Genomic DNA, 56,655 nt, shown 5'->3' with positions numbered 1-56,655 from the left:
TGCTTTCCGGCGCCTGGAACGGGCGCGAAACGAATCATGACCGAATCAGCGACACGGCCCGATTCAGGCTTTGTTCCCTACAAGATATTGTAGCTTAACGCGGATTAATCGCTAGGAGTTTCTTGCCGGGTGGATAAGTCGGGCGCGGCGTCTTTCCCTGATGGCCGCGAGCCGCTAGGGACGACGCAACGGCCCCGTAGCTCAGCTGCATAGAGCAAGGCTTTCCTAAAGCCGAGGTCGGGGGTTGGAGTCCCTCCGGGGTCGCCATGGTCCATCTGAAGCCGTTGCACGGTCTTCGGGGATTCAGGCGACATGGTCAGATGCCAGGGCGAGCGCTGGGCGCACGGGTCAGGGCGCAGTCGACACCACGTCATCCATGCGCGCGCCGTTGGCGATGACGGCGACGATGCTGCGGCTGTTCTCGATCGTCAGCAGGGGATTGTCGGCCAGCAGCAGGATGTCGGCGCGATAGCCCGGCGCCAGACGGCCGACCTGATCCGGGCGGTCCAGGAAGGCGGCGCCGCCGAGGGTGGCGGCCTGCAGGGCCTGAGCGGGGCTGAGGCCCGCGCGCACCATCCAGGACAGTTCCTCGTGCGCTGCGTAGCCCGGGAAGACGAAGGGGTTGCCGACATCCGTGCCTAGGGCGATGGGGACGCCCGCCGCCGCCGCGCGTCGCAGATTGTCCGAGGCCGTGGTCAGGTAGCCGAGCGCCGTCGCCTCGTCCTCGGCCGCGGCGGCGAGAAAGGGCGGGGCCGTCAGGCTTTCAACCGCTGAGGGCTCCACGCCGGCCAGGGCGTAGGGGTCCGTCTCGCGTTGCCCCCGCGCCCAGGTGAGGATGCCGTCATAGAGGGCGAAGGTCGTCACCAGGGTCATCTTCTGTTCGGCCATGCGCCGCACCAGATCGTCCGGCAGCCGATCGGTCGGCCCATGCATGACGCCGTCGACCCCGGCGTCGAGGGCGATGCGCACATGCTCCGAGGTGCTGATATGGGCGAAGACCCGCAGCGACCGGGCGTGGGCGGCGGCGACGAGCCGGCGGATCTGGGCGTCGCTCAGACGGGGCTTGGGGTACCAGGGCGGCGGGCCGTCTTCGATGACGATCTTGACGGCGTCCACGCCCGCCGCCTTCTTGGCGTCCATCAGCTGATCGATGTCGGCGTCGGAGGTCAGCATGGTGACGCCCAGGGCTTCCAGCACGGCGGGGGGCGTATCCGCCGGCATGTTGAAGATGGTCGAGATCGGGTGGCTGCCGGGGGCGGTGATGAGGGAGCCGGCGCCCTGGAGGTCGGGGCATCGACCCGCAGCAGCCCGGCAACGTTCCCGCAACCCTGAGAATTCGGCGTCGTTGGCGCCGGTCGCACCGGGAATGAAGAGGCTGGTGACGCCGTAGCGCAGGAACTGCTGCAAGGCGCGGGCGCGGGTCGTCTCATCGCCCGGCAGGGCGCCGCCTTCGCCCAGGTGGGCGTGAACATCGATCAGCCCGGCCATGGCGAAGCGCCCCGAGGCGTCGATGCGCGCTGCGCCCTCGGGCGGTTGGGCGGCGCCTGCGGGGGTGATGGCTGCGATCCTTCCCCCAAGGATCAGGATGTCCTGTGGCGGCGACGCTGAGCCGGTGGCCGGGTCAATGAGGGCGGCGCCGGCGATGAACAGCGCGGGGCGCATACTGTTATCTGACTGCGTCGCCCAGGCGGTCGACGCCGACCACGTTAGGGCGAGGGCGAGGGCGGCGGCGAGCCTGAGCCGGGAGGCGGACATCCGCATGGGCGCTCCGCTCCCGCAAGCCTGGCGGCTTGCGATGGCCCTAGCGGTGGATGTGTTCGCCATGGAAGCCTCCTCGCCCGGATGCCCAACGCACGAAATCACATTTCGTTGTTACTTTGAAGCGAGCGAGGCTTTGGTGCGCCCGAAGCGGGGGCTTCGAGCGCAGGCGGCGTCTAGAAGCGGAAGGTCTGGCCTGCGGCGAAACTCTCCCAGGCTTCGCGGGTCCTGAAGTCCAGGCCGCCGTCCCAAGCGGAGCCCATGTAGTAGGTGAAGGGCCGGCCGGGCGTGACGCGCACCAGGATCAGGTAGTTGTCGGCGTCCTCGGCGAAGCCTTCGACCAGGGCGGGGTCCACGGCGATGGCGATGCCGATCGAGCCATGCTCGGGATTGGCGGGCTCCCAGAACATCAGACGGCCGTTCTCCGCGTCGCGCGTGACGGCGCCGGCGCCGGCGGCGGTCCGGCGTTTGGAGATGCCGATGCCGACGATCAGGGGCTCGGCGGTGTCCGAGTTCAGGGTCGAGGTCATGCGGGTGAAGTTCGAGCCCAGCGGCAGGGAGAAGTCGCGCGTCTCCCAGACCTGGCGGGCCACGTCGACGGGCCAGGGGCGGTAGTCGACGCTGAAGCGGGCTTCATCGCCGCCGGTCTCCTCGATGCGGTAGGTCGAGAAGTTGCGGCTGGTCCACAGCTTGTTGTCGTACCAGACGCCCAGACCGCCCGAGCCGCGCCCGCGCCCGACGTCGTAGTAGTCCAGCCCCTCGCCGCGATCGACGTGGTAGTTGGGGAAGCGCAGCTGGCGGTCCATGTAGGGGTAACGGACGCGCTTGGCCCAGACATCAATGCCAGAGCCCGAGGGCGCCTCGCGTGCCTCCAGCGCCGGGCCGTAGATGCGGTGGGCGACGCGGTCGTTTTCCCACAGCAGGTCGTCCAGACGGTCGGGCGCGAAGCGGACCACGGCGCGTGGCTGCTGCTGGTCGGCGGGCGGCGGGGTCAGGCGCTCGACCTCGGCGGGGCGGCCCAGGGCGGTCGGGTCGTAGGAGAGGGCGCGGGTGGCGTGCATCTCCTCGGCGCGGCGCCTGATCTCGGCCTCGCCGACGACGGTGACGGGGGCGGGGGGCGTCGGCGTGGTGGCGGCGATGACGGCGGGCGTATCGCGGGCCGGTTCGGCCAGGGGCAGGCTCTTTTGCGCGCCGTTCAGGTCGGCGACTTCCAGTCCCGCCAGCAGATAGGTGCCGGTGGTGTAGAGGCCGACCTCGTTGGGATCGGTCGGCACGGGCATGTCGCCGGTCTTCTGCGTGGCGCCGATCAGGCCGCTGGGCAGGACGTGGCGGTTCAGCGCCGCCCAGCCCTTGAGCACGGCGGGCTCATAGGTCGCGCGGTCCAGCAGGCCGTGGTTGATGCCCCAGGCCATGGCGTAGACGTAGAAGACCGAGCCCGAGGTCTCGGCCTGCGGATAGAGCTCAGGCGCCAGCAGGCTGGCGCGCCACAGCCCGTCGTCCTGCTGCAGCTCGCGGATGCGCCCGGCCATGGCCTGGAAGATGTCGATGTAGTCCTGACGACCCTCGAAGTCGGCGGGCATGGCCTCCAGGGTGCGGGCCAGGCCGCCCATGACCCAGCCGTTGGCGCGGCTCCAGTAGATGGGCTGGCCGTTGGCCTCCGTGCGGTCCTTGAAGCGCTGGTCGCGCAGGAAGAGGCGCTGCTCGGGCACCCACAGGCGGTCGATGGTGCGGCGGAACTCCTTGTCCATGGCGCGGACGTACTTGGGATCGCCGGTCACGGCCGACATGCGCGCCAGCACGGGCGGGGCCATGTAGAGGGCGTCGGCCCACCACCAGATCGAGGCCTCGGTCTCGGCCGTGCGGTTCAGGTGCGGAACCATGTAGTCCAGCCGCTGACGCAGGGGCATCAGCACCCCGTCCTGACCCCGGCGGGAGTAGAGCTCGATGTAGAGGTCGCCGATGGTCTGGTCGTCGGCGTTCAGCATGGTCGGGCCGGAGCGGGCGCCGCGCAGGCTGTAGTTGTAGTGCTCGGCCACCGCCGTCAGGAAGCGCAGGGTCTCGGGATCGTCCGACACCCGCGCCAGTTTGGCGGCGCCGATATAGAAGGTCGCCGCGACCCAGTTGGACGACATCTGCGTCAGGTTGCTGCCGGTCGACAGGGCCAGCGGGCGCTGGGCCATGTCCTTGATCTGGGACGAGGCGACGTATTCGACCGCCGCCATGGTCTGTTCGCGCGAGGGGCGGGCGTCGGCGCGGAAGTTGAGGTCGGGACGCGGCTTGGCGGTCAGCCATTCGGCCTCGACGCCGGGGTTGGACTGGGGCGCCCAGGGCTGTCCGGCGGCCGATTGGGCCAGGGCGGGAGAGGTCAGGACGGTGCTGGCCAGCAGGAAGGCGGCAATCGTCGGCACGGCGCGGCGTAGCGTCACAGGCGTTCTCTCCGGTACGAACCCCGATGCGTTTGGGGTTTCACTATTTGCTTATGCGTACCATAAAATGGTGGATGAGCAGCGCAAGTCGGAATGACACCGCGCGACAAGACGCCGTCGCCCAAGGCGGCCAGCATATTGAGGAACGCCCATGCACCGCCGCTCCCTGCTGCAACTCGGCCTGACCGGGGCCATCGCCACCGCGGCCCCGCCCGCCTTCGCCCAGTCGACGGGGCGCACCTTTGACGCCGCCGACTTCGGCGCGGTCGGTGACGGCGAGACGATCAACACCCGTCCGATCCAGGCCGCCATCGACGCGGCGTCGGGCGCAGGCGGCGGCACGGTGGTGCTGAGGCCCGGCGTCTATCTGTCCGGTTCGCTGTTCGTGAAGTCGAACGTGACCCTGCTGATCGGACGCGGCGCCACCATCAAGGGCCTGCGCGACATCGCCGCCTATCCCATGGTCCGCACCCGAGTCGCCGGGATCGAGATGGAATGGCCCGCGGGCCTGCTGAACATCTATCGCGAGAAGAACGCGAAGATCACCGGCGAGGGTCTGGTGGACGGCGACGGCAAGGTCTTCTGGGACAGCTATTGGGCCATGCGCCGCGACTATGATCCCAAGGGGCTGCGCTGGGCCGCCGACTATGACTGCCGTCGTCCGCGCCTGATCCATGTCTATGACGCGGAGGCGGTCGAGGTGTCGGGCCTGAACCTGGCGCGATCGGGCTTCTGGACCGTCCATGTCTGCTATTCGCGCGACGTGAAGGTGTCGGACCTGATCATCCGCAACAACCTGGGCGGTCGCGGCCCCTCGACGGACGGCATCGACATCGACTCGTCGGAACGGGTTCTGGTCGAGCGCTGCGACATCGCGGTCAACGACGACGCCCTGTGCATCAAGGCCGGACGCGACTGGGACGGTCTGCGCGTGGCGCGGCCCTGTCGTCAGGTGAAGGTTCGCGACTGCATCGTGCGCGACGCCCACGCCGGCATGACCTTCGGCAGCGAGACTTCGGGCGGGTTCGAGGACATCGAGGTGTCGGGCCTGCGCATCGAGTACCCGGTGCCGCTGGGCATCTTCTTCAAGTCGGGCCATACGCGCGGCGGGGTGATCAACAACATCGCCCTGAAGAACATCCACCTGCAGGACGTGGCCACCCTGTTTAGGGTCAATCTGAACTGGTACCCGAACTACTCCTACGCCCAGATCCCGGCGGGGATCACTGACATTCCCGACTACTGGCGCGCCCTGGCCACACCGGTGCCGCGTGAGCAGGGCATCCCCCGTATCCGCGACGTGCGCCTGTCGGACATCAAGGCGGTCGGCGGCAAGATCGGCTTCGAGGCCGCCGCCTATGAGGAGGCGCCCTTGCGCGACTTCACCTTCGACCGACTGGACTGGGACGTGCGCGAGGCGGGCAGCATCGCCAATGCTGACAACTGGCGCTTCAGCGACTGCAGGATCGACACCCTGGACGGGACGGGCCCCAAGGTGACGGCCTCGCGCGGGGTGGTGGGCCTCTAGGACGCCAACTGTTTCAGGAACGAAAAGAGCCCCGGCGCCACAGGCGTCGGGGCTTTTTGCTGCTTGGCTGGCAGGCAAAAAAGAGGCCCGGAGCGAGAACGCTCCGGGCCAAGTGATGCGCTGAAAGGCTCAGGGAGGAAGATCAGTATTTCCAGCGCAATCCGATAGCGATCTCGCGGCCGGTGTGGCGGTAGTCGGACACGCGGTCCGCCACGTCGACGTAGCGATCATTGTATTCGTCGGTCAGGTTGATGCCTTCCAGCGAGATCGTCATGCTGTCCGAGATGTCATAGGACATGGAGGCGTCGACGTAGGTCGTGGCGTTCATGCCTTCTTCCGAGTTGCCGTTGCCGCCGGGGAAGGACATCAGGTAGCCGCTGCGATAGGCCGCCGAGACGCGGGCCTGGAACGGACCGTCCTCGTAATACAGCGTCGTGTTGAAGGTGTTCTTCGACTGACCCGTCAGGCGGTTCTTGCCGGCGGCGCCGTAATCGACCTCGGAGTCGACATAGGTGAAGTTGCCGATGAAGCCGAAGTTCGACCACAGGCCGGGCAGGAAGGTGAAGGGCTGCTGGTACTGGATTTCCAGACCGTGCAGCGAACCGCCTTGGCCGTTCAGCTTGCGCGTGACCTGGAAGACGTCGGTCGGACGCGCGGCGCCCTGCAGCAGGTCGTCCGGCAGGCCCAGGTCGCTCCAGACGATCGACTCGGTCACCGAGGTGATGAAGCTGTCGATGTCCTTGTAGAAGACGGCGGCGGCCAGCAGGCCCTCGTTCTGGAAGTACCACTCGACCGACAGGTCGTAGTTGGTGGCCCGGAACGGATCCAGCAGCGGGTTGCCGTAGGAGACGGTGCGCGTGGTCGGCGAAACGCCGCCGCCCGGCGTCAGATCGCCCAGGGTCGGACGCGACATGACCTTGGCGGCGCCCAGGCGGATGACCAGGTCGTCGCGCGGCTCGATGGCCAGGTTGAACGACGGCAGGACGTCGTCGTAGTCGTTGGTGGCCGTGACGTAGCTGTAGGTCGGCCCGGTGGGGGTGGTCACCGTCTGCCAGCCCTTGGACTCGACCTCAGTTTGGGCGTAGCGGACGCCGACATTGCCGCGCACCACCATGTTGGCGATATCGGTGTTGAAGTCGGCCTGGACGAAGACGCCCTTGTCGGTTTCGTCGACTTCGCGTTCGCTGCGGTTCGGCACCAGCGGATCGTCATAGACGCTGAGGAAGTCGTTGATCTTCCAGATGTCGGGCACGATGAAGTTCATGCTCGAACCGTCGGGCACGCCGATCTTGCCGTCGATGCTGACGATCTTGCCCAGGGCGTCGACGCCGGTGATGCGGTCGGCGCCAGCCGTGGCCGTGGCGGCGCGCGAGACGCCCCAGGTGCTGAAGCCATAGGTGCGGTATTCGCCGCCGGCCTTGAACGTCAGCGACGGGTTCCAGTCGTATTCCAGGGCGCCGGCCACGACATTGTTGTCGAAGTCGCCGCCGCTGGTGCTGCGCGTGCCCTGCACCAGGGTGAAGTTCTGACCCGATGTGATGTCGTAGCCGTAGTTGATCATCGGCAGGCGGTCATTGCCGCGGAAGTCGATGGTGTAGCCGTTCACGCCCGCCTGCTCGAAGGCGTAGGTGACGTTGATCGGGGTGCGGGCCTCCGACTTGTTCAGGCCCAGCTTCATGTTGCCGCGCAGGCGGTCGGTGAAGTCATGACGGACGTTCAGCGAGGCCTGGGCGAAGGTGCTCTCGTTGCGGGTGAAGCCGTTTTCCGAGCGCACCAGCATGTTGTCGAAGACGCCGTAGGACAGGGCGTTCTTGTTCGCGTCGATGGCGTAGTCGCGCACGATGACGTTGTTCACGGCGGCGCGGCTGAAGGCCCAGGCCTCGACGTTGGGGCTTTCCAGCTCCGAGTTCAGGCGCGACCAGAGCAGGTCCAGCACGACCTCGGTGCGGTCGCTGGGGCGCCATTGCAGGGCGCCGGTCAGGCCCAGGCGGTCTTCCTGGGTGTTGCCGAAGGTGTAGCGCGGGATGCGCGGGTAGAAGGCGTTCAGCAGTTCAGTGCGTTGTGCTTCGGTCGTGCAGGGGACGCAGCCGCCGAAGTTCTGACCGACGCCATAGGCGCGGGTGGCGTCGCCCTTCTGCCAGCGCGTGGTGTTGAAGCCTTCGAGGATCGGCGAACGCTCCGAATAGGCGATCGAGCCCAGAATGCCGAAGGTCTTGTCCTCGTTCGACCAGCTCAGCAGGCCGGCGGTGCGCGGCACGGTCTTTTCCGACAGGTCGTTATACGAGGCCTGGACCGACAGGGCGGAGTTGAAGCCGCTGCGCGAAAAGTCCAGCGGGCGGCCGGTCTGCAGGTCGACGGTCGAGCCCAGCGAGCCCTCCTCGATCTCGGCCGACTGGGTCTTGCGGACCTTGATGCTGTTGAACAGTTCCGACGCGAACATCGAGAAGTCGAAGCTGCGGTTGCGGTTGCCGCCCGAGGCCGCCTGGGCCTCCAGGCCGTTGATGCGGGTGCGGGTGAAGTCGGCGCCCAGGCCGCGCACCGAGATGGTCGTGCCCTGACCGTTGACGCGTTCGATGGTCACGCCGGGCAGGCGCTGGATGGCCTCGGCCAGGTTCTGGTCGGGGAAGTCGGCGATGTCTTCAGCCAGGATGGCGTCCACGGCGCCGGCTTCGCGGCGCTTGACGTTCAGGGCCTGCTGCAGGCTGGAGCGGAAGCCGGTGACGACGATCTCGTCGACAGTCGTGGCTTCTTCCTGCTCGGGAGCGGGCGCGGCCTCCTGGGCGAAGGCGGGGGCGGCGCCCCACAGCAGGGCGGTCGCCGAAACGCCGGCGATGCACAGAGTCCGGGCGTGGCTGAAGGGCCGTTCCATGTTTCTCTCCCCGCACCGGGGCCAGTGGCACCGGTGTCATTTGTTGGTATGGTGTCGCGCATAGTTGGACGTCAGCGCGTGCCACTTCTTGCAACAGCTTCCCGTCTTTTGCAACAGACTGATGTCGGCCGCGCATTTTGATGCCCGCAAGGCGTCGAAAATGTGTTTTCAAGCAAGGGGATGACGACGCGCGTCGTCGCTAAAAACACCTGGGATCGGGTTCTGAATTGCGGAACGCGGGTATCTAGAAGGGGCGGGCGAGATAAGAAAAAGGCCCCGGATCGCTCCGGGGCCTTCGTTCATACGAGTGCGGGAGGGGGTCAGGCCGCGCGGGCCACCTCGACGGCATAGACGTGGTTCCGGCCATGCATGTTGGAGACGAAGACGATCCAGCGACCGTCGGGCGTGAAGGTCAGGTTGGGCTCCAGCCGGTAATCGTGGTTGGACAGGTCCACCAGCCGTTCCGAGCGCAGGTATTCGACGCTGATCTGGTCGTCCTTGTCGCTGGAGGGGTCCTCGTCGACGATAGGCTCGGGACGCAGCAGCACGATCCATTTGCCGTCCGGGGCATGGGCCACCATGTCGCCGTCGCCGCCGTCGCCGGCGAACATCTTACCGTCGGGCGAGACGTTGAAATGCACCGACCAGTCGTTCTGCTCGACCCGGCGATAGACGCGCTTGCCCGTCTTCAGGTCCACCGAGGCGACCCAGAAGACCTGACCGCGCGGGGTCTGCAGGTCATAGAGGACCTGCTTGCCGTCAGGGCTGAACCACTCGTGGCCGAAGATCTCGAAATTCATGGTGCGCGTGTGGGTCTTGCGCAGGTCCGAGCCGTCGACCTTCATCGTCCACATGCGATCGACGCGGTGCCAGGGGCCTTCGTGGCAGAAGATGATGCGGTCGGGATCGGTCGGCGAGAACTGGGTGTGGCCGATCCACTCGTTGGTCGAGTGGATGACGCGGCGCTCGCCCGTCGCCATGTCAATGACGAAGATCTCCATCGGATAGCGGGCGGCCCAGCGCTGCAGCATCCGCACGCCCTTGGCGCGGGCGAAGTTCAGCGGCTTTCCATCCGGACCGTTGGCGGCGTATTCGGCCTGATCGAAGCGGCGGTTGCGCGGGTCGCCGACGCCCGGTTGAAGCGGTTCCGACCCATGGGCGACGAAGCCCAGCAGCAGGGTCTCGTCGGCGTTGACCGAGTTGACGTTGCCGTTGGGGATGCGGGCGATCCGGCGCGTGCGCTTCGTGTCCACGTCGATGACGTAGATCGTCTTGGCGCGGTCCATCAACTGGGCCTCGCCCGGCTCGGTGACCGAGTAGTAGACGTTGCGCCCCTTGCGCCCGGTGAACATCAGGTCGGCGTTGCGGTCAGGGACCAGAACGCTCAGCGCCCAGGTCTTGAGGTCCACCGTCGAGATGCCCTGGGGCGTCGAGACGACCATCAGGTCCGGCGCCCCCGCCTTCGCCGGCAGGAACATGTTCTTGTAGAAATAGGGCTTGCCGCCGCCGTCCGGCGTCAGGCGGCGGATGCGGTGGCCGGTCTTCTGATCGACCCAGTCCGTCGGCACGGGACCCGTCCACTGCGGCGGCTGGTGCGGCGTCTCCTGGGTCGAGGGCGGGGCGGTGTTGGGCGCGGGCCAGGCCGGGACCTGACCGGCCGGGGGCAGGGCGGGTTGCAGCTGCGGCGCGGCCTGGGCCGAGGCTGACGGGGCGGCGCTCGCGGCGGCCCCCAGGGCGGGGGCGGCCAGCAGGGCCTTGAGGGCGGAACGGCGGGAGGTCGTCATGGGGCGGTCCTCGTTACTCATCGTCATCAGGGCGCGGGCGTCAGGCCTTCGACCCGCACGGTCCAGCCTTCTTTCGGAAAGCCGGGCGCATGGCCGGTCGAGCCGTCCCAGCCGCCGGCCATCAGGCCCACCGCCATCAGCAACGAGCCGTTGGACGGGAAGTAGGTCTCGGCCGCGCGGCGATAGCCGGCGCCGTCCGGGTTCACCGCCATGGCGACGCCGCCGGCCCCGGCGGAGACCGGCACCAGTTCGTCGGCGTGCTCGTCCAGGTGGACGCGCGGGGTCATGCCGGTGACGCCCCACTGGTTGTTCTTCAGGTCGGCGAACAGCCAGTCGACGGCCTTTTCCGGCTCGCCCAGGCGGGCGGCGGTCATGGCCATCATGGGGAAGTCCCAGCCCCAGGTCTGGCGCACGTCCCAGTTCTGCTCCACCGCCTCGAAGGTGCGGCGCATGGCGTTCGGGTCGATCCGCGCGCCGGGGATGAAGCCGTAGGCCATCAGGAAGGAGGGGTGGTCGCGGTTCTTGCACTGGGCCGCCGCCGCATGCTTGCGGCAGGCCTCGGACATGGCCGTTTCCCAGAAGTCCGGCACGCTCTCGACCGGCAGGTAAAGGCCGTCCTTCATCGCGGGCGGCGCGATTTTCGCCAGCGCCTGATCCCAGTCGGCGCGGCGGGGCTGTCCCTGCCGGACGCGCCACTGCTGCGCGGTTTCCAGCGCCCAGCGGAAATACTCGACCTCGAAGGTCGGGTTGATGGTGGTCAGGGGATCATAGTTTTCCTGCGCCGGGATCAGGGGCGTGCCGAGGTTCAGGCGGCCGTTCGCCTCGATGGGCCAGGAGGCCAGAAGGTCGGCGGTGGTCTCGACCAGTTCGCCGTAGCGGGCCAGCACCGCCGGGTTCTTCTCCGAGCGCCAGACCAGTTCGGCCAGCAGGATCGGGTGCGGCTGCTGCCACATGATGAAGGGCGAGACCAGGCTGGGGCTGTTGCGGCCCTCGGGCCCGACCATCTTGGGCCACCAGGCGCCCCTGACCCCGTGGCGCGCGGCCTCGGCGCGGGCGTTGTCGAGATTGCCCAGATACCAGGGCAGGCTGCGCTCCAGCAGTTCGGGGCGGCCCCACATGGCCTGCCAGCCGGCGTGCCAGGGGTGCATCTCCAGATGGAACTTGCCGTACCAGGAGTTGGAGAAGAGGCCCTCTTCCTGCGGCGGCAGTTCGCCCGCGCCGTTCACGGCGGACAGGTACTGCGACAGGACCACGCGGCGTTCCAGTTCGGTGGCGCGCGGGTCGGTGGAGCCGGTGAAGTCGACGGCGCCGCCTTCCGTCCAGAAGGCGTTCCAATGGCGGGTCACGGCCTGGACGCTGGCGGAATAGGCGGGGGCCTTGGTGGTGTCGGCCTTCTGGTCGAAGCGGACCATGACGGTCAGCCGCTCGCGACCGCCGGCGACGACGCTGAAGCGGTCGGCGCCGTTTTGCTCGATCTTACCCGATGCGGTGATGCCGGAATAATAGGCGGTGTCGTCCAGGCTGCGGCGGATACGGACGTCGCCCGTATCGAAGGCGACGACTTCGAGGCTCTGGACGCCCGTGGCGTCGAAGCTGGTCGGGTCGGGATTGATGGCCGGGTTGACGCCGGGATAGCGGACCTGAACGCCCAGGCCTTGAGACGCGACCAGTGGCGAGGCGATCTCGACCATGACCATGTCGAGCTCGGGATGGACGCGGGTCACGACCTCGACCGGCTGACCGTCATAGGTGAAGCGGCTGGTCAGGGCGCCGTTCCACAGGTCCAGGGTCTGACGGGCGTCCGCCACCTTGGCGAAGTCCAGGGCGCGGCCGTCGTTGAAGCTCAGGCCGATGCGGCTGAGCGAGATGCGGTGCGGGTTGGCCCGCAGCCAGGTGAAGGCGGGGTTGGTCTCGGCCTCGGCCCAGGACTTCATCCAGGCATAGGGCTGCTCGCCGCGTCCGGGGACGGGGACGTTCACCAGCCCGTTCTGCTCGGTGTAGCCCTCGGGGTTGGGGAAGCTGTGCCAGGCCCATTGAGCCATGGTCAGCAGGGGGGCCAGTTCCGAATACTGCTCGGGGAAGGTCTGCAGGCCGGTGATGTCGGCGGTGAAGCCCAGGTCGCCGTTGCCCAGCATGATCGGGGCGTGACGGTCGATGGCGGTCAGCGTCACATTGTGGCGCTGGGCCAGGGCCTGCCGGTCGATCGGGGCTGCCGGAGCGACGGCCGAGGCGGGCTGCATTGTCTGGGCGCAGGCGCTCAGGGGCAGGGCGGCGGGGCCGGCTAGCAGGGTGAAGGCGAGCAGGGCGGAACGCAGACGCATCAGTTGGTCTCCGTCTTCAGACCCAGACCGGCGCCCTTCCAGCCGTACCAGGCGACGACGACGAAGCAGGCGGCGGGCAACAGGAAGGCGACATTGGCGCCATAGAGGTCGGAGATTTTGCCCATGGGCCAGGGCAGCAGGACGCCGCCGCCGATGGCCATGACCATCAGGGACGAGGCCTTCTTGGTCGCGGCGCCCAGGCCCGTCGTGCCAAGCGCGAAGATGGTGGCGAACATGGTGGACATGAAGAAGAAGACGGCGATCAGGGCGATCGGCGACACCTTGTCGATGCCGGCGGCCACGATCAGCGTCAGGATGACGTTGATGACGCCATAGGCGGTCAGCAGGGCGCGCGGCTTGATCTTCAGCAGCAGGGCGGTGGCGGCGAAGCGGCCGACCAGATAGCCGATGGCGGCCAGCGACAGCATAAAGGCGCCAGTCTGGGCGCTCAGCCCTTGCCAGTTCTGGGTCACCAGATTGATGAAGAAGGCGCCGATGCCGACCTGGGCGCCGATGTAGAGGGCCTGGGTGATGACGCCCGCGACGAAGTGCGGCTGCTTGGACAGCGGCCTGGCGACGCCGCCGGCGTCCTCGCCGCCGTGGTCGGCCAGGCCCGTTTCGGGCAGACGGGCGCGCCACACCACCAGGGCGAACAGCACGACGCCCAGGGCGATCAGGCCATAGACGATCTGGATCGAGCGGGTGGCGCCGCCCAGAGCCTCGGTCGTGGTCGGGCTGAAGAAGACCGCGCCGCCGATCAGGGGGCCGAAGAAGACGCCCAGGGCGTTGAAGGACTGGGCCAGGTTCAGGCGCTGGGGCGCGCGCGCCGGGTCACCCAGGACGTTCACATAGGTGTCGGCGCTGGTCTCAAGGATGCAAAGACCCGCCGCCAGAACGAACATCGAGCCGACGAAGGGCAGGAAGGCGCCCGCGCTGGCCGCCGGAATGAAGAGCAGGGCGCCGACCGCCGCGACCATCAGGCCGGTGACGATGCCGAACTTGTACCCGCGCGCGTTCAGCAGCATGCCCGCGGGCACGCTGAGCAGCAGATAGGCCCCGAAATAGGCGATCTGCAGCCAGGCGCTGTCGGCGTGGCTGATGCTGAGCGTGTCCTGGAAATGCTTGTTCAGCACGTCCAGCAGGCCATAGGCCAGACCCCAGATCAGGAAGCAGGCGATGGCGAAGGCCAGCGGACCGCGCAGGTTGCCGGCGGGCACGGCGAGACCGCCGGGGGTGTGGGCGGCGTCGGTTTCGATACTCATGTCGTCCTCTCGGGCTTCCTCGGGGGCCGGCGCCGTCTTGATGCGGGCTCGGCGAATGATGGGTCAGATGCGGTAGATCGCCTCGGCGTTGGCGGCGAACAGACGGTCGCGTTCATCGGCGCTGAAGTGGCGCGTGATGTCGTCGAAGGCGGAATAGAAGGCGTCGAAGCTGCCGTGAACGCGCTCGACCGGGAAGTCGCTGGCGAACATGGCGCGGCGGGTTCCGAAGGTCTCGATGCACGCCAGCACGATCGGTTGAATGGAGTGCAGGGTCCAGGCGCGGTCGGTGATGCCGAGGCCGGAAATCTTGATCGAGACCTGCGGGCGCTCGGCCAGGGCCTTCAGCCCGGCGCGCCAGACCGCCAAGCCCTCGGCGTCGCGGTCGGTGGGCAGACCGGCGTGGTTGATGATCAGGGGAATGTCGGGATGGGCGTCGGCCAGTTCGACCGCCCTGGCCATCTGCGACGGATAGAGCTGCAGGTCGAAGGACAGGCCGTGGCGCGCCAGCTTGCCGAAGCCTGTGCGCCAGTTCGGGTCGAGCAGGGGATCGGCGGGATTGTAGGTCTTTTTCGGATCGGCGTGCCAGCAGACGATCTGGCGCACGCCCCGGACGTTGCGACGGGCGGCGTGGGCCTCCAGCAGGGCTTCCAGGTCGGGGTCGGTCAGGTCGGCGCCGGCGACGATGCCGTGCGGGTAGCCGTAGTCGTCGGACAGGGCCTGCAGCCAGTCGGTCTCGGCCAGCTGATGGCCGCGCGGCTGACCGGCCTCGACGTGGACGATCTTGTCCACGCGCCAGTTCGCCGTGTCGGCGAGGTAGTCTTTCAGCAGGTAGTCACGGTGCGCGATCGGGGACATGTCCCCCGCCGGATTGTTCGGCAGGGGATCGTCTTGCAGCCAGCCGTAGCGGGCGCGCGACAGGTCCCACAGGTGGACGTGCGGATCGACGATGCGAAGGTCGCGGCCCACCTGCGGCGCTCCTTAGTAGGTCGTACGGCCGCCCGACGTATCGAACGTCGAGGCAGTGGTGAAGCTGCATTCTTCCGAGGCCATGAAGCAGACCATGGCGACGCTTTCCTCGACCTCGCCCAGACGGCCCATCGGGATCTTGGAGCGCATGTAGTCGACCTGGCTCTGCGGCAGCTGCTCCAGGATGGGGCTTTCGAAGGTGGCGGGGGTCAGGCTGTTGGCGATGACGCCCTTGCCGGCCAGTTCCTTGCCCAGCGACTTGGTGAAGCCGATCACGCCCGCCTTGGACGCCGAATAGGCCGAGGCGTTGGGGTTTCCTTCCTTGCCCGCGACCGAGGCCACGTTGACGATGCGGCCATAGCCGTTGTCGAGCATGTAGGGGGTCACGGCGCGGCAGCAGTAGAAGACGCCGTTCAGATTGATGTCGACGACGCGCTTCCAGCTGTCGAGCGGGAACTCGTGCACCGGGACGGTGGCGCCGGTGATGCCGGCCGAGGCCACCAGAATGTCGATGCGCCCGCCCAGGGCCTCATGCGAGGTCTTGGCGGCGGCCTCGACGGCCGCCGGATCGGCCACGTCCAGGGCGACGACAGCGGTCGCGCCGACTTCCTCGGCGGCGGCCTTCAGCGTGTCAGCGTTGAGGTCCCAGAGCACGACCTTGCCGCCCTCGGCGACGATGCGCGCTGCCGAGGCCTTGCCCAGACCCGAGGCGCCGCCGGTGACGACGGCGGTGCGGCCGGTGAAACGTCCGTGATAGGCGCTCATGCAACCACGTCCTTGGACCAGGCGACGACCGACTGACGCTGGCTGCCCAGCTTCTCGATGCCCAGCTCCATGACGTCGCCGGCCTTGAGGTAGAAGGGCTCGGGCTTCTGGCCCAGACCCACGCCCGGAGGCGTGCCGGTGGTGATCAGGTCGCCGGGTTCCAGGGTCATGAACTGGCTGACGTAGGAGACGATCTCGGCCACGCCGAAGATCATGGTCTTGGTGTTGCCGGTCTGCATGCGCTTGCCGTTGAGGTCCAGCCACATGTCGAGCGTCTGAACGTCGCCGACCTCGTCCGTGGTGACGATCCAGGGACCGACCGGGCCGAAGGTGTCGCAGCCCTTGCCCTTGTCCCAGGTGCCGCCGCGCTCGGTCTGGAAGGCGCGTTCCGACACGTCGTTGATCAGGACATAGCCGGCGACGTGATCCAGGGCGTCGGCCTGCTCGACGTAGGAGGCGCGCTTGCCGATGACGATGCCCAGCTCGACTTCCCAGTCGGTCTTCTCGGAACCGCGGGGAATGACAACGGTATCATTCGGACCCGTCAAACAGGACACGGCCTTGGTGAAGACCACGGGCTCGGCCGGAATGGGCAGGTTGGACTCGGCGGCGTGGTCGGCGAAGTTCAGGCCGATGGCGATGAATTTGCGCACGCCCTTGACCGGCACGCCGTAGCGCGGCTGGCCTTCAACCAGGGGCAGGGTCTCGGGATCAATCGCCTTCAGCGCGGCGAGGCCTTCGCCCCACAGCTGGTCCGGGGTGATGTCGGCGATGACGCCGGACAGGTCGCGGATGCGACCCTCGGCGTCCAGGGTGCCGGGCTTTTCCTGGCCCACAGGGCCATAACGCAGGAGTTTCATAGAGGGGCCTTCTTAGCGGGCGTAGGGGCGGTGCAGGGCGATGTCGCGGTTCAGCTCGACGCCGAAGCCGGGGGTGTCGGGAACCTTCAGCTTGCCGTTCACAGGGACGGGTTCGCCGATCAGTTGCGGATGGAACATCGGCACGACCTCGTCGGCGCCCGGAGCCATCATCAGGAACTCCGCGAACGGGCTGTTATGGCGCGTCACGACGAAGTGGTAGGAATAGACGGATGATCCATGCGGGATCATCAGCACGCCCTTGGAATCGGCCAGGGCCGAGATCTTCTGCAGTTCGGTCACGCCGCCGCACCAGCCCACGTCGGGCTGGATGATGTCGCAGCATTCCATTTCCAGCAGCATGCGGAAGCCCCAGCGGGTGGCCTCATGCTCGCCGGTGGTGACCAGCATCCCCTTGGGCGCATTCTTCTTCAGCGCCTGATACCCCCAATAGTCGTCGGGGCTGAGGGCCTCCTCGATCCACTTCAGACCCAGCTTGTGGGCTTCGTGGGCCAGGCGGGTGGCGTAGTTGAGGTCCAGCGCCATCCAGCAGTCGAACATCAGCCAGAAGTCGTCGCCGCAGGCGTTCCGCATGGCCTCAAGCTCGGCCAGGTTCTTGCGCAGGCCTTCCTCGCCCTCGGCCGGGCCGTGGTGCAGGGGCATCTTGCCGCCGATGAAGCCCAGTTCCTTGGCTTTGTCGGGACGGGCGCCGGTGGCGTAGAAGGTCAGCTCGTCGCGCACCGCGCCGCCCAGCATGGCGAAGACCGGCTCCTGACGCAGGCGGCCGAGCAGGTCCCACAGGGCCAGATCGACGCCGGAGATGGCGTTCACCACCAGACCCTTGCGACCGTAATACTGGGTCGAGAAATACATCTGGTCCCAGATCTTCTCGACCTCGGACGGATCACGGCCTTCCAGGAAGCGGGCCAGGTGCTTTTCGACGATATAGGCCGCGGGCTCGCCGCCGGTGGTCACCGCGAAACCGACCACGCCGTTCTCGGCCTCGATCTCGACGACCAGGGTGCCGAGCACATTGATGCCGAAGCTGCGACGGCTCTGGCGGTACTCGGGGTACTTGGCCATCGGCGTGGCGATGTGGTCGTCGATCCAGTGGCCGTCGCCCTGGTCGTGATAGTCGGCGCCGCCGCCCGTGCCGTCGTTTTTCACAACAAATGCGCGGACGTGTTTGATTTTCGGCAGGCGGCTCATTGGCAAATCACCGAGATACGGTAATCCACTCCCATAATGCGGGATTTCACTGGCGTTCCTCCGTGCGACCCGTCAAACTTGCCAACCATTTGAGCGGCCCGCTTGCGTGTTTTGCTACATTCTGGGAATGAGGATTACGAGATGGGACGAATGACGTCAATCAAGACCGAACACGGCGAGGGCGAAGAGGAAACCGGGGCCAAGGCCTCCGGCAGCCAGACTCTGCTGCGCGGTCTGGATGTCATAGACGCGCTGATCGACGGCTCGCTGCCGCTGGCCGAACTGTCCGAGAAGCTGGAGCTGACGCGCAGCACCACCCACCGTCTGGCCTCGGCTCTGGTGGACCGGCGCCTGCTGTCGTTCCGCCCGCGCGAAGGCTACAGCCTCGGCCCGAAACTGCTGGAGCTGGGCCACGCCGCCAGCCAGCAGATGCATCTGCCGCGCGTGGCGCGTCCCTGGCTGGAGCATCTGTCGGCGGCGACCGACGACACGGTGCATCTGGGCGTTCTGGATGGCCGTTTCGCTCTTTACCTGGACAAGGTGCCGGGCCGTCGGCGCGTCAACATCGGCTCGCGTCTGGGCGAGCGTCACCCCATCGCCTCGACCGGTTTGGGTAAGGCGCTGATCCTCGACAAGGCCGAGCCGGAGTGGAGCGACTTCTACGCCCCCGAGGGCGCGCCGTTCGATTCCGCCGCCCGCGCCGTCTGGATGGAGCGGATGCGCGGCTATGCCGAGAAGGGCTACGCCTTCGACCTTGAGGAGAACGAGGATCAGGTCCGCTGCGTCGCCGCGCCGATTCGTTCGGTCGACGGGCATATCGTGGCCGCGATCAGTGTCTCGTCCGCCGCCCAATACATGTCCGACGCCCGGATGGCCGAGTTGACTAAGACGGTCACCGACGCCGCCAACGCCATCAGCGGCGACCTGGGCTGGACCCCCAAACCCTGAACTCACTGAGACTGTACGGAGCCCCCATGCTGCTTAAAGACAAGGTCGTCCTCATCACTGGAGGATCGCGAGGCATCGGGGCGGCCGTGGCCGTGGAAATGGCCAAACAGGGCGCCGACGTCGCCATCAATAGCCACTCGGGCGGCGAAGCGGCGGCGGAAGTGATCGCCGCCGTTGAGGCGCACGGTCGCCGCTGCATCTCGGTCGAGGGCGACGTGGCCCTGCCGGAAACGGCGGCGGCTTTTGTGAATGCGGCGGTCGAGGCCTTCGGCAAGGTGGACGTCTTCGTCTCCAACGCCGGCATCTGCCCCTTCCACGCCTTCCTCGACATGCCGGCGGAGACGCTCAAGCGGACGATGGAGGTCAACCTGCACGGCGCCTACTTCATGACCCAGGCCGCGGCGAACCAGATGGTCAAGCAGGGCAAGGGCGGGGCGATCGTCGCCATCAGCTCGATTTCGGCCCTGGTCGGCGGCGAGTTCCAGACCCACTACACCCCGACCAAGGCGGGCGTGCACAGCCTGATGCAGTCCTGCGCCATCGCCCTGGGCAAGCACGGAATCCGCTGCAACTCGGTGCTGCCGGGCACCATCCTGACCGACATCAACAAGGACGACCTGGCGGATCCGGCCAAGCGCGAATACATGGAAGGGCGCATCCCGCTGGGCCGTCTGGGTCAGCCCGAGGACATCGGCGGCGCGGTCGCCTTCCTGGCTTCGGACATGGCGGCCTATGTCACCGGCGCGGCCCTGCTGGTCGACGGCGGCGCCTTTGTGAACCTGCAATAGGGCGGGCGGCGTGAAGGCGGCCTCCATCACCGATTACCGCGAGCTGGCGCGTCGGCGCCTGCCGCTCTTCCTGTTCGAATACATCGACGGCGGCTCCTACGCCGAGACGACGCTGGGGCGGAACGTCAGCGACCTGCGCGACGTGGCCCTGCGTCAGCGGGTGCTGCGCGACGTGTCGGACATCGATCTGTCGGCGACCCTGTTCGGTCAGAAGCAAAGCCTGCCGGTGGCGCTAGCCCCGGTCGGGCTGGCGGGGATGAACGCGCGGCGCGGCGAGGTTCAGGCCGCCCGCGCCGCCGCGGCCTTCGGCGTGCCCTTCACCCTGTCCACGGTCGGGGCCTGTTCCATCGGTGAGGTGGCGGCGGGCAGTCCGACGCCCTTCTGGTTCCAGCTCTACATGATCCGCGACCGCGCCTTCATGGCTGACCTGCTGGATCTGGCCGAGGCGGCGAAATGCCCGGCTCTGATCTTCACCGTCGACATGCCGGTGCCGGGCTCGCGCTATCGCGACTATCACTCGGGTCTGGCCGGGGCGTCGGGCTTCTTTGGCGACATGCGCCGCGCCATGCAGGCGGTCGGCCGTCCCGGCTGGGCCTGGGACGTCGGCGTCCGTGGCGGGCCGCACTCGCTGGGCAATGTCGCGCCGGTGCTGAAGGGCAAGACCGGCATCGACGACTTCTTCGCCTGGATGCGCGACAATTTCGATCCGACCGTGACCTGGGACGATCTGGCCTGGGTGCGCGAGCGCTGGAAGGGGCCGCTGATCATCAAGGGCGTTCTGGACGCCGACGACGCCAAGCGCGTGGCGGATCTGGGCGCTGACGGCCTGGTGGTGTCGAACCATGGCGGGCGTCAGTTGGACGGCGTCCTGTCCTCGACCCGCGCCCTGCCGCCCATCGCCGACGCGGTCGAGGGGCGGCTGACCATCCTGGCCGACGGCGGCATCCGCAGCGGTCTGGACGTCGTGCGGATGCTGGCGCTCGGCGCCGACGGCGTGCTGATCGGCCGGGCCTGGGCCTACGCCCTGGCGGCGCGCGGCGAGGCGGGCGTCAGCCATGTCCTGAACCTGATGGCCGCCGAGATGAAGGTGGCCATGGCCCTGACCGGTGTGACGCGCGTCGATCAACTGGACCGCAAGGCCCTGGCCTGATCCGTCCGGCCTAGGCGGGCTGTTTGCCCGCCAGGCTGTGGCGACGGCCATAGGCCAGGTAGACCGCGATCCCGGCCAGGTTCCAGAACAGGAACCACAGGTGCGTCTTCTGCGGCAGGCTGGCCAGCAGGTAGAGGCAGCCGGCGATGGCGATGGGGCCGATCACCCAGGCCAGGGGCGTGCGGAAGCCGCGCGGCGCGTCGGGCGCGCGACGGCGCATGATCAGCATGCAGACCGCCACCGCCGTGAAGGCGACCAGCGAGCCGGCGTTGGCCAGGGCGACGATCTCGTCCAGCGGCAGGAACAGGCTGATGGCGCCGACGACGGCGACCGTGAACAGGGTGATGCGGATCGGACGGCCGCCCTTCGACACCCTGGACAGGCCGTGCGGCAGCAGGCCGTCGCGCGCCATGACGAAGAAGATGCGGCTCTGGCCGTAGAAGAAGGCCATGATGACCGTCGGCAGGGTGAGGACGGCGGTCACGGCCAGGAAGCGGGCGGCGCCGGGCTGGTTGATCTCGCGCAGGATCAGGGCCAGGGGCTCGGGGCTGTTGGCGAACTGGATGAAGGGCGTGGCCCCCAGGGCCGCCAGGGCGATGACCGTATAGATGGCGGCGCAGGCGAACATGGAGCCGATGATGCCGATGGCCAGGTCGCGCTTGGGATTGCGGGTTTCCTCGGCGGCGGTGGCGATGGCGTCGAAGCCGTAGAAGGCCGAGAAGATGATGGCGGCGGCGGCCATGATGCCGCGCTCGACGCCGTCGGCGCCCATGTTGCGGGCGAAGCCGTAGGGGCTGAAGGGCTCCAGGTTGGCGGCGTCGAAATGGGGCAGGGCGAACCAGACGAAGACGGCCAGGGCCGACAGCTTCACCGCCACCAGAATCATGGTCAGGCCGGCGCTCTTGCGGGTGCCGGCGATCAGCAGGGCGGCGACGACGGCGATGATCAAGAGGGCGGGCAGGTTGGCGACGCCGCCCGCGTGGGGCGCCTGCATCAGGGCCATGGGCACGCCGGCCCAGCCGTTCAGCAGGGGGGCGGCGTAGCCCGACCAACTGACGGCCACGGCGCTGACCACCAGGCTGTATTCCAGGATCAGGCTCCAGCCGATGATCCAGGCGAAGACCTCGCCCATGACCACATAGGAATAGGTGTAGGCGCTGCCCGAGGCCGGGATCATCGACGCCATCTCGGCATAGGCCAGGGCGGCGCAGGCGCAGACGAAGCCGGCGATCAGGAAGGACAGCAGCACCGCGGGGCCGGCCTTGTCGGCGCCGATGCCGATCAGCGTCAGGATGCCGGTGCCGACGATGGCGCCCACGCCCATGGCGATCAGATGCGGCCAGCGCAGGGTGCGCGGCAGAGCCTGCCCGTCATGCGAATTCTGAGTGTCGGCGTCGATGCGCTTGCGTGCGTTCCAGCGGCCCATATGGCGGTTCCTGGGGAGAGGGGGCGGACCTCTTCGCATGGAACGCGCGGGCGATGAAACCGGGGCCCGGCGCGAAAGGCGATAATGGGCGTTTTTTGCGCGGCGCTAGAGCGGCGGGCGCAGGATGACGAGGGCGTCCTCGCAGAAGGCGATGCGGTGACGCTCGAACGCGATCCCCGCCTTCAGCACGAGGTGCTGCAGTCGCCGTTCGGGCGAGACGGGGGCGGACGGAAAATCCCGCGCCTCGATCTCCAGATAGGCCGCCAGCTTCTGGCGATGGCGCTCGACCACGGCGGCCAGTTCCTCGGCGAGGTCCGTCGGACCGACGACGGCCTCGGCGCGGATGCGCACCATCAGTTCGTCTCGGATCGCGGGCGCGTCCTGGCGCTCGTTGACCCAACGTCGCAGTTCGTCGCGACCGGACGGCAGGATGCGAAAGCGGCGCTTGCCCCCGCGCGCGCCCTCGACCGGCTCCGCCTCGACCCAGCCCGCCGCTTCCAGCCGGGCCAGCTCGCGATAGATCTGCTGATGCGTCGCCTGCCAGAAATAGCCGATGGAGCGGTCGAAGCGGCTGGCCAGTTCGGACCCGGAACCGGGGCGTTCGGCCAGAGACGTCAGCAGGGCGTGGGGCAGGGACATGGGGGCTGAATAGCCGAACCTCAGGAGGCCTTGAAGGCGGGGAGCAGGGCGCCGAGGCGCGCGCCCATCTCGGCCGCCAGGGCCTGCACCCCGTTCATCGGGCGCATCATGACCTCGAAGTCCGTGATCAGGCCGTCTTCGTCAAAGCGGATGAAGTCGATGCCCTTGACGCCCTTGTCCCCGACGCGGGCGCTGAACTCCAGCACCACGTTCAGGCCGTCGGCGGTGGCGGCCTCGCGGTGGTAGGCGAAGTCCTGAAACACGGTGATGACCGTGCCGAGCGCCAGGATCAGGGCGTCGGCGCTGTGATAGGCCTTGAAGGCCACCGGCGAGCGGAAGGTCGCGTTCGGATGGACGATGGCGCGCAGGTCGCTCACGTCAGCGCGGGCCACCATGTCGTGCCATTTCGCCAGGGAAGCGGCGGCGGCGGGATGCAGGTTCAGCGTCATGGGCTTTCCTTCGGTTAGAGGGCGGCGGCCAGGCGCACGCCCTGGTCGATGGCGCGTTTGGCGTCCAGTTCGGCGGCGACGTCGGCCCCGCCGATCAGGCGGACCGAACAGCCGCGCGCGACCAGATCGTCGTGCAGGTCGCGCAAGGGTTCTTGTCCGGCGCAGATGACCACGTGATCGACCGCCAGGGTCTTGTCGGCGCCGTCGATGGTCACGTGCAGACCCGCGTCGTCGATGCGGCGGTAGGCGACGCCGCTGGCGGTGACGACGCCGTGCATCTTCAGGGCGGCGCGGTGAATCCAGCCGGTGGTGCGGCCCAGACGCTCGCCGACCTTGCCGGTCGAGCGCTGCATCAGGAAGACCTGACGCTCAGCCGGTTCGACCTGCGGTGCGGTGCGGCCTCCGGCGGTCTTGTAGTCAGGATCGACGCCCCAGGTGCGGAAGAAGCGGTCGATCGACGGAGTTTCATGGCGCTCGACCAGATATTCGCTGACGTCGTGGCCGATGCCGCCGGCGCCGATGACGGCCACGGTCTTGCCGACCGGAACCTCGTCGCGCAGGACGTCGAGGTAGGACAGGGTCTTGGCGTGACCCACGCCGTCGATCTCGGGCGTGCGCGGGCTGACGCCGGTGGCCAGGAGGATCTCGTCGAAGCCTTCGTCGGCGAGCGTTTCAGCCTCGGCGCGGGTGTTCAGGCGGACGGTGACGCCGGTCAGCTCCAGCTGCTTGCGGAAGTAGCGCAGGGTCTCGCCGAACTCCTCCTTGCCGGGGATTTTCCTGGCGATGTTGAACTGACCGCCGACTTCGTTCTCCGCCTCGATCAGGGTGACGTCGTGGCCGCGTTCGGCGGCGGTGACGGCGAAGGCGAGGCCTGCGGGACCGGCGCCGACGACGGCGATCTTCTTGGCGGCTTCGGTCGGAGCGATAACCAGTTCGGTTTCGTGGCAGGCGCGCGGATTGACCAGGCAGGAGGTGATCTTGCCCGCAAAGGTGTGGTCCAGGCAGGCCTGGTTGCAGCCGATGCAGGTGTTGATCTCGTCGGCGCGGTTCTCGCGGGCCTTCTGCACGAAGGCGGCGTCGGCCAGCAGGGGGCGGGCCATCGACACCATGTCGCAATAGCCCTCGGCCAGCAGGCCCTCGGCCACCTCGGGGGTATTGATGCGGTTGGTGGCGACCAAGGGGATGGAGACCTCGCCCTTCAGGCGTTTGGTCACCCAGGCGAAGGCGGCGCGCGGGACGCTGGTGGCGATGGTGGGGATGCGGGCCTCGTGCCAGCCGATGCCGGTGTTGAGGATGGTGGCGCCCGCCGCCTCGATGGCCTTGGCCAGTTGCACCACCTCTTCCGCCGTCGAGCCGCCCTCGACCAGGTCCAGCATCGACAGGCGGTAGATGATGATGAAGTCGGGGCCGACGCGTGCACGGATGCGACGCATGATCTCGAGCGGCAGCCGGATGCGGTTCTCATACGAGCCGCCCCATTCGTCGTCGCGCTGGTTGGTGCGGGCGGCGATGAACTCGTTGATCAGATAGCCCTCGGACCCCATGACCTCGACGCCGTCATAGCCGGCGGACTGGGCGAGAGCCGCGCAGCGTACGAAGTCCTCGATGGTCTGCTCGACCTCCTCGCCGGTCAGGGCGTGGGGGGCGAAGGGGGTTATGGGCGCCTGGATGGCCGAGGGGGCGACCAGGTCGGGGTGATAGGCGTAGCGGCCGAAATGCAGGATCTGCAGGGCGATCTTGCCGCCCTCGGCGTGGACGGCGGCGGTGATCTGGCGGTGGTGCTCGGCCTCTTCCTCGGTGTTCAGCTTGGCGCCCCAGGGCATGGGGCGGCCGCGCTCATTCGGGGAAATGCCGCCGGTGACGATCAGCCCGACCTCGCCGCGCGCCCGCTCGGCGTAGAAGGCGGCCATGCGCTCGAAGCCGTTCTCGACCTCCTCCAGCCCGACGTGCATCGAGCCCATCAGCACCCGGTTCTTCAGCGTGGTGAAGCCCAGATCGAGGGGCTTCAGCAGTTCGGGGTAGGGCATGGGCGGCGGCCTGTTATGCAATCGATTGCATAACTCTATCAGGGGCAGAGATTTTTGCAATCAGTTGCATAATTGGCGGGCGATCGAGGTTTCAAGCGCTGAAACAAACGGCCGCCCGCTGGTGAAGCGGGCGGCCGTCGTGCGTTGGACGTGTGATCGGCAACGGATCGCCGGCTCGGCTTCTATTCCTCGGCGCTGACCGCCGGCCCGTAGAAGAGGGCGTTGAACAGAAGGCGGACCGACGACCGGGCCTGGGCGCGGTTGACCACGTCGGGGCCCAGAACGATCACCCGGCCGTCGCCGTGCGGAAGGTCCAGGACTGCGTCCGAACCCGACAGCTTCTGCGGACCGATGGCCCAGCCGCTGGCGACGGCGACCTGTTCGGGATAGCGGGCGATGGGGGCGCCTTCGCCCGCGTGACGGAAGCCGGCGTTGCGGTTGAAGAAGACGTTCATCTGGGCCGGGGCGCCGAAGGCCAGGGGCTGACGGTTGTCCACCTCGGTCTTCAGGATGGCGCCGGGGATGAAGAAATCGGTCGAGGCCAGGGGCTTGCCGTCGTCGGTCCGCAGCACGTCCTCGACCTGGGCGCCCATGGCGGCGGCGAGGCGGTGGGCCGAGCCGATGGTGATGACACTGCCGCCGGCGCGTACGAAGGCGTCGATCTGCGGCACGGTCTTCTCGGTCGTGATATTGCCCAGCCAGCCGCGATACTCGGCGGGGATGGAGGCCGGGTCCGGCTGGTCGCGTTGTGCCGCCGCCGACAGGTCCGTCGGGATCATGTCCGAGGCGAAGACCAGGACATCGAAGTCCTTGGCCAGGTCGCCCGCGTCCAGACGCTGCGGATAGACCACCTCGAACGGATATTCGAACTGCTCCAGCATCCAGCGGGTCCAGCCCGAGGCCATCGAGCCGCCGTAGCGGTCGACCAGACCGACGCGCACCGGCTTCAGCGCGATCCTGTCGCCGCCGGGGACGCGGGCGGCGGCGTGGGCGTTCAGGCCCAGATCGCGCACGGAGGCCTCGACGATGGAGCGCGCCGCGTCGCTGGCCGGGATCCACAGGGCGCCGGGGGCAAGAGTGGCGCGGCCCGCGCGCGTCTCGCCTTCCTGCCAGAAGACGGGCACGCCCGCCTTCAGCAGGCGGTTTGACAGGATGTAGCCGTTGATCGGCGCATGATCGATCAGCCAGCCGGCGCGGCCCGAACCTTCGATCCTGCCCGGCGGCGGGGCCATGACGTCGGCGACGCGCTCGGTCGGAGCCTCGAAGCCGTCCAGGACGCGGTCGAACTGCACCCCCATCTGCAACGCCAGGGTGTAGCCGGTGGCGTCATAGGGCAGCTTGGGCGGGCCGCCCGGATATTGCAGGTCGTGGGGGTGATCCTGCGGCTCGAACATGTCCAGCACGTGCGGGCGATAGGCCTGGGCCGTCTTCACCACATAGGAGCCGGCCGGATAGGTCTTGCCGCTGACGGTGAAGGCCTGGGTGGCGCGGTCCACGTCCACGCCCGTCTTGATCAGGCTGTTCAGGAAGGCCACGGCGTTGGGCAGGTCGGCCTGATCCGCCGGAATGACGTAGCCACGCGGATCGCGACGGGCCGGGTCGCGCAGGATGGAGTTGTAGAGAGCCGGATCGACGCGACGGACGTTCTCGCCGGCCGCCGCCTGCAGGGCTTCGATCCCCGTCGGCGTGACGCGCCAGGTGTCGGTATTGCCCTTGTCGATGGCGTTCTGGCCCATGCGCCAGATGTTGAACAGCAGCCGGTCCTTGTTGCGCGAGGCGTAGTTCAGGACGGCGCGGTTGATCGACTGCGAGTATTCGATCGATTGGGCGAAATGCCAGGTCTGGGGCGCGACCGGCATGGGCAGGTCGTTGCGGGCCAGCTGGTTCTGCGGGATCAGGCTGATCTGGCTCGGCGTCGGGTGGCCGGTGATCTCGGTCAGCAGGCCCACGGCGTTGTGGAAGTAGGTGATGGAGCGCTCCATCCCGTTGTTCCACGTCGAGTAGCTGGCGCCGCTGCGCATGGTCGAGCCGGGCTTGCCCTCTTCGATCAGGCGGCTGTGCATGGCCGCGCCGACTTCAGACAGGGTGCCCATGACCAGCGGGTCGTAGTTGTAGTTGAAGGGGTCGCGGAAGGGCGGCATGAAGACCACCGTCCCGGCCGGCGCCGTCTGGTGGTGGTTGTAGATGATCTGCGGGAACCACTCGCGGAAGAACTGGCGGTTGACGTTGGTCGTCTCGGCCATGGCCGACAGGTAGTAGTCGCGGTTGTTATCGTGGCCGACGTACTTCTGGTACAGCACCGGGATCGAGGCGAACTCGCGCTTCAGCGGGTCCTCGTTGCGCATGTACCAGTTGGAGACCAGCTCCATCCCGTCCGGGTTCAGAGGCGCGAACAGGATGATCGCATCGTTCAGGACGCGCAGAGCCTCGGGGTCTTCGGCCGTCAGCCATTCGTGCACGGCGGCGATCAGGGCCTGGGGCGGGACGGTCTCGGTCGAGTGCAGGCCGCCGTCGATCCAGACCACGGCCTTGCCCTCGGCGGACATGGCGCGAGCCTCGGCCTCGCTGACGCCCTCGGCTTTTGCGAGGCGACGCGCGATCTCCTGATAGCGGTCCAGGTTGGCCAGGTTCTGCGGCGTCGAGACGATGGCGATGTACTGCGTGCGCCCTTCCGAGGACTTGCCGATCTCGACCAGCTTCATGCGGTCCGACTGGCCGGCCAGGGTCTTCAGATAGGCTTCCCACTGGCTGTAGTTGACCAGGTGATAGTCGGCCCCGACCTCATGGCCGAACGCCTCGCGCGGCGAGGTGATGCGCGACGCCTGCGACGAGGCGGCGGCGACGGGCGGTTCGGCCAGAAGGGCTTCATAGGCTAGGGCGCTGGCCCCGTTCATGGCGAAGGCCGCGAAGCCGACGGTGAGGGCCAGCAGAGGGCGGCGAAGCGATACTCGGTTCCGCGCGACGGCGGAGGGAGGCGAACTTGTCATGGCGTTCCTGTCAAAAGCAGCAGCGGGGCGCTCAACACATGACGTTGCGGCAACGCTGATTCCTCCACGATGCTGTTGTTGCGGTCGATGTCCATGGGCGACCGCACCGTGCGCCGCGCTTTTGCCGCGACATGCGCATTACGCCGCTGTCAAACTGCGACCATCAGCGCGGCCGACCATCGCGTGGGAAGTAAAGCGGGCTATGTGGAGTTGTCGGCACGTGGCGGACAGAGAGGAAGGCCGAAAGGTGTTCCTGTTCAATAACTTAGGCAGACTAACCCGCCCTTGGGCGGCCATTGAAATACAACGAGATTTCCCGCGTTTGGCTAACGGCCATAGCCGGAGATCGGAGACGAAAAACCCCGCCAGCGTTGCAGCGCATGGCGGGGTTCAAAAGAGCTTGGGTCAGCACTCAAAGCCGACGGCACCCTACCGTGCAGACCTCTTCGTTGCAACGCCGGAGGCCAGCCGATGAGCCGTCTTCTGGACCCCGAGAACTTCGTCGCTGAGAAGCTGGCCTGGCATCAACGCATCGCCAGCGACCCGAGGGTTTCCCTCTCGGCCAAGGCCGTCGCCGGTTTCATTCTCCACGACCTGAACGCCAGCGAAGGCGGCGCCTGGCGCGGCCAGGAGAGCATGGCGGCAAGCCTGGGCGTCAGTACTCGCCAGCTGCGGCGTCTTCTGGAGGAGCTCGAGGCGGCCTCATACCTGCAAGTCGAGGTCCGCAAGGGGCGCGGCCGCACCAACATCTGCCGCGCGACGCTGCCTAGCGAAGCGGCTGGTGCATCAGAAAACAGGACACCGACGGCCGCTCAAGCCGTCGAAAAGCGGACATCAACGGCCGTTCAAATGTCGAAAAACCGGACATCGGCGTCACGAAAACCGGACATGGATGACCGACGAATCCTTTATGACTCCATTAGAAGATTTCCGGCGCCAGAAGGCCGGAGGTCGGGCAGCGCAAACAGGCCGCTGGCAAAGGTTGATCCGTTCGCGGAAGCCGACATTCGGGCGACCGTGATCCGGCTCGCAGGGGAAGAGGCGACAGTCAGCTACCTGGACCCCGCCGCTTGGGACGCAGACAACAACCGCATCGTCTGCGCGAGCTCCACAGGATTCGCCCGGCTCCGCGATCTTGTCGAACGCCCCTTGGCCGCGAAGGGCGTATCCATTGCACTCGAGCTTAGCGATGCAGGGCGAATGGCGGCATGAGTAGCCAAACTTGGAGTCAACGGACGACTTGTTCGTCGCAAGGGCTGAGGCGAAGGTGCGGGCGGCCGGGTTTGCGTCGCAGCGAACATGGCTTTGCCATCCCGGTGAAGCTTGGCTGAGATTCCGCGTGAGGTTCATTAACAACTGTCGACTGGCCAGCATTTAGCCATCGGCTGTCTGGCGGCTGTCTGGCGGCTGGCCAGAAGATGGCCATTGGCTGTCTAGTCAGCAAGCTGGCGACTGGCCAGGAGATGGCGCTGGGGGGGCTGATTTGGATCGAAGTCGCATCTACAGACTGCCGCGACCGCTGCTGACTCATAACGGCAGTTGAGAACGTCTGCTCGCGGACGACGCGTTGGCCTCGCCCGATGGGGCCGAACACGACACATTGCATCTGATCGGAGCGACTGCTCCCTAGTCTTTATTTAGGCGCGTCCCGCGAGGGCAAGAATGCGTTGTCGTGCCGTGGCCAAGTCCAGCCGTTGGATTTGAGCTTCGAGATTCGAGGTTGGGCCGGAGTGAACGACGAATCCCTCGGTGGCACCGATGCGTCTCATCGCCCGGTCGTATCCATCCTCCGGCTTCTTTTCGGGGCTGACCTTAAACTCGATGCCGACCACGGGGCCGCCCGACTGCGCGAAGTCCAAGACGAGATCGATCTCGTCAGGCCCTTCCTGTCCATCCTCCCGCTCCTGACGATAGAACTGGCAGCTTGCTTGTCCATCGGCCGCGATAATCAGCGTCTCAATCGCATAGCCTTCCCAGCTATCCCCCATCTTCGGAGATGCGCGCAGCTGGGTCATCGTTTGGATGCCGAGCCGCGCGTGCAGCAGGCCGCTGTCACGAACGTAGACCTTGCGCATCGCCGCGAGGCTGGCTGTGGTCCCGGCGGGATAGTTCGGAAGCACCCGGATGAGGCCAAGCTGGGACAGCACCGTGATCGCCGATAGGGCGTCGGTCTTCTTGCCCCGAGGTGGCTTGTCGACGTCGAGCTCAGATCCGTTGCGATCGGCGACCCAGGTCAGTGCCTCTTCCACGCCGAGAATCGGCGAAATCTTGAACTCCGCGTAATCGCGCGACAGGAGGCCCCGCATCATCGCATGGCGCCAGTCGAAGCTGTCCTTGTCGTTGTCGGCATCGTAGCTCTGGGGAAGCCCACCCCGAAGCCAGTGACGGTGCGGGTCGAACGCAGGTCGATTGGTCGGCTGGTCGGACGGCATGATGTCGGGGATCGGGCCCGCCGCGTCTTCGATACCCAGCGCGAGATCCGGCAGTTCGTCCGGCTGCAGGGGCGGGAGCTCCAGCACACCGGCGACGCCGGGCAGGTCTCGCTCGAGGTCGATCATCGCGCCCAAGTCCTCAGGCGCCACCACGAGTTTGACCCGGTGCCCCTCCGCTTCGAGGCGACGATATCCTTCGACGAAGGCGGGTACGTCCGAGCGGCGCAGACGATCGAACACCTGGATGGGCGCGTCGGACGTCAACATAGTCGCGACGGTCTCATGCCGGACGCCGGTCCGCTCGCGGGCCCAGTGGGAGAGCAGCCGAGACCGCCCAACCCTCGGCACTCCGCGCAGGAGGGTCACCAAGTTCAGGCGTTCGGCCCGGTCAAGCGCGGCGAGCGCCAGGCGGCGGGCCGTCATGCGGGCCGTTCGAGATCGAGCACGACGACCGCGACGCGGCCCTCCAGGGTGGTGGCGCTCCGTTCGCTGAGTCGCGCCCGGAGGTCGGCCGCCGAGGCGGGGCGCTCAACTCCTCTGGGCGGTGCCTTCAGCGCCTTGGTCGAGTTCGCGCCGAACCAGAGCACCAGGTAGATCCCAGCCTCGGCGCGGGCGTCATTAACGTACAGCCGGTCGAGCTGGCGGTCGGCCGCCGTCCAGAGATCGCGGTGCCACTGGCCCTTGACCTCGATCGGGGTCATCAACTCGCCGGACAGGCAGAGGATGTCGCACCGCTTGTCGTCGGCCAGATGTCCCTCTGGCAACGCCTGGATCCCAAACGGTAACGGGCGCAGCATCTTGAGTAGGGCGTCGCGGCACTGCTCCTCTCCGCGCGGCGCGCCATTCCGTAGGAAATCCTGATACCAGTCGATATCGCTACCCTTGAGCTCTCTCTGGATGCGATCGAATTCCTCCAGCAAGACAGCCTGCAGCTGGGAAGCCGTTTGAGGCGCACGGTCCTCGATGGCGGACGCGACGACGGCCAGGGCGGGCGCTGTCCAGTCGGCCTCGATCCGCTTGCGCCTCTGCTCGGCGGCGACTGCCCGGAATTGGTCGGTGTAGCCGTCCTCGACGTCGTCTCTCAGTTCGATCAGCGCGGCGATGGCTGAACTTGAGGTATGGTCTCCCAGGCGTCGAATAAGACCGGCGATGAAGTCGCTGGCGTCCCACGCATTACTGTCGCCGGACGAGACCCCGGAGGGCCGTGTCACCAAGGGGTAGGCCGTTCGGAAACGCTGCAGGAGCCAGGCCAGCAGTTCCGGCTCGAGGTCGAGCGGCCGTGTCTCGGATCGACGCCCCAGCCGCGAGCGGACATGCCAGAAGAGCTCAGGATCGATCGTGGCCGCTTCCAGCTGCGGCCGGGTCATCTCGAAGTCGATCAACAGGCCCAGAGCGTCCCAGTTGCGACGACGCTGGTCATCCAAGGTTCCATCGCGACGGCGCTGCGCGGTAATCTCCCGTAGAGTCGGCAGAGCGGCAGGAAGGGTGATGAGGTGATCCAGAAGTTCGGCTTCCGGGCCAACGGGCATGTCCGGGAAACGTTGAAGCCATTCCAGAGCCAGCTGTGTCGCCAGATCGTGGTCGTCCGAGTCCCGCATCAGAGCGTAGAGGCCGTCGACGTGGTCGTTGCGATGAACGAACTGGGGCTCGAAGTAGAGCCTCTGAACCAGCTCCCAGTCACCGCGACCCCGAAGCTCCACTGTCAGGGCCTGATCGAGGTCGGGAACGCCGGCGTGGTCGTCAATGCGCGTGTGGCGGACTTCGAACAGTCCGGCCATCACCCGTTCGTCCTTCAGGTCGGAGAAGCCGCGACCGGTCCGGTGGCGCTCGGCCAAGGCCGCGACGATGATGTGCGCGGCTTCCCACCGCCGGCTCTGGGCGAAGCTCTCGGCGATCTCGGCCGCGGTCGGCCGGGCCGGCTCCCGAAGCAGGAAAGCCTCGAACCCGGCCAGCGCCGCGTCGCGCAACTCGGGGCCCAGCCATTCATCGAGACGGGCCGGCCCGTCGCGCGCCCCGTCCCCCATGTCGGCGAAGAGCTTCAGATAGGCCTTGGCCGGGTTGAGGATTAGGCCGAACTCTCCGGCCCGGACCTTCTCGATATCGCGCGTGAAGGACGCACGATGCTCGACCCAGCGCGCCTGGCGATCGGCGTCCCGCTTGAGGCGGCGCGCCTCCTGGTCGAGTTGCCATTGCGGCGTGGCGGGATTGCGCAGGCCCTCAAGCCAGGCGGGTCCGTCAGCGTCCCGGACGGCGAACCTTGCCGCCGCCACGCGCACGGCCTCACCCTCGTCTGCGTTGTGCCGGGCAAGTTCCACCACAGCCCGCCATCGCGGATCGTCATCGTTCAGGACGTCAAGCAAGGCGACGACATCCGCCTCGTCGAGCGCCAGCCCGGCCGAGCGGTCGGTCATCCGCCAGGCGGCATGCCAGAGGTTCCCCTGCACCTCCTGATCTAGGAGGACGTGGCGCTGGATCGCACGCCGCAGGGTGGGGTCAGCTTTGAACCGGTTCGCGACTCCCTGACGCGCCTCGGTCTGATAGCCGAGTTCCTCAAGCGGGGCGAGCCATTCCCAGAGCTGCGACGGGGCCACCGGGCCGTGGGCCATCCGACGGTCCAGGAGGCCATAGGCGAGGTCGGAAATCTCCTCCTTCGTCTGATGGGGGGCACTGTCTCCTAATTCGGCCGCGGCCTTGGCGAGACCATCCAGAAGGGCGTCCATCCGCGCTTCGGGCAGGCGAAGCCTCAGACCATAGAGAATGCCGACGGTGCGATGCTCCTGTCCCAACTGGGCCAAGGTCACGTCAAGTAGCACGCCATCGTTGAACGTTCCGTAGCCGACCGTATCGATCAACGTGATCGCGAGGCGGATGCCGTTCTCATCACCCTGGCGACGCAGGTCGATCACGAGTTCGGGCCAGTCAATCGGCAACGCCGCCTCGACGAGCCGATCAGCCGCTTCTTTACGCAAGGCGAACTCGGCGCGAGTGTTGCGGACAAGGGACTCGAGATCCTCCGCCAACGTCTTCACGAGCGCAGAACCCTGGAGCGCCTGCAGGATGAGAAGGCGCAGGCCGAATTCGGCGTCGTCGTTGTTCAGGATCTCCGTCAGCTGAGGCAGAAGGGCCGGCTGGGCGAGGCCGCCGACATGATAGCGGGTCCAGTCGCGGAAACGGGGGTTCTCCCGCGACAGGCGGTCGAGCGTCTCAAGGAGGGCCGTGGCCTGCGGCGGGGTCAGGGTGTCTGCGTCGCCGTACTGGACCACGCCCATGGCGTCCGCCCGTATCACTGCATCAGCCAAGCCCGGGCTGTGCCAGGCCAGCCAGGCGTGCAGGCCTCTGAGGCTCGCGGGGACGAGCGCGTCCGGATTGAACAGGGCGTGAATCCGCCGCCGCTGGCGCGATGTATCAGCCTGCTGCGCGAGCCAGCGCGCGCCCAGGAACTCTCCGATCGCGCGATGGGCATAGGTGAAGCGACCAGCCTCCACCGCGGCGAACAGTCGGGAGTTCAAGGCCTCAGCGAGGGCCCCGCCGCCCGGTAAGGCCGCGACCTCGCCCAGCGGCAGGTCGCCCGCCGAAGGGTCCGAGCGCAGCGAGATTGCTTCGGATCCGGTCAGGATGAGGGTGGCGAACGCGGCACCCGCGGCGTCAAGGACCGTGGCCTCGGCGAGGCCGGCGAGGCCCGCGTGACTCTTCTCCTCTCGATGCTCCTTGCGAAGTAGGCGGGTGGCTTGTGCGAAGAGTTCCCCCCGCGACGGAGGCAGGGGGCCAGCCTGGACGACCGCCTTGACGAGGCTCAGCGTCTGGGGATTGGCCCACAGTCCCGCCAGACCTTTTTCCTCAAGTGTGTCGGTGGTTGCTTCGGCGTTCGTACGCCCTAGCGCCTGTTCGAGGATGGTGACCGCATCCGGCTTGTCGAGCGGTTCGAGGTAAAGCTCCAGCGGCTCTTCGCCGTAGAGGTCCGCCAACCCCTGGATCGCGGTCGCGCTGCGCCAGTCGGCGACGCGGCAGGACAGGATGAACCTAGGATAGCCCAGGGCGGCGAGTTTGCGGATGACCTGATCGACTGCGTCGCCGTCCGCCTGGGCCGGCACCTCGTCGAGCGCATCGATCACGACGGTTGCGGCGCCGGCGAAGCGGGACGCGCCGTCGGGCAGGTTGATCAGACTGCGCGCCGTGGAGAAGGCGTAGCCATGGCGATCGCGCAGCTGCCGCAGCAGGGTCGACTTGCCCATACCAGCCTCCCCCAGCACGACCAGCGAGCGGGGGCTCGTCGTCAGGATGTCCTGTCCGACGGACCGACGCTCGAGGTCGTCAAAGTACCAAAGAGTGCGAGTCAGAATCGTATCGTTCACGGGGTAATCCTGACGAATCTCAGGCTGCGCCGCCAGTCTTGCGGTGCAGACCGGCGGGTCTCGACGATCTCGGTGGGGAAGCAGGCCGCCGACGATCGGGCGGCGTTCCTCGTCTTCTGCTCAGCGATCTTCTTTGAGTGTCCCTAAGGGGCTCCTCGTCTGCCAGTGCGACGCAGACCTCGGCGTCGTAGAGGCCGTCACTCAGTCCGCCGACAGTCCGCTATCGGGGTAGATGTTGATGGCTGCTTCTGGCGCATCACGGACTAATGTTCGTGCGAACGTTTGCGCCAGTTGAGGCTGTGGGCGGTCGCAAGCAGCAGGCCGCCGAGGATGGTTAGGGGTGTCTCCGAGTCTTGGCCGGGCAAGCCTGCGGCAGCAAGAAACAGCAGCAAGATCCCGATGCTTCCAAGTACGAGGAGGGTCCAGTTCCGACGACCTTCGCTCACGGGGCGCGACAGGCTCCAGGCGGCGATGGGCGCCGCTGTGGCGGCGAACACCCAGTGCACCCAGGGCGCATCGGTGAACAGACCCAGGAAGGGCAGGGCGGCGGCGAGCAGGGGCAGGGCCAGGCAGTGGATCATGCAGAGCGCCGACAAGCCGATGGCGGCGGCGTCGCCCCAGGTCTGGATACGAGCGGTCATGGCGTTCCTTTCGGGAAAGCGGCCGCGACGCGGGGAGGCGTCGCGGCCTGGAGGGATCAGAAGCTCAGTCGAAGACCGGCGCGAACCGCACGCCCGCCGAGGGGGGCCCGGTAAAGCAGGAAGGAGTTGTGCGGTCGGGCCTCCTCGTCAGTCAGGTTGGAGGCGTCGAGGAAGGCTTCCCATTGGCCGCCGGGCGCCGCGAAGGCGTAGGCGAGGTGGGCGTCCACGAGGGTGTAGGCCTGGGACGGGGCCTCGTTCTTCGCCGTCTTGTCTTGGGCCTCATGATGGACGGCGCCCAGAGAGGCGCGCCACGGACCCGCTGACCAGGCGAGGTCGGCCCCGTAGCGAGAAACGGGCATGCGAGGCAGATAGTCGCCGTCCAGGTTCCGACGGAAATACTCCCTGTCCCAGGCGGGCGTGGTCGGAAAGGATGCGAAGGGGCTGTATCCATCGGGCAGGGTGAAGCGCGGCGCGCTCTCGACCATGTCGCCACAGGCGCTCAGGATGAAGTCGCCCCAGCGGGTCCCGACAAAGCGCGCCGAGCCTTCGATCTCGAGCCCCTCGATCCGGGTGTCGCCCTGACGCCATTCGCGCACGGGCAGGGTGCGCGAGACGCCGGTGTTTCCAAGATAGATGTAGTTCTCGTAGTCGGTGCGATAGGCCCGGGCAGAGAGGGCGTAGCGGTCGTTGTCGAAACCGAGGCCGAGTTCGATGTTTTCGGCCTTTTCCAGGTCCAGCCGCGAGTCGCCCTGTTCTTCGGTCAGGATGCCGAAATGGTCGCCGCTGCCGTAGAGCTCGATCAGGGAGGGGGCGCGTTCGGCATCGTCGTAACGGGCTTCGGCGAAGAGACCGAACGGCAGATTATAGCGGGCCGAGACTGAAGCGTTGGTCGTCGAATAGCTGCGATCCCGGGCCAGAGAGCCGAGGCCGCGACCGTCGCGGATGGTGTCCTCATCCACGTTGTAAACAATGCGGTCGTGGCGCAGGCCGCCTTTCAGGGTCAGGCCGCGCCAGACGAACTGTTCGGCCCAGAAGAGGCCGTCCTCTGTTGTGGAAACGCTGGGCAGGTAGGCCTTGGCGCCTTCGGTCGACAGGTCGCGGCTGCTGGCTTGCAGCCCGAGTACGCCGGAGAAGCCTCGCCACGGCGTATGGGCGATGTCGATGCGGATGTCGTCGGCGTCTGTGACCAGGCGCGTATGGGCGGCGCCGTCGATGACTTCACGGTCGTCGCTCTTGCTGCTCATGAGGCGGATATCGACACGCTCGACGCCGAGGGCGCGGGGATAGAAGCCGGCGCGGACGTCGTATCGGGTCATCTCGACCTCAAGGTCGATCGGCGACGGCTGGGGGTGGGCTGAAGTGATGTAGGCGAAGCCCGGCACGCCGTAGTCGCTGGCGTAATACTGGACGCTGGCGCCGATATAGCCCTCCGCCGTGATGCGACTACCGCCCAAGGTGAAGGCCGTGGTGGTCTGGCCGCTCTGCGGCAGCCGGCCCTCGGCGCCGGGGTTGCGGTCGGTGATGATCTGGCGCTCCGGCGGGGTTCCGTCGACCCATCGGCCGCTGACTGGGTCGCGAACCCAGACGGGATTGGCCAGCTTCACCTGGCACAGGGTCTGGGCATAGACATTGGACACCAGGTCCGACCAACTGCGGCAGGCGTCGGCCTTGGAACCGCCGGGAATGCGCAGGTCGGGACGGTCGCGGTAAAGGGCGTCGGTGTGCCAGGCCCATGCCCCGCGCCCGCCGTCGAGGCGCGCCATGGCGGTGAAGTCGGTGTTATAGCCGCCGCTGATCTCCGCCCGACCCGACAGGGGCTCGCTCGGCAGGGTGAGCGGAATGCGGCCGTCGATCACATCGACCGCGCCGCCGATGGCCGATCCGCCGTACAGGACGGCGGCCGGGCCTTTCAGGATCTCGATCCGGTCGGCGAGAAAGGGCTCGATCGGGGAGGCATGGTCGCCCGACAGGGCGGAGGCGTCACGCGAAGCCATGCCGTTGACCAGCAGGGCCACGCGGGGGCCGGACTGGCCGCGGATCTCCGGGCGTCCAGCGGAAGGACCGAAGCTGTTGTTCTGCAAGCCGGGAATGCGGGCGAGAGTTTCGCCGAGACTGGCCGCGCGGGCGCGCTCCAGCGCCTGTCCGTCGAGAACAACGGGGCTGGCGGTGGAGAGGGCTTCCACCGTGTCCGGCATGCGGGCGCCGGTGACGATGACAGGCGCAATAACGGTGGGGCGGTCCTGTTCGGCGTCTGCTGCGAAGGCGGGGGGAGCGGCCGCGACGGCGAGTGCGGACAGGGAGGTAAGGGCGCGAAGACGCAAGGGGGAGATCTTTACGATGGAGGAAATAGGGGCCTTTCAGGGCGAGGAGGCTGTCCCCGCCCTGTTCCGGCGTCAGTGGGTCGGAATCAGAACCGGGCGCGGAAGCCGAGGACGACATTGCGTCCGCGCAAGGGGGCCAGATTGCTGATGAAGGAGGCGTGGTTCAGCGCCTTTTCGTCCAGCAGGTTGGTTCCGCGCAGGAAGACCTGGCCGTCGATGTCGCCCAGACCGACGCTGTCCAGGCCCACGTCGTAGGCAAGGGTGGCGTTGACCATCTCATAGCCGGGGGTCGTGGTTTCGAAGGCGGCGATACGGTCCTGCTCGAAGACGTGGACGTATTCGAGATTGCCGGACCAGACGCCCTGATAGAAGTCACCGCGGGCGCCGAGACGGCCCGCCGGAATGCGCGGCAGGTCGCCGCCGTCGCCCTTGAGATCGGCGCGGACATAGTCGCCGAAGACCGTGGCCGACAGGCCGGGTCGGAAGTCGTGCGTGACCTGGCCTTCGATCCCGGTGAAGCGAGCGTCGGCCTGAGTGTAGCGGATCAGACGGAAGTCCTCGAACTGGTCGAGGGTGTCGGCGAATACGTAGCCGTCAAAGTCGTAGTGATAGAGGCTGGCGGCGAAGGTGGTGGCGCCTTCGGTCTTCTTCAGCGCCAGTTCAACCGAATTGGCCGTCTCGACGTCGAGGCTGGCTGTACCGATCTCATAGGTGTTGGTCGCCAGGTGGACGCCGCGCGCATAGAGCTCCTGGGCGGTCGGGGCGCGCTGTGACCGCGCGACCGACAGGGTGGCGACATAGCCGGGCGTGAAGGTCCAGCTGGCGGCGGCCGAGGCCGAGAAGGGCGAGTGGCTCGTGTCCGCCCGTCCCAGGGCGCGGGCGTCCTGCCATTCCTGACGCAGGGCGCCTTCGAAGCGCCAGTCGCCGGTCGCATACTCTTCCATCAGGAAGACGGCGTGGTTCTCGGTCCGGCTCTCGGGAATGAAGGATTCCGCGCCGACGGCGGCGAAGTCGCTGCGCGCGGTCTGGGCGCCGATGACGCCGCGCACCCCGCCGATGGCGGCGTGCTGCACCTCGACGCGGGCGTCATAGCCCTCATTGGTGAAGGTGGTGGCGATCTCGCCGTCGTCGATCTCATCGTGGCGATAGTCGGTGAAGCCGCCGCGGAAGCGGATGCGTTCGACCCCGGCGAACGGGTCCTCGATCTCGCCCCGCACGTCCACACGCTTGCTGATCAGGTCGACGATGGGGACATGGTCATGATCGTGGTCGTGATCATGATCGTGGTCATGGTCATGGTCATGGTCATGGTCGTCGTCGCCGTGGTCGTGACCGCCGCAGTGCAGACTGGAGCCGTGTGGGTGGCAGGACTCGTATTCGTGGCTGTGGCCGGGCAGGCCGTATTCGCTGCGCTGCTCCGTATAGGCGGCGCCCAGATAGCCGCGCGAACCGATCCACGACAGGCCGAGCGTCGCTGTCGAGCTGCGGTTGAAGGATCCGTCAAGCGTTGCCTCGTCGAAGTCGGGAACCTCATAGTCGTCGGTGCGGCGTCCGGCCGCCTCGACGCGGATGGCGAACGATCCCGCACCGGCGGTCAGGCCGACCACGCCGGCTTCTTCATTGTCCGCCGTGCCGAGGCGGAACTCGGCGACGCCCTCGCCGCCGTTCTCGGCGATGCGCGTCGGTATCTTCTTGTCGATCAGGTTGACCGCGCCGCCGATGGCGCCCCCCCCGTAGAGCAGGGCGGAGGGGCCGCGCAGGATCTCGACGCCTTCCAGCAGTAGGGGCTCGCCTGAGACCGCGTGGTCCGGCGAGACTTCGGAGGCGTCCATCAGGGCCGAGCCGTCGGTCAGCACTTTTACGCGCGGCGCCGTCTGACCGCGGATCACCGGACGGCTGGCGCCGCCGCCGAAGGTGTCGGAGTTGACGCCCGGCAGGCCGTTCAGGGTTTCGCCCAGGGTGGACTGCCGGCGCTGGACCAGTTCGTCGCCGCGCAGCACCGCCACGCTGGACACCACCTCCTTGCTCGACCGGCCCAGGGCGTCGGCCGTGACGATCACATCATCGACGCGGGTCGTGGCCGGGCCTGACTGGGGCAGGACGTCCGCCCAAGCGGCGCTGGAAAGGGTGGAAACACTCGCGGCTGCGAGCAGGATCGATCTTGAGTGCATGACGCTCCCCGTTCATGAAGAGAGTCGCTATTATGTTATACCGTAACATTCATCAAGCGAGCTTGAGCGGAGATTGAAATGAGGGGCGAGGGGGCCGCTGCAGCGGCCGAGCGGGTGCAGTTTGAGGTCTGGCGGATGATCGGACGGGTTTTCGAGGCGTGTCGAACCAATGGCCTCAGCCAGTCTGATGTAGCGAGAAGGCTGGGCGTGCCGCGCGGGCAGGTCTGCCTTTGGCTGAGGGATAAGGAGCGCATGACCCTGAAGGCGGCGGCGCGTCTGGCGGACGCCATGGGCTATGATCTCGAGGTGCGACTGATCCGTCGAGCATCCCTGCGCCCTGCCCAGGCGGAGGCGCAATGAGCCTGTTCGATTACGTCGAGGCCTTGCAGGGAGGCCTGCCCTGGGGGCGGTTTCTGGACGCCGGAACAGGCGTCAATTCGAGCCTCTGGAGCACGGGCCTGACCACGGACGCCTGGACCGGGGTGACCGCCGCAGCCGGCCATGCTGACCAGGTGCGGGCCTCGATCGGCGCGCGTTTTCGCTCGCAGGACAGGCTGCTGCTTGGCAACTGGACCGACGAGACCCTGTTGGCGGGCGAGGTTCACGACACGGTTCTGGCCGACTATCTGATCGGCGCCGTGGAAGGGTTCGCACCCTATTTCCAGCAGTTGTTGCTGCGTCGACTGAGGCCGCTCACGGGACGGCGGCTCTATGTCGTCGGACTTGACCCCTATGTCGTCGGCCCCGCCGAGACAGACGAGGCCAGGATGGTGCGCGAGATCGGCAGGCTTCGCGACGCGGTTCTGATGCTGGCGAACGAAACGCCCTATCGCGAGTATCCGGCAGAGTGGACTTTGAACGCCGTCGCAAGCGCCGGCTTCAGGGTGCTGTCGGCGCGACGTTTTCCCAATCGCTACAAGACGAAATGGGTCAATGGTCAACTGGACATGGCGCTGCGACGGCTGCCGCGGATCGGGGATCGCGGGCTGGTCGAGAGCCTGGCCTTGACCATTGAAAGGGCTCGCCAAGAAGGGCTTGCGCTTTGTGCTGAGCGCGATGGGCTGAGATGCGGCGCCGATTACGTGGTGGGGTGCGAGCCGATCTAATGTCGTCTTCACGCTCTGGGTCCTATGACCGCTTCTGGCGCAACGCGGACCAAACACGGCTAGTATCGGCCACGCGGCGGTTCACATGCGAGCCCGTCGCCGTCGCCGTCCATCCACGACCGATATGACGGATCCCAACTGGGGATGTCTTTTCGGCCTGCGGCCCGCACCGCCGTGCAGCCACTATAGTGTTGATCGGTTGTGCGCGTCTTGACGTAAGCGACGACTGCCGCGCGAGGCGATGACGGCGTGATCGCGAACCACGTCACGGCAAAGGCAGAGATTGCGGTTAGAGCGACAACGGCCGCAAAGGGTACCCGGGAGCCCGGGGTAGGCCGACCATGTCGGCGTCGACGACGGTGTGTGACGAGGCGCATATGCATACGGTGCCCGCCGAAGGTTGAGTAGCAGTTACAACATCAACCGCTGTTCTTAGAGGTGTCCGCCCCGCTGGCCTCCGACTCCACAAAGACTGGGCACCGTGAGAGCCTGCGCCGATGTGCAACAACTACCGCCTGCAGGTTCCGGCCAACCAACTGATCGCGTCGTTCCGTGACGCAGGCCAGGCGCTCGCCTTTCTTGGTGGCCTGCCGAACCTCGCTCAGACCGACTATCGCATCGGCGACAGCGCCCCGATCATCACCCTTGGCGCTGATGGCCCGCAGCTGACCATGACGTCCTGGGCCTGGAAGGGTCCGACGGGAAAGCCTGTCTTCAACTTTCGCTCGGACGGCCGCTCCTTCGCCCACTCGGTCCGCTGTCTGATCCCGGCCGACGGCTTCTATGAGTTCACCGAGCCCAAGGTGCAAGGCGAGAAGACCAAATGGCTCTTCACCATGCCGGGCCAGCCGTGGTTCTGGATCGCGGGCATCGTAAAGGATGGCGCCTTCACGATGCTGACGGTGCCGCCCGGGCCGGACGTCGCACCTTTTCACGACCGACAGATTGTCGTTCTGCCCGCCGGTGCGGGTGTTCGTTGGTTGAAGTTGAGCGCTGCCGAGGACTTGATCCTTCAGCCCAGTCCGGCCGGGGTGCTGGCCGTAAAACGGGTGTGGCCAGACTGAAGGTTCGCGAAATCACGAAGGGCTGCTCGCTCGGCGAGTGATGAAGGCGGTCGTGGGCGCTTGCAGGCGGGTTTCAGCCCGTCTGAACCCCCAAACTTCGTGATATTGCGAACCAGGAGGGAGTTTCGCGGGTAAGGGGTCGTGCTTTCGCGAACCTAAAAGGCGTTTCGACCCAGAACTTCGTGATATCGCGAACTTCGCGCAAAGTCTCCGGCGAGGCGGCCGAGAAGTAGGGCGCGTCAGCGGTCTTGGTTCGTGGGTTCCTGCGGATAGTCGGGCTTTTCCGGGCGCTTCTCGAGCAGCTTCAGAATCAAGGAGCCGCCAAAGAAGGCGACGGCTGCGCCCGCCATCACCGCGACAAAGGGAGGGAAGAGATCCATGCGGTCAGCCTATCATGGAATGGTGGTTTGCCAGCCTTGATATACGGGCGTTCGTCGCCGCGTCTAACCGTGAAGACCGCCGAGCTCAGACGGGCATCTCCAGGCGTGTGGGCCTTTGTGGAGACTTCTGGAGACACGTGGAGAATCCTGGAGACTGAGGCGTTGGCTTCGCGCAACGGCGTATGGCGCTCTGTGGTGTCGCGTCGGCTTCGTTAGACAGGTCTCGCTAATCCAATCGCCCGACTGCTAGCCCGTGTTTTTCGTCGCTGGTCTGATCTGTGATGGCTAATCGGTGTGTCTAATCGGACACGTGGATTAGAGAACAATTCTGAGCGCCATTCTCCATCATTCTTCCGGAGTTAGGAGGCAGGATATGTATTGTGGGCCCACAATACGGTCTTACTCGCTGGCTCGACGCGGCTGTCAAGAAACAGCCTCTTGTCGGTCGCTGCCGCGACTGGCTAACGCCTTACTCAGATCTGAGCTTTTTGAGTGGAGGCGCGTGTTGGCGAAACGCCCTGGAATAGTGAAAAAGACTGAACTTCGGCGGGTGATGGACATCCTGCGGGAGAAGGGCGTAGCCCTTGGCTCGCTGGACCTGTTGCCGGGCGGCGAGGTGCGCCTCAATCTGGCGACAGCGGCGTCGTCGCGCATGAACCCGGATCTGGCAGCAGAGGTGCAGTCGTGGGACGAGGCCTTAGGGTGATTGGCTTCCCGTTCGTGAGCTCGTTCACGGACCGGCATGGCAAGCAGCGGTTCCGCTACCGGCGCTCAGGGCGCAAGGCGGTCTATCTGCACGGCGTGCCCGGTTCGCCCGAGTTTGCAGCGGCCTATGAGGCAGCGGCCAGCGGACAGACCACGAAGGTGCAGATCGGGGCCTCGCGCACCTTGCCCGGGACCATAAACGCCCTGGCGGTGGCCATCTACGGATCGGCCGAGTGGACCCAGCTGTCGAAATCGACCCAAGCGACCTATCGCGGCATCATCGAGCGGCTTCGGACCGAACATGGCGACCGCGCCGTTCGCGCGCTCCAGACCGAGCACATTCTGAAAATGCGCGACCGCAAGGCCAAGGCGCCGGCGGCGGCGAACAACCTGGTCAAGGTGCTGCGCTGGATGCTGGCGTTCGCGATCGCGCGGCAATGGCGGCCGGACAATCCGGCCATCGGCATCAAGCCGCTCAAGATCGCTTCCGAGGGCTTCCCGGTTTGGACCGAGGCGGACATCGCAAGGTTCGAGGCGCATTGGCCTGTGGGCTCGCGAGAGCGGCTGGCGTTCGATCTGCTGCTCTACACCGCGCAACGCTCTGGCGACGTTCGTCAGATGGGGCGTCAGCACGTCCAGGGGCGGGCCATCCTGGTGCGGCAGGAGAAGACCAAGGCGTTTCTGGAGTTGCCGATCCATCCGAGGCTCAAGGCGTCGCTCGACACCGTTCCGGCGGGGCAGATGCTGTTCTTGGTCACGCAGTCGCACATGGGCTTTACGGCGGGCGGGTTCGGCAACTGGTTCCGCGGCGCCTGCCGGGCGGCGAGCATCCCGGATCGTTCGGCGCATGGCCTGAGAAAGTCGGCGGCGACCCGCCTGGCCGACGCCGGCTGCACCGAGGCTCAGATCAAGGCCGTGACCGGCCACCAGACCTCCAAGGAGGTCGAGCGCTACACCAAGGCGCGGGATCAGCGGCTGTTGGCGCAGGACGCCTTCGCCATGATCGGCGGGACGCAACGCGAACAAACTTTGGCTAACCCGGCAGGGAAGTTAGCCAAATCGAGCGGTAACTGACTGAAAATAAAGGAAATTACGATGGTGGTGGCGGACAGAGAGGGATTCGAACCCTCGGTAGGCTTTCACCTACACACGCTTTCCAAGCGTGCGCGATCGACCACTCCGCCACCTGTCCGTTTCCACGACGTCGCCGTGTAGCCGCTGGACGGTCGTTCCAGCGGAGCGAGGCTGATAGAACAGCCTGACCCCCTCGGCAAGCGCTGTCTGAGGCCCCATATGGGGAGAAGTGGATTTTGCCCCCGATTCAGCGAGAATTCTGATGTTGCTCCAGAAAGCGTCCGAACTGCCTACCCTCGAGACGGCTCTGCCGGGGCGCGAGACGCCGCTGGCGACCGATGCGACTCATTTCGTCCTGGGTCACGCCCTGAAGGGGCCGCACCCGGAAGGGTTCGAGACGGCGGTGTTCGGCATGGGCTGTTTCTGGGGCGTGGAGCGGGTGTTCTGGTCGCTGCCCGGCGTCTGGGTGACGTCGGCGGGCTATGCGGGCGGGATCACGCCCAATCCGACCTATGAAGAGGTCTGTTCGGGCCGAACGGGCCACACCGAGGTGGTGCAGGTGGTGTTCGATCCGCAGGTCGTTTCCTACGCCGATCTGCTGAAGGCCTTCTGGGAGAATCATGACCCGACCCAGGGGATGCGTCAGGGCAATGACCAGGGCACACAGTACCGCTCTGCTGTCTATACGCTGAACGACGCGCAGCAGGCGGAGGCCGAAACCTCGCGCGACGCCTATCAGACGGCGCTGAGCGCAGCGGGCAAGGGGACGATCACGACCGAGATCAGACCGGCGGGGCCGTATTACTTCGCCGAGGAGTATCACCAGGGCTATCTGGCCAAGAATCCGGCCGGATATTGCGGCATCGGCGGGACCGGGGTGGTTTGCCCGATCGGCATCGGGATCGACGCCTGATGGACCGGGCGGGGGTAGGCAAGGTTTGTCTGGCGCTGCCGGGGACGACGCTGGACCATCCGTTTGGCGACGACCATGACGCCTACAAGGTCGGCGGCAAGATGTTCGTCATGGTGGGGGCGAGCGGCGGGGTGTCATTCAAGGTCTCGGACATCGCCTATGAGGTGCTGACCGAGAGCGGCCATGCGCGGCCTGCCCCCTATATGGCGCGCGCCAAGTGGGTGAACCTGCCGCAGATCAATGACTGGGCGGACGAAGAGCTGGCGGACCATATCCGGTCCGCCCACGCCATCATCGTCGGCAAGCTGACGAAGAAGGCGCGGACGGAACTGGGACTTTAGAGGTGGAGATGCGCTCCTCCCTGGCGCGGAGCGATGGGGAGGTGGCGCGGCGCGCAGCGCCGTGACGGAGGGGCTGCTTTGACGTGCGAAGCCCCTCCACCGCTACGCGGTCCCCCTCCCCACGAGTGGGAAGGAAAACGCTTCACTTCGCCTTCTGCTCGGCGATCCAGCGGTCCATGCGGGCGTCGAGGAGGTCGAGCGGCAGGGGGCCGTCGACCAGCAGGGCGTCGTGGAAGGTACGGACGTTGAAGCGGTCGCCCAGTTCACGCTCGGCCTTCTGGCGGATCTGACGCAGACGGATTTCGCCGATCTTGTAGGCCGTGGCCTGACCCGGCCAGCCGATATAGCGCTGCAACTCGGTTTCGATATTGTGCGGGGCGAGGGCCGAGTTGTCGCGGAAGCAGGCGCGGGCCTGTTCGGTGCTCCAGCCTAGCCAATGCAGGCCGGTGTCGGCCACCAGACGACAGGCGCGCCACATCTCGTAGCTGAGGCGGCCGAAGCGCTCATAGGGGTTGCGATAGATGCCCATCTCCTCGCCCAGGAACTCGGAATAGAGGCCCCAACCCTCGATGAAGGCCGTCACGTCGGCCCCGCGACGGTAGTAGGGCTGATCCGCCGCCTCCTGTTGCAGGGCGATCTGCAGGTGGTGGCCGGGGACGGCCTCGTGGACCGTCAGGGCCGGCAGTTCATAGAGGGGGCGCTGGTCCAGCTTGGACGTGTTGACGATATAGCCGCCAGCCACGCCGTTCTGCATCGAGCCGGCGTTGTAGCGGCCGGTGGTGTAGGTCTCTTCGATCTCGCGCGGGACGGGGCGCACACCATAGGGCAGGCGCGGCAGGGTGCCGAACAGGGCAGGCAGGCCGTCGTCGGCGCGCTTGGCGATCTCGGAGGCCTTTTCCAGCAGTTGCTCGCGGCTGGTGGCGTAGAACTGCGGATCGGTGCGCAGGAAGTGGAGGAAGCCGGCGAAGTCGCCGGTCCAGCCGGCCGCGCGCATCTCGTCCTGCATCCGGGCGCGGATGCGGGCGACCTCTGCCTGGCCGATCTGATGCACCTGATCCGGGGTCAGGTCGGTGGTCGTGTCGCTGCGCACCAGGAAGGCGTAGAGGTCCTGGCCGCCGGGGCGGTGGACCATGCCCGGCTCGCTCGGCGCCTTGGGCAGGTAGTCGTCGCGCAGCATGGCCAGCCAGGCCTGACGGCGGGCGGTGATGGGGCCGTCGATCAGGGCCTGGGCGCGGGCGCGCAGGGCGGCCTGATCCGCCGCCGGGATGTTGGCGGGCAGGGCGGCGAAGGGCTTCATCAGGACGTCGCCGCCCGGGTTGGCCGCCACGTCGCGCTGGGCCTGACCCAAGGCGCTCTCGACCACGGACCGGGCTTGCAGAAGGCCGGTGGACAGGCCGCGTCGGGCGTTGGCGATCCCGGCGTCATAATAGGCGGGGGCGGCTTCCAGCCGGGCGATCCAGGCCTCGGCGTCGGCGCGGCCGGCGATGCGGGTCGAGCCGGCGAGGTAGGACAGGGTCTGGCCGGGGCCGCCCTCGGAATCGAAGGCCAGACGCGACGGGTCCAGAGCGATCCGCTGCAACTCACGATCGATCAAATAGCGGCTGAAGGCGTGGTTCAGGCGACCGTCGGCGTCCAGGTTCGCCGGAGCGATGGCGTCCAGCCGCGTCAGGAGGGCCTGGAGCGGGGCCTGGCGAGCCAGATCACCAGCGCGGCTGGGATCGGGCAGGCGCGACAGGGCCTCGCGGTCGCCTTCCAGTCCCGAGCTGATGGGATCGACGCGGCGCAGATAGGCCTCGTAGTCGGCCAGGACCGTCGTCAGTTCAGTTGAGGCCGGCGCGCTCGCCGTCGCAGGATGGGCGGGCGCGTTTTGGGCCAGAGCCGGCGTCGTCGCCAAAAATGCAGCCAGGGCCGTCCCGATCAGAAATCGCTTGTCCATATTGTCCTCCCTCAAGCGGGGGGAGCAGACAGGCGCAGGCGCTGACGGTCAAGCTGTGTCGGCGGACTTCAGCCGCAGAGGGCGAAGAAGCGGTCGATGTTCTGGTCCGACCCCTGCTGGGCCACCAAGGGGGTGCGATAGTCGGGGCCGTAGGTCGCCAGCCAGCCGAGCTTGCGGAAGCGCAGGAAGACCGGGTCTGTGGGGCGGGCTACTGCGGTCAGGTCCAGACCTTCGTGCATGGCGGACGGTTCGGCCTTGGCGGGATAGGTCTCGGCAGCGCCGCCGGATTCCAGGGCGATGACCCTGGGATGGTTCTCGGCGACGGTCTGCAGGATTTGCAGGGCGCCCGAGCCGGGGCGGCACGAGAGGTCCAGCGGCACGTCGTCGGTCTCGGCCATGCCGTAGGACAGGCTGGCTTCCTCGGCATCCTCATTCAGATGCCAATCGTAGCCCGGCGTGGCGAGGGGCGCGCCGCGGGAGGCGCTGGCCAGCTCCGTCTTCAAGGTCGGGGCGCAGGCGCCAAGCGAAAGCAATGCGAGGGCCGGGGCGAGCCAGAGGACGCGACGCATGGGAAATCCTAGCCGGTGCAGAGTTCAGCGAACCGGCGCAGCTTGGACAGATTCGCCCGGTCGATCTCTACCGGCGACGCTTGCTCGCCAACAGCGACGTCGAGATTTCCGCTGGCCAGGAAGGCGGCGAATACGGGATGATCCGCGCGCAGCATGGTCTGGAACCGCCCGCGTCGAGGTTGGATCTCGGCGTTGGCGGAAACGGCGCCCGAGGTGATGACGGCGATGCCTTGGGCGGGGGCGGCGTCATAGAGGGTCAGACGCACGATGCTCGACCCTGGCGCGCACTCGAGGGTCGAACGCAGGCGCGAAGTGTCGGGAATCTCATTGGCCAGGACCAGAGGACCGTTGTCGGCGTAGAGGGTCCAGGTCCAGGCTTCGGTCGGCGCTGGCGCGGTCTGAAACGTCAGGGCCAGGGCCATGGCTTGGGCGAGCCCGAGTAAGGCGGTCATGGTTCAGCCCCCGCTGAAAGGTTCGCGGGGACTTTGATCAGGCGCGGCTGGAAGCGCAATAGCCGAGGAAGCTCTGGACCATGCGACGCTCGGCGCGGCTGGCGCGAATTTGCTGGTCGCCGGCCTCGGTCTGGACGGCCATGCGGCCGCCGCGCGCCAGGCCGGTCAGGGCCGCGTCGGTCAGGGGCAGGCGGGACTCATAGGCTTCGCCGTCTGACAGAGGGTCGATCGGCTGCGGTCCTGCGGCGGCGGGCGTCAGGGCGGCGCTGCGCGGCTGGGCGTCGCCATAGACGACAGCGGTGCGGTCGCCGGGCGAGCAGGTCAGCATCAGGGCCACCTGATCGGAATCCGCCAGGCCATAGGCCAGCTTGGCCATCGGCCCCTCGTGCAGCAGATGCCAGCCCGGCGCGCCCTCGCCGGGGGCGGCGGGGGCGGTGGTCATGGCCTGCCCGGCCAGAGCGACGAAACCCAGGGCGGCGGCGGCGGGAAGCAGGGACTTCAACATTACAAATCACTCGCGTTCGACAGAGCAAACGCGGGTCGCTTGTTAACGGTTCACCGCTCCGCTTGACCGAAAGCGACTTCGTGACGACGAGTCACCGGAAAAGCACGCTCGTCGAACGGCGGTCAGAAGGGGCTGAAGCGTTCCACCAGGTTCTGGGCTGCGGGCGCCGCCTGCATCCGGCTGATGTCGCCGCGCCCGCCGTAGCTGATGCGGGCCTCGGCGATCTGGGTGTGGGCGATGGTGTTGGCCGAGGAGATGTCCTCGGGCCGCACGATGCCGGCGACGGTCAGTTCGCGCACCTCGCGGTTGGTGCGCACTTCTTGCCGACCCTGGATGACCATGTTGCCATTGGGCATGACGGCGGTGACGACGGCGGCCACGGTCAGGTTGACGCGCTCCGAGCGGTTGACGCTGCCCGAGCCCGAGGCGTTGGACTCGCCCTCGGTGCCGACCATCTTGGCGGGGTCGAAGCCGCCGGGGAAGGCGCGGCCCAGGCTGTTTTCCAGGCCGAAGAAGTTGGTGACGCCGCCCGAGATGGCGTTGCTGCGGGCGCGCTGGGTCGAGTTCTGGGTCTGGGCGCGGTCGTTGATGTCGATGTTGACGGTCAGGATGTCGCCGACCCGGCGGGCGCGCTGATCGCCGAAGAAGCTGCGGGCGCCGGTGCGCCACAGACTGTTGGCCGAGGCCGGGGTCGGGGGCGGCAGGTAGGCCTGTTCGACAGGAACGAGGGCGGCGGGATAGGCGACCGGGGCCAGTTCCGGCCCCTTGACCGTTTCCGTGATGGTCGAGCAGGCGCCCAGGGCCAAGGCGGAAGCGGCGGCGGCGAGGATCAGGACTTTACGCATGACGGGATCTCTCAACGAGCGGCGAACTGTTGCGGATTAGCGCGGGCCATCTGGGCGGCGGGACCGGCGACGGCGCGGCCGGGTGCGATGGCCACGGCGTCGATGGTGCGGCCCGATTGGACGTTCAGGATGGGCACGGCCTCGCCCGCCGAGGCGTTGCGGGTCGCCTTGCCGGTGACGGTCAGCTCGACGCCGCCGGCGATATAGGCGACCTCGACCATGTCGTTGCGGGCGATGACCTGGGGCGAGGCCAGGTCGCGGCTGGTCACGGCGGCGCCGGCGCGCAGGGCGCGCTTGGCCGACAGACCGACGACCTGATCGGCGTCCTGCGGACCGCCGGCGGGAGCCTGATGGGCTTGAACCGTGGACCAGACCACGTCGGCCGGCTGGATGATGTCGCCGGCGGCCAGGCTGCGGGCGTAGGTCAGAACCTCGACCGTGGCGCCGGGACGCGAAGCCACGGTGGCGGCCGCCGGACGGGCGGAGGCCTCTGCCGGCGCTGCGCCGCCTTCGCGGACAACGATGCGGCGCAGGCCCTGGGGGTTGGCCCAGTCCAGACCGGCGCGGCGGGCGGCGGCCTGGATCTGGCTGGCCTCGAAGACGGCGGTGGCGCCGAGACGCTGACCGACTACGACATGGGCGGCGGCGCCCGCATCGTCGAACAGCTCGCCCAGGGTGACGCGGCCGTCGTCGTCGACGGGGTCGGGCAGCAGGCTGACCGGACCGGCCAGGGCCGGGGCGGCCAGGGCGGAGAGAGCGGCGGCGAGGACAAGGGCGCGCTTCATGGCTTAACTCTTCCCTTAGCTCTTCACTTGGGCCGAGACGGACAGCATTTCGTCGGCGGTGGTGATGACCTTGGAGTTCATCTCATAGGCGCGCTGGGCCACGATCAGATTGGTGATCTCGCTGACGGCGTCGACGTTGGAGGCCTCGGTATAGCCCTGCAGCAGATGGCCGAAGCCGACCTCGTTCGGGGCGCCGATGGTGGCCGCGCCCGAGGCGGCGGTTTCCAGCAGCAGGTTGTCGCCGATGGCTTCCAGCCCCGCCTCGTTGAAGAAGGTCGCTAACTCCAGCTGGCCCACCACCTGCGGCGCGGCCTGGCCCTGGGTCGTGACCTGGACCTGGCCCGACTTGGAGATCGAGACGTCGATGGCGTCCTGCGGGATGGTGATGGCGGGTTCGACCGCATAGCCGTCTTCGGTGACTAGCTGGCCCTCGCCGTTGACGGCGAAGTTGCCTGCGCGCGTGTAGGCGATCTCGCCCGACGGCATGGTGATCTGGAAGTAGCCCTTGCCGTCGATGGCGATGTCATAGGGGTTGCCCGAACGGGTGGGGCTGCCCTGTTCGGTGATGCGATAGACACTGCCAGCCTTGACGCCGGCGCCGATCTGGATGCCGGTGGGGACCACGGTGCCCTGGGTCGAGGACTGCGCGCCCATGCGTTCGACGTTCTGGTACAGCAGGTCCTGGAACTCGGCCCGCTGACGCTTGAAGCCGACCGTGTTCATGTTGGCGATGTTGTTGGAGATGACCTCAACGTTCAGCTGCTGGGCCAGCATGCCGGAGGTGGCGGTTCTGAGAGCGCGCATCGTTCAGGCTTCCTTACTAGCCGACCCGGCCCAGCCGCTCGACCGAGCGGCGTGACAGGTCGTTGGCGTTTTCGATCATCTTGGTCACGCGCTCGTAGGCGCGGTTGATCTCGATCAGGTTGGTGATTTCCTGAAGCGTGTTGACGTTCGAGCCTTCCAGCATCCCCTGGCGGATCTGCACGTCCGGGGCGTCGATCGGCTGGGCGTTCGAGGTATTGCGGTACAGGCCGTCGCCGCTCTTTTGCAGCACCGACAGGGCGTCGAAGCGGACGGCGTTCAGGCGACCGACCGGCTGGCCCTGCTGGCTGATGGTGCCGTCGGGGCCGACGGTGACGGGGCCGAGCTCGGGGTCGAGGGTGATGGGGCCGCCGTCGCCCAGGACCGGCTGGCCCTGCTTGGTCATCAGCACGCCTTCGGCGTTGGTCGTGAAGGCGCCGTCGCGAGTATAGGCCTGGCCCGTCGCGGTCTGGACCGCGAAGAAGGCGCCTTCGCCCTCGATGCCGAAGTCCAGGGGGCGGCCGGTCTGCTTCATCGAACCCTGGCCGAAGTCGCGGCCCACGCCCTTGTCCAGCACGAAGCTGGCCGAGGGGCGGATGTTGTCGTTGCGGGCGCGCTGACCGACCTCGGTCCCGACCATCAGCTGTTCGACCTTGAACCCGGTGGTGTCGGCGTTGGCGACATTGTTCGCCACGATGTCGAGCTCGCGGCGAAGCGTCATCTGACGGGACAATCCGATGTAGGCGGCGTTTTCCACGAGTGCGGCTCCTTCGCCGATCTCGTCGCAACGACCGTGCCAACAGGGTTAATCCAGGCGCAGCAAGGATTTGAGCCGATCTGGCGCTTTCGGCGCCCGGCAGGATTTGCCGATCGTAAACGCCTCGTTAACCAAAATCGCCGCATCAGGAAGTCTGTGAGGATCGGGGCGACGTGCGGATGCTGAAGCTGAAGCTGGGCAAGAAGAAAGACGCGGCGCCGGCCGGCGATGACGCCAACCTGCCCGCCGTGTCGGACGGCGAAGGCGGCGAGGGCGCACCCGCCAAGAAGAAGCTGCCCCTGCTGTTCATCATCATTCCGGCGGCCCTGGTCGTGCTGGGCGGCGGCGGGGCGGCGGCCTTCCTGCTGATGAAGCCCAAGTCGGCCGAGGCCGAAGCGGGCGCCGAGCATGCAGAGCCGGCCAAGAAGGACGAAAAAGCCAAGAAGGGCGGGGACCACGGCGGCGGCAAGGAAGGCGAGGCCGATCCGGCGGCGGGTACGATCGCGGCCGGCCCCGACGGCGTGACCTTCTACACCCTGCCCGACATGATCGTGAACATTCAGTCGCCCGACGGCCGCCCCACCTATCTCAAACTGAAGCTGACGCTGGAGATGAAGGACGCCGAGCTGGCGACCCATCTGCAGGGCGAGACGCCGCGGATGCAGGACATGTTCCAGGGCTTCTTACGCGAACTGCGTCCCGAGGATCTGGCCGGTTCGGCCGGTTCCTATCAACTGCGCGCCGAGATCCTGCGCCGGGTCAACCTGATCGCCGCTCCCGGCAAGGTTGATGCGGTGCTGATCGAAGAAATGCTGGTGTCCTAGGCATGACCGACACCCTGACGGCCGAAAACGAACTGGACCCCTTCGGCGGCGAAGCCGACATGGGCGCGGCTCTGTCCGAGCGCGTGCTGAACCAGGACGAGATCGACAGCCTGCTGGGCTTCGACATGGGCGACGGCGACGACTCCGAACGGAGCGGCATCCGCGCCATCATCAATTCGGCCCTGGTGTCCTACGAGCGTCTGCCGATGCTCGAGATCGTCTTCGACCGCCTGGTGCGGTTGATGACGACGTCCTTGCGCAACTTCACCTCGGACAATGTCGAGGTCTCGCTCGACACCATCAGCTCGATCCGCTTTGGCGACTATCTGAACTCGATCCCGCTGCCGGCCATCCTGGCGGTGTTCCGGGCCGAGGAGCTGGACAACTATGGCCTGCTGACGGTCGACAGCAATCTGATCTACTCGATCGTCGATGTCCTGCTGGGCGGGCGTCGCGGCACGGCGGCGCTGCGTATCGAGGGGCGGCCCTACACCACTATCGAGCGGGTGCTGGTGCAGCGGATGGTCGAGGTCATCCTGAATGACGCGCGTCAGGCGTTTGAACCGCTGACCCCGGTGCATTTCACCCTGGACCGGCTGGAGACCAATCCGCGTTTCGCCGCCATCGCGCGCCCGGCCAACGCCGCCATCCTGGTGAAGCTGCGCATCGACATGGAAGACCGCGGCGGTCGGGTGGAGCTGCTGCTGCCCTATTCGACGCTGGAGCCCATCCGCAAGATGCTGTTGCAGCAGTTCATGGGCGAGAAGTTCGGCCGCGATAACATCTGGGAAGGCCACTTGGCCACCGAGCTGTGGACCACGGAAACCGAGGTCCGCTGCGTGCTGGACGAGCAGCAGATCCCCCTGTCCCAGGCCCTGAACTTCAAGGTCGGCGACACTCTGATGCTGAATGTCTCACCGGATTCCGAGGTGTCGGTGCGGGCGGGCTCCATCCCGCTGACGACCGGCAAGATGGGCCGCAAGGGCCAGCATATCGCCGTGCGGGTCGAAGGCCCGATCAACCCTGACATCGCCGCCAATCTGGGCCGAGGGAAACGCTGACATGACCGGCATCATTCTCGATTCCATCCTCATGCTGCTGCTGGTCGCGGCCATCGGCTACGGCATCAAGCTGGAGAAGAAGCTCAAGGCCCTGCGCGACGGCCAACTGGCCTTCGCCGGCGCCGTGACCGAGCTGAACGCGGCCGCGGGTCGCGCCGAACAGGCCCTGGCGACGCTGCGCGCCTCGGGTCATGAGACGGACCTGCTGCACGATCGCATCATCAAGGCCCGCGCCGTGAAGCAGGAACTGGAGGTGCTGATCGCCCGTGCGCCGGCGGGTCTGCCCGCCCGGTCGGCGGCGCCCCAGGTCGAGATGCGCGAGGAGCCGGTGCTGGAACTGAACACCCCCACGTCGCAGGTCGCGCCCCTGCTGGATGACGAAGCTCGCGCTCGCCGCATGGCCTCGCTGATGGAACGGGTCGAGGGCGCGCGCGCCGCCATGAAGACCCCGCCGGCTCGTCCCGCCGCCGCCGCGACGGCCGCGACCCCGACCGAGGCCTTCGCCCCGGTGCGTCAGGCCCTGGCCGCTAACCATGCTGCGCAACAGAGCCTAAACCGCGCCCGTCGTAGCCTGGACGAAGATCTTTTCGCTGCTTGATTCTAAGAGCCCCTATGTCCGAGGCGCGGCCTCGGGCGACTTGAGGGGATCATTTTTCTTGCCCTATGTCCGACGCGCGGCGACGGACGACTTGAGGGCGCCGACGACCCGAGTTGACCGATGAGCAAGTTGCCCCGCCTTCTGCCCTTGATCGCCATCGCCATCGGCGGGGTCGTGGCCGTGCGCGCAGCGGGCGTGGCGCCGGAGCTGTTCCAGGGCGCGACGGCCTGGGCTCAGGAAGCTGTCACCGCCGAGACGCCGGGCGAGGGGGGCACCGCCGCCGCTAAGCCCGCGCCCGCCGTCTGCGCCCTGACGCCGGAACAGCTGGCCCAGCAGGCGGGGATTTCGCCGGCAGAGCTGCGGATCATCCAGTCCCTGTCCAAGCGCCGCGACGCCCTGGACGCGCGCGACGCCGATTTCGCCACCACCCTGCCGCTGATGGTCGCCGCCGAGCAGAAGCTGGACGCCAAGCTGCAGGCGCTGGAAGCTCTCAAGGGCGAGATCGCGACCCTGGTGGGCCAGGTGGACGAGAAGGAAAAGGCCGAGACCGACCGTCTGGTCGCCGTCTATTCCGCCATGCGGCCCAAGGAGGCGGCGGCTGTCTTCAACACCCTGGACGACAGCGTGCGCCTGCCGGTCGCCGCCGCCATGCGGCCCCGGACCCTGGCCGCCATCATGGCTCAGATGCCGCCCGCCGGCGCGCGCGAACTGACCGAGAAGCTGGCCAAGCGCTTCCAGGCCCAGCAGTTCGCCGCCCGCGCCGCCGCCGCCACGGCGGGCGCAACGCCCGCGACGACCCCGGCTGCGGCGCCGGCCGCCACGCCCGCGCCCGCGCCGACGCGCACGGCGGCCCCGGCGACCGCAAATCCGGCGGCGACCCCCGCCGCCCAACCGACGGCCCAGCCCGCGCGCCGTCCAGCCCCGCGTCCCGCCGCCCAACGCCCGGCCCAGCGCCCGGCGGCCCGCCCTGCCGCGGCGACCACGGCCCCAGCCGAAGCTGGGCCGCGTCCCTACGCCCCGGCGGGCGAGGCGGCGGCCCCGGCCCGTCAGTCAGTCCAGTAGGGGCGACAACGAACGCGCGGTTGGCATAGCGGTCGCGCACGTCTATTCAGCGCGCTTCGATTTTCGCGAGACCATCCCATGTCCGACGTCCTGCCTGACCGCCTTTCGGTCGATCCCGACAGCCCCTTCCACGACGCCGATCTGCTGATGCGCGGCGTGGGCATCCGCTTCAAGGGCGAGGAAAAGACCAACGTCGAGGAATACTGCGTCTCGGAAGGCTGGGTCCGTCTGGCCGTCGGCAACCGCGTCGACCGTCGCGGCAAGGCCCTGACCGTCAAGCTGCAAGGCCCGGTCGAGCCCTTCCTCAAGGGCGAGTGATTTTGGCGGGGACCTGAGGCTTTCGGTCGCAGGTCCCACCCGCTAACGTGCCGCCTCTTTGTGAGTCTGGGAGGCGCTCCATGTCGTTCAACGCCCGTCTGATGGCCGCCAGCGCAATCGCGCTCGGTCTGATCGCCACGCCGGTTTTGGCGCAGGACGCCGCAACCATTCGCGCCGCCGAACAGGTGCGCGATCAGGCGCTGCAAGCCAACATCGCCCTCGACTACGTCACCCAGATCACCACCCGCTTCGGCGCCCGCCCGGCGGGCTCACGCTCGGAGCAGGCGGCCGCCGACTGGGCCGCCGACTATATGCGCGCCCACGGCTTCCAGAACGTCCGCATCGAGCAGTTCCCCCTGGTGGGCTGGGAGCGGGGCGAGGAGAGCGCCGAACTGATGGGCGCGCGCCCGCAGAAGCTGGTCGCCGCCGCTCTGGGCCATTCCATCGCCACGCCTGCCAACGGCATTGAGGCCGACATCGTCT

At 67.3% G+C, this 56,655-nt stretch carries 48 protein-coding genes and 2 tRNA genes (1 of these 50 cut by a window edge); 19 read left to right on the top strand and 31 right to left on the bottom strand.

Annotated elements, in window-relative coordinates; all coding sequences use genetic code 11:
• The first annotated feature begins 190 nt into the window (after positions 1–190).
• Positions 191–267, top strand: a tRNA-Arg gene (locus RTY13_RS01370).
• A gap of 81 nt (positions 268–348) precedes the next feature.
• Here the strand turns inward: RTY13_RS01370 and RTY13_RS01365 are convergent.
• Positions 349–1,662, bottom strand: a complete 1,314-nt coding sequence (locus tag RTY13_RS01365) for an amidohydrolase family protein (RefSeq protein WP_312780602.1) — start codon at positions 1,660–1,662, stop codon at positions 349–351.
• A gap of 272 nt (positions 1,663–1,934) precedes the next feature.
• Positions 1,935–4,184 carry a glycoside hydrolase family 88 protein gene (locus tag RTY13_RS01360; RefSeq protein ID WP_312780600.1) on the bottom strand — a complete coding sequence of 750 codons (2,250 nt, stop codon included), beginning with the start codon at positions 4,182–4,184 and terminating at the stop codon, positions 1,935–1,937.
• Between the two features lie 151 nt (positions 4,185–4,335).
• Between RTY13_RS01360 and RTY13_RS01355 the strand changes: the two genes are divergently transcribed.
• Positions 4,336–5,712: a glycoside hydrolase family 28 protein gene (locus RTY13_RS01355; RefSeq protein WP_312780598.1), complete on the top strand. Its 1,377-nt coding sequence runs from the start codon at positions 4,336–4,338 to the stop codon at positions 5,710–5,712.
• Positions 5,713–5,854: 142 nt separating this feature from the next.
• Here RTY13_RS01355 and RTY13_RS01350 read toward each other — a convergent pair whose 3' ends face one another.
• The 8 genes from RTY13_RS01350 to rhmD form a co-directional block, all read right to left on the bottom strand.
• Positions 5,855–8,581 (bottom strand): TonB-dependent receptor, encoded by a 2,727-nt coding sequence (locus RTY13_RS01350; RefSeq protein ID WP_312780596.1) that lies wholly within the window; start codon positions 8,579–8,581, stop codon positions 5,855–5,857.
• Between the two features lie 320 nt (positions 8,582–8,901).
• Complete coding sequence (locus RTY13_RS01345; RefSeq protein WP_312780595.1) at positions 8,902–10,365, bottom strand: oligogalacturonate lyase family protein; 1,464 nt, start codon at positions 10,363–10,365, stop codon at positions 8,902–8,904.
• Positions 10,366–10,391: 26 nt separating this feature from the next.
• A complete protein-coding gene (locus RTY13_RS01340) occupies positions 10,392–12,686 on the bottom strand; it encodes a hypothetical protein (RefSeq protein WP_312780594.1) in 2,295 nt (764 codons plus the stop codon).
• Positions 12,686–13,948, bottom strand: a complete 1,263-nt coding sequence (locus RTY13_RS01335) for a sugar MFS transporter (protein ID WP_312780593.1) — start codon at positions 13,946–13,948, stop codon at positions 12,686–12,688. Before RTY13_RS01335 ends, RTY13_RS01340 begins: the two co-directional genes overlap by 1 nt.
• A 63-nt stretch (positions 13,949–14,011) precedes the next feature.
• Complete coding sequence (locus RTY13_RS01330; protein ID WP_312780591.1) at positions 14,012–14,914, bottom strand: amidohydrolase family protein; 903 nt, start codon at positions 14,912–14,914, stop codon at positions 14,012–14,014.
• A gap of 12 nt (positions 14,915–14,926) precedes the next feature.
• The gene (locus RTY13_RS01325) at positions 14,927–15,679 is read right to left on the bottom strand and encodes an SDR family NAD(P)-dependent oxidoreductase (protein WP_312780590.1); all 753 of its coding nucleotides are present in this window, start codon (positions 15,677–15,679) and stop codon (positions 14,927–14,929) included.
• Positions 15,676–16,539, bottom strand: coding sequence for a fumarylacetoacetate hydrolase family protein (locus RTY13_RS01320; protein ID WP_312780589.1), 864 nt, complete (start codon positions 16,537–16,539; stop codon positions 15,676–15,678). Before RTY13_RS01320 ends, RTY13_RS01325 begins: the two co-directional genes overlap by 4 nt.
• Before the next feature lie 12 nt (positions 16,540–16,551).
• Positions 16,552–17,745 (bottom strand): L-rhamnonate dehydratase, encoded by a 1,194-nt coding sequence (rhmD, locus tag RTY13_RS01315; RefSeq protein WP_312780588.1) that lies wholly within the window; start codon positions 17,743–17,745, stop codon positions 16,552–16,554.
• A 150-nt stretch (positions 17,746–17,895) separates the two neighbouring features.
• On the opposite strand from rhmD, the gene RTY13_RS01310 reads away from it, so the two are divergent.
• The 3 genes from RTY13_RS01310 to lldD are packed head-to-tail and all read left to right on the top strand — an operon-like array spanning position 17,896 to position 20,631.
• Entirely contained in the window at positions 17,896–18,693 is a 798-nt protein-coding gene (locus RTY13_RS01310; protein ID WP_312780587.1) for an IclR family transcriptional regulator, read from the top strand.
• 26 nt (positions 18,694–18,719) lie between these two features.
• The gene (locus tag RTY13_RS01305) at positions 18,720–19,481 is read left to right on the top strand and encodes an SDR family NAD(P)-dependent oxidoreductase (RefSeq protein WP_312780585.1); all 762 of its coding nucleotides are present in this window, start codon (positions 18,720–18,722) and stop codon (positions 19,479–19,481) included.
• 10 nt (positions 19,482–19,491) lie between these two features.
• Entirely contained in the window at positions 19,492–20,631 is a 1,140-nt protein-coding gene (gene lldD / locus RTY13_RS01300) for an FMN-dependent L-lactate dehydrogenase LldD (RefSeq protein WP_312780583.1), read from the top strand.
• A gap of 10 nt (positions 20,632–20,641) precedes the next feature.
• Here the strand turns inward: lldD and RTY13_RS01295 are convergent, their stop codons facing one another.
• The 5 genes from RTY13_RS01295 to RTY13_RS01275 all read right to left on the bottom strand — a co-directional run bounded on the left by RTY13_RS01295 (position 20,642) and on the right by RTY13_RS01275 (position 28,159).
• Positions 20,642–22,057 carry an amino acid permease gene (locus tag RTY13_RS01295; protein WP_312780581.1) on the bottom strand — a complete coding sequence of 472 codons (1,416 nt, stop codon included), beginning with the start codon at positions 22,055–22,057 and terminating at the stop codon, positions 20,642–20,644.
• A gap of 105 nt (positions 22,058–22,162) precedes the next feature.
• Positions 22,163–22,696, bottom strand: coding sequence for a PadR family transcriptional regulator (locus RTY13_RS01290; RefSeq protein WP_312780579.1), 534 nt, complete (start codon positions 22,694–22,696; stop codon positions 22,163–22,165).
• 20 nt (positions 22,697–22,716) lie between these two features.
• Complete coding sequence (locus RTY13_RS01285; protein WP_312780577.1) at positions 22,717–23,145, bottom strand: nuclear transport factor 2 family protein; 429 nt, start codon at positions 23,143–23,145, stop codon at positions 22,717–22,719.
• A gap of 14 nt (positions 23,146–23,159) precedes the next feature.
• Positions 23,160–25,172, bottom strand: a complete 2,013-nt coding sequence (locus tag RTY13_RS01280; RefSeq protein WP_312780575.1) for an NADPH-dependent 2,4-dienoyl-CoA reductase — start codon at positions 25,170–25,172, stop codon at positions 23,160–23,162.
• Positions 25,173–25,354: 182 nt separating this feature from the next.
• Positions 25,355–28,159 (bottom strand): M14 metallopeptidase family protein, encoded by a 2,805-nt coding sequence (locus RTY13_RS01275; RefSeq protein WP_409450267.1) that lies wholly within the window; start codon positions 28,157–28,159, stop codon positions 25,355–25,357.
• 471 nt (positions 28,160–28,630) lie between these two features.
• On the opposite strand from RTY13_RS01275, the gene RTY13_RS01270 reads away from it, so the two are divergent.
• Positions 28,631–29,371, top strand: coding sequence for a hypothetical protein (locus tag RTY13_RS01270; protein ID WP_312780574.1), 741 nt, complete (start codon positions 28,631–28,633; stop codon positions 29,369–29,371).
• A 425-nt stretch (positions 29,372–29,796) separates the two neighbouring features.
• Here RTY13_RS01270 and RTY13_RS01265 read toward each other — a convergent pair whose 3' ends face one another.
• The 5 genes from RTY13_RS01265 to RTY13_RS01245 form a co-directional block, all read right to left on the bottom strand.
• The gene (locus RTY13_RS01265) at positions 29,797–30,858 is read right to left on the bottom strand and encodes a DUF4143 domain-containing protein (protein WP_312780573.1); all 1,062 of its coding nucleotides are present in this window, start codon (positions 30,856–30,858) and stop codon (positions 29,797–29,799) included.
• A 152-nt stretch (positions 30,859–31,010) separates the two neighbouring features.
• Positions 31,011–34,943, bottom strand: coding sequence for an ATP-binding protein (locus RTY13_RS01260; protein ID WP_312780571.1), 3,933 nt, complete (start codon positions 34,941–34,943; stop codon positions 31,011–31,013).
• A 263-nt stretch (positions 34,944–35,206) separates the two neighbouring features.
• On the bottom strand, positions 35,207–35,584 hold the full coding sequence (locus RTY13_RS01255) for a MerC domain-containing protein (RefSeq protein WP_312780569.1): 378 nt from the start codon (positions 35,582–35,584) through the stop codon (positions 35,207–35,209).
• A 56-nt stretch (positions 35,585–35,640) separates the two neighbouring features.
• On the bottom strand, positions 35,641–37,905 hold the full coding sequence (locus tag RTY13_RS01250) for a TonB-dependent receptor domain-containing protein (RefSeq protein ID WP_312780567.1): 2,265 nt from the start codon (positions 37,903–37,905) through the stop codon (positions 35,641–35,643).
• A gap of 86 nt (positions 37,906–37,991) precedes the next feature.
• Positions 37,992–40,076 carry a TonB-dependent receptor domain-containing protein gene (locus tag RTY13_RS01245; protein WP_312780565.1) on the bottom strand — a complete coding sequence of 695 codons (2,085 nt, stop codon included), beginning with the start codon at positions 40,074–40,076 and terminating at the stop codon, positions 37,992–37,994.
• A gap of 78 nt (positions 40,077–40,154) precedes the next feature.
• Here RTY13_RS01245 and RTY13_RS01240 point away from each other — a divergent pair, with 78 nt between their 5' ends.
• Positions 40,155–40,436 (top strand): helix-turn-helix transcriptional regulator, encoded by a 282-nt coding sequence (locus tag RTY13_RS01240; RefSeq protein WP_312780564.1) that lies wholly within the window; start codon positions 40,155–40,157, stop codon positions 40,434–40,436.
• A complete protein-coding gene (locus RTY13_RS01235) occupies positions 40,433–41,182 on the top strand; it encodes a hypothetical protein (RefSeq protein WP_312780563.1) in 750 nt (249 codons plus the stop codon). Before RTY13_RS01240 ends, RTY13_RS01235 begins: the two co-directional genes overlap by 4 nt.
• Before the next feature lie 59 nt (positions 41,183–41,241).
• Here the strand turns inward: RTY13_RS01235 and RTY13_RS17670 are convergent, their stop codons facing one another.
• Positions 41,242–41,559, bottom strand: a complete 318-nt coding sequence (locus RTY13_RS17670) for an excalibur calcium-binding domain-containing protein (protein WP_409450276.1) — start codon at positions 41,557–41,559, stop codon at positions 41,242–41,244.
• Positions 41,560–41,679: 120 nt separating this feature from the next.
• Here RTY13_RS17670 and RTY13_RS01230 point away from each other — a divergent pair, with 120 nt between their 5' ends.
• Entirely contained in the window at positions 41,680–42,246 is a 567-nt protein-coding gene (locus tag RTY13_RS01230; protein ID WP_312780562.1) for an SOS response-associated peptidase family protein, read from the top strand.
• Positions 42,247–42,485: 239 nt separating this feature from the next.
• Here RTY13_RS01230 and RTY13_RS01225 read toward each other — a convergent pair whose 3' ends face one another.
• Positions 42,486–42,626, bottom strand: a complete 141-nt coding sequence (locus tag RTY13_RS01225; RefSeq protein WP_312780561.1) for a hypothetical protein — start codon at positions 42,624–42,626, stop codon at positions 42,486–42,488.
• A 526-nt stretch (positions 42,627–43,152) separates the two neighbouring features.
• Between RTY13_RS01225 and RTY13_RS01220 the strand changes: the two genes are divergently transcribed.
• A complete protein-coding gene (locus RTY13_RS01220) occupies positions 43,153–43,332 on the top strand; it encodes a hypothetical protein (protein WP_312780560.1) in 180 nt (59 codons plus the stop codon).
• Positions 43,329–44,405, top strand: a complete 1,077-nt coding sequence (locus RTY13_RS01215) for a tyrosine-type recombinase/integrase (protein WP_312780558.1) — start codon at positions 43,329–43,331, stop codon at positions 44,403–44,405. Before RTY13_RS01220 ends, RTY13_RS01215 begins: the two co-directional genes overlap by 4 nt.
• A gap of 28 nt (positions 44,406–44,433) precedes the next feature.
• Here the strand turns inward: RTY13_RS01215 and RTY13_RS01210 are convergent.
• A tRNA-Ser gene (locus RTY13_RS01210) sits at positions 44,434–44,523 on the bottom strand.
• A gap of 144 nt (positions 44,524–44,667) precedes the next feature.
• On the opposite strand from RTY13_RS01210, the gene msrA reads away from it, so the two are divergent.
• Positions 44,668–45,318, top strand: a complete 651-nt coding sequence (gene msrA, locus RTY13_RS01205; protein ID WP_409450265.1) for a peptide-methionine (S)-S-oxide reductase MsrA — start codon at positions 44,668–44,670, stop codon at positions 45,316–45,318.
• On the top strand, positions 45,318–45,659 hold the full coding sequence (locus tag RTY13_RS01200) for an MmcQ/YjbR family DNA-binding protein (protein WP_312780557.1): 342 nt from the start codon (positions 45,318–45,320) through the stop codon (positions 45,657–45,659). Before msrA ends, RTY13_RS01200 begins: the two co-directional genes overlap by 1 nt.
• A 142-nt stretch (positions 45,660–45,801) precedes the next feature.
• Here RTY13_RS01200 and RTY13_RS01195 read toward each other — a convergent pair whose 3' ends face one another.
• The 8 genes from RTY13_RS01195 to flgF form a co-directional block, all read right to left on the bottom strand.
• Positions 45,802–47,595 carry a DUF885 family protein gene (locus RTY13_RS01195; RefSeq protein WP_312780556.1) on the bottom strand — a complete coding sequence of 598 codons (1,794 nt, stop codon included), beginning with the start codon at positions 47,593–47,595 and terminating at the stop codon, positions 45,802–45,804.
• A gap of 68 nt (positions 47,596–47,663) precedes the next feature.
• On the bottom strand, positions 47,664–48,164 hold the full coding sequence (locus tag RTY13_RS01190) for a hypothetical protein (protein WP_312780555.1): 501 nt from the start codon (positions 48,162–48,164) through the stop codon (positions 47,664–47,666).
• An 8-nt stretch (positions 48,165–48,172) separates the two neighbouring features.
• Positions 48,173–48,616 (bottom strand): hypothetical protein, encoded by a 444-nt coding sequence (locus RTY13_RS01185; protein ID WP_312780553.1) that lies wholly within the window; start codon positions 48,614–48,616, stop codon positions 48,173–48,175.
• A 37-nt stretch (positions 48,617–48,653) separates the two neighbouring features.
• The gene (locus RTY13_RS01180; RefSeq protein WP_312780551.1) at positions 48,654–49,121 is read right to left on the bottom strand and encodes a hypothetical protein; all 468 of its coding nucleotides are present in this window, start codon (positions 49,119–49,121) and stop codon (positions 48,654–48,656) included.
• A 122-nt stretch (positions 49,122–49,243) separates the two neighbouring features.
• Positions 49,244–49,966: a flagellar basal body L-ring protein FlgH gene (gene flgH / locus RTY13_RS01175; protein ID WP_312780549.1), complete on the bottom strand. Its 723-nt coding sequence runs from the start codon at positions 49,964–49,966 to the stop codon at positions 49,244–49,246.
• An 11-nt stretch (positions 49,967–49,977) separates the two neighbouring features.
• Entirely contained in the window at positions 49,978–50,751 is a 774-nt protein-coding gene (gene flgA, locus RTY13_RS01170; protein ID WP_312780546.1) for a flagellar basal body P-ring formation chaperone FlgA, read from the bottom strand.
• Between the two features lie 15 nt (positions 50,752–50,766).
• Entirely contained in the window at positions 50,767–51,555 is a 789-nt protein-coding gene (flgG, locus tag RTY13_RS01165; protein WP_312780544.1) for a flagellar basal-body rod protein FlgG, read from the bottom strand.
• A 16-nt stretch (positions 51,556–51,571) separates the two neighbouring features.
• Positions 51,572–52,309: a flagellar basal-body rod protein FlgF gene (flgF, locus tag RTY13_RS01160; RefSeq protein WP_312780542.1), complete on the bottom strand. Its 738-nt coding sequence runs from the start codon at positions 52,307–52,309 to the stop codon at positions 51,572–51,574.
• A gap of 179 nt (positions 52,310–52,488) precedes the next feature.
• On the opposite strand from flgF, the gene RTY13_RS01155 reads away from it, so the two are divergent.
• The 6 genes from RTY13_RS01155 to RTY13_RS01130 all read left to right on the top strand — a co-directional run.
• Positions 52,489–53,133, top strand: a complete 645-nt coding sequence (locus RTY13_RS01155) for a flagellar basal body-associated FliL family protein (RefSeq protein WP_312781760.1) — start codon at positions 52,489–52,491, stop codon at positions 53,131–53,133.
• A 59-nt stretch (positions 53,134–53,192) separates the two neighbouring features.
• Entirely contained in the window at positions 53,193–54,194 is a 1,002-nt protein-coding gene (gene fliM, locus RTY13_RS01150; protein WP_312781758.1) for a flagellar motor switch protein FliM, read from the top strand.
• Between the two features lies 1 nt (position 54,195).
• Positions 54,196–54,792 carry a DUF6468 domain-containing protein gene (locus RTY13_RS01145; RefSeq protein WP_312780540.1) on the top strand — a complete coding sequence of 199 codons (597 nt, stop codon included), beginning with the start codon at positions 54,196–54,198 and terminating at the stop codon, positions 54,790–54,792.
• A 120-nt stretch (positions 54,793–54,912) separates the two neighbouring features.
• The gene (locus tag RTY13_RS01140; protein ID WP_312780539.1) at positions 54,913–55,854 is read left to right on the top strand and encodes a magnesium transporter MgtE N-terminal domain-containing protein; all 942 of its coding nucleotides are present in this window, start codon (positions 54,913–54,915) and stop codon (positions 55,852–55,854) included.
• A gap of 78 nt (positions 55,855–55,932) precedes the next feature.
• Positions 55,933–56,172, top strand: a complete 240-nt coding sequence (locus tag RTY13_RS01135; protein WP_207825600.1) for a DUF3297 family protein — start codon at positions 55,933–55,935, stop codon at positions 56,170–56,172.
• Positions 56,173–56,252: 80 nt separating this feature from the next.
• On the top strand, positions 56,253–56,655 hold the beginning of the coding sequence (locus RTY13_RS01130) for a M28 family peptidase (protein ID WP_312780537.1). Its footprint extends 1,034 nt past the window's final position; 403 of the gene's 1,437 nt are visible here — the first part of the coding sequence; the start codon lies at positions 56,253–56,255; its stop codon lies off the right edge, out of view.

Source organism: Brevundimonas sp. (genome assembly GCF_032055285.1).
In the GTDB taxonomy this organism is placed as follows: Bacteria; Pseudomonadota; Alphaproteobacteria; order Caulobacterales; family Caulobacteraceae; genus Brevundimonas.
This window is presented reverse-complemented; position numbering and strand designations above follow the sequence as displayed.

Coding starts and splice junctions, on each gene's coding strand:
- RTY13_RS01225 (WP_312780561.1), bottom strand. CDS start 42,626: ATGGATCTCTTCCCTCCCTTTGTCGCGGTGATGGCGGGCGCAGCCGTC.
- RTY13_RS01310 (WP_312780587.1), top strand. CDS start 17,896: ATGACGTCAATCAAGACCGAACACGGCGAGGGCGAAGAGGAAACCGGG.
- flgA (WP_312780546.1), bottom strand. CDS start 50,751: ATGAAGCGCGCCCTTGTCCTCGCCGCCGCTCTCTCCGCCCTGGCCGCC.
- RTY13_RS01270 (WP_312780574.1), top strand. CDS start 28,631: ATGAGCCGTCTTCTGGACCCCGAGAACTTCGTCGCTGAGAAGCTGGCC.
- RTY13_RS01305 (WP_312780585.1), top strand. CDS start 18,720: ATGCTGCTTAAAGACAAGGTCGTCCTCATCACTGGAGGATCGCGAGGC.
- RTY13_RS01195 (WP_312780556.1), bottom strand. CDS start 47,595: ATGGACAAGCGATTTCTGATCGGGACGGCCCTGGCTGCATTTTTGGCG.
- RTY13_RS01155 (WP_312781760.1), top strand. CDS start 52,489: ATGCTGAAGCTGAAGCTGGGCAAGAAGAAAGACGCGGCGCCGGCCGGC.
- fliM (WP_312781758.1), top strand. CDS start 53,193: ATGGGCGCGGCTCTGTCCGAGCGCGTGCTGAACCAGGACGAGATCGAC.
- RTY13_RS17670 (WP_409450276.1), bottom strand. CDS start 41,559: ATGCGCCTCGTCACACACCGTCGTCGACGCCGACATGGTCGGCCTACC.
- flgG (WP_312780544.1), bottom strand. CDS start 51,555: ATGCGCGCTCTCAGAACCGCCACCTCCGGCATGCTGGCCCAGCAGCTG.
- RTY13_RS01190 (WP_312780555.1), bottom strand. CDS start 48,164: ATGCGTCGCGTCCTCTGGCTCGCCCCGGCCCTCGCATTGCTTTCGCTT.
- msrA (WP_409450265.1), top strand. CDS start 44,668: ATGTTGCTCCAGAAAGCGTCCGAACTGCCTACCCTCGAGACGGCTCTG.
- RTY13_RS01365 (WP_312780602.1), bottom strand. CDS start 1,662: ATGCGCCCCGCGCTGTTCATCGCCGGCGCCGCCCTCATTGACCCGGCC.
- RTY13_RS01335 (WP_312780593.1), bottom strand. CDS start 13,948: ATGAGTATCGAAACCGACGCCGCCCACACCCCCGGCGGTCTCGCCGTG.
- RTY13_RS01295 (WP_312780581.1), bottom strand. CDS start 22,057: ATGGGCCGCTGGAACGCACGCAAGCGCATCGACGCCGACACTCAGAAT.
- RTY13_RS01135 (WP_207825600.1), top strand. CDS start 55,933: ATGTCCGACGTCCTGCCTGACCGCCTTTCGGTCGATCCCGACAGCCCC.
- RTY13_RS01245 (WP_312780565.1), bottom strand. CDS start 40,076: ATGCACTCAAGATCGATCCTGCTCGCAGCCGCGAGTGTTTCCACCCTT.
- RTY13_RS01185 (WP_312780553.1), bottom strand. CDS start 48,616: ATGACCGCCTTACTCGGGCTCGCCCAAGCCATGGCCCTGGCCCTGACG.
- RTY13_RS01255 (WP_312780569.1), bottom strand. CDS start 35,584: ATGACCGCTCGTATCCAGACCTGGGGCGACGCCGCCGCCATCGGCTTG.
- RTY13_RS01325 (WP_312780590.1), bottom strand. CDS start 15,679: ATGAGCGCCTATCACGGACGTTTCACCGGCCGCACCGCCGTCGTCACC.
- RTY13_RS01235 (WP_312780563.1), top strand. CDS start 40,433: ATGAGCCTGTTCGATTACGTCGAGGCCTTGCAGGGAGGCCTGCCCTGG.
- RTY13_RS01355 (WP_312780598.1), top strand. CDS start 4,336: ATGCACCGCCGCTCCCTGCTGCAACTCGGCCTGACCGGGGCCATCGCC.
- RTY13_RS01340 (WP_312780594.1), bottom strand. CDS start 12,686: ATGCGTCTGCGTTCCGCCCTGCTCGCCTTCACCCTGCTAGCCGGCCCC.
- RTY13_RS01290 (WP_312780579.1), bottom strand. CDS start 22,696: ATGTCCCTGCCCCACGCCCTGCTGACGTCTCTGGCCGAACGCCCCGGT.
- RTY13_RS01140 (WP_312780539.1), top strand. CDS start 54,913: ATGAGCAAGTTGCCCCGCCTTCTGCCCTTGATCGCCATCGCCATCGGC.
- RTY13_RS01265 (WP_312780573.1), bottom strand. CDS start 30,858: ATGTTGACGTCCGACGCGCCCATCCAGGTGTTCGATCGTCTGCGCCGC.
- RTY13_RS01180 (WP_312780551.1), bottom strand. CDS start 49,121: ATGTTGAAGTCCCTGCTTCCCGCCGCCGCCGCCCTGGGTTTCGTCGCT.
- RTY13_RS01275 (WP_409450267.1), bottom strand. CDS start 28,159: ATGACAAGTTCGCCTCCCTCCGCCGTCGCGCGGAACCGAGTATCGCTT.
- RTY13_RS01240 (WP_312780564.1), top strand. CDS start 40,155: ATGAGGGGCGAGGGGGCCGCTGCAGCGGCCGAGCGGGTGCAGTTTGAG.
- RTY13_RS01320 (WP_312780589.1), bottom strand. CDS start 16,539: ATGAAACTCCTGCGTTATGGCCCTGTGGGCCAGGAAAAGCCCGGCACC.
- RTY13_RS01280 (WP_312780575.1), bottom strand. CDS start 25,172: ATGCCCTACCCCGAACTGCTGAAGCCCCTCGATCTGGGCTTCACCACG.
- RTY13_RS01230 (WP_312780562.1), top strand. CDS start 41,680: ATGTGCAACAACTACCGCCTGCAGGTTCCGGCCAACCAACTGATCGCG.
- RTY13_RS01350 (WP_312780596.1), bottom strand. CDS start 8,581: ATGGAACGGCCCTTCAGCCACGCCCGGACTCTGTGCATCGCCGGCGTT.
- flgH (WP_312780549.1), bottom strand. CDS start 49,966: ATGCGTAAAGTCCTGATCCTCGCCGCCGCCGCTTCCGCCTTGGCCCTG.
- RTY13_RS01145 (WP_312780540.1), top strand. CDS start 54,196: ATGACCGGCATCATTCTCGATTCCATCCTCATGCTGCTGCTGGTCGCG.
- RTY13_RS01285 (WP_312780577.1), bottom strand. CDS start 23,145: ATGACGCTGAACCTGCATCCCGCCGCCGCCGCTTCCCTGGCGAAATGG.
- rhmD (WP_312780588.1), bottom strand. CDS start 17,745: ATGAGCCGCCTGCCGAAAATCAAACACGTCCGCGCATTTGTTGTGAAA.
- RTY13_RS01200 (WP_312780557.1), top strand. CDS start 45,318: ATGGACCGGGCGGGGGTAGGCAAGGTTTGTCTGGCGCTGCCGGGGACG.
- RTY13_RS01345 (WP_312780595.1), bottom strand. CDS start 10,365: ATGACGACCTCCCGCCGTTCCGCCCTCAAGGCCCTGCTGGCCGCCCCC.